Source organism: Klebsiella sp. 10-1 (genome assembly GCF_009758445.1).
Lineage (GTDB): Bacteria > Pseudomonadota > Gammaproteobacteria > Enterobacterales > Enterobacteriaceae > Klebsiella > Klebsiella scottii.
Genome location: NZ_WQRE01000009.1, coordinates 57,672 through 115,342 on the forward strand (window position 1 = coordinate 57,672; position 57,671 = coordinate 115,342).

The following is a 57,671-nucleotide window of genomic DNA, read 5'->3' on the forward strand; positions in this document are numbered from 1 at the left end:
AACGTCGTAAGGAGGAGAACAAGGGGCGGAGACAAAAAGTTTTTGCGGTCCCTGGCAAAAAGTTTTTGGCGGAGTTTATTTACCCCTTGGATGACGACACGGCGGTGCTACGACCAGCCCTTCGCCGGGGAACGGACGAGAGATGACTCACCAGGGGAAGGGATGAGAATGAACACACCCGACACGACGGAACGGCGTGGCGCCATCAGAGTGCCGGCAGCTTTATCGCCGGCACGGTGAAAGCGGCGCGACCGGAACGGACGCAGCAAGCGCGCCGTTGACGTTAGCCATCAGACCCTAGCGTTAGCCCGAAACCGCCCCGCGGATTCGGCGGAGCCTGGCGGGTGCGTAGCAGCTGCCCTGGCGGAGTGGGGCTCGACGACTGAGCAGCGCAGCTGATCGGGAGCCGAAGGTGGCCATTGCCCTGCCTTTAGTTATGGTTCAGACCCTCTTTGCTAAGCCTTTGAGAAGCAAAGCGGAGATGAGAAACGAGTCCGTTATCTGTCGCAAAACACAATGACTAATGCTAACGTACGCATACATTAGCATTAATTAACGAGGTGTCCTGTGGAAAATGAGTCATCAACAGAGCTGGCACGCGCTCATTTTTTCAGCCATTTTTCTTACACACGTAACGACCTGGCCGGAGATTATGAAACCGAGTTGCTCCGCTATCGTGACGATACCTGGGACTACCCGAAACGTGCCGCCCGCCTGAGTGCAGCAGTGAAGCGATACAAAACTTACCGGATGCAGTGCTTCATTTTTGAGATTGCGGAGAGTGTCGAACTGGACTTCACGCCCCTTGTGGTAAAACGCCTTTGCACCGCCCTTTTTGGTCGTTCAGGGAGTCAGAATATTATTGTGGCGACCTTTGGCCAGAAAGGACGTGTTCATCGCAGCCGTGACAGTTCGCCCTCTGTCATAAGTGAAGTGGCAGAGCGCTACCGACTGGCAGCACACTCCTGCTGGGCCTCTACCCTCAGCGATATTGAAAGCGTCAGGAAGCACTACCAGGCAGGTATTCGCACGGCCAGAAAGCAGGAGGAATAAGTCCTCGAGATTAACGCTAATGGACGCGTACATTAGCATTAGCATGTATCACATTTGTCGCACGGGCAGGGAAGAGAGCGGCCGCGCCGGAGGCACTGCCGCCCTGCCCCGTTCCCCGGAGGGGAACTGCCCTTCAGCTGTACATGCGTGCGGTTGCTCTGAAGGGGAAAAAGGGGCTACCGGCGAACCGGTAACCCCTTCATAAAGGCGCTTCAGGCCTGTCCAGACAGTCTCAGCCCCTGAATGGCGGGGGTTTCCCCCCGCCGGGGTTAGCTACTTAGCGGATTCGTAAGCCATAAAAGCTGCCACCTCCCTGTTCGTGTCCCTGTACCGGATTTCACAGAGTGATTTCCGGGTCAGGTAAGTGAATATTAGCAATGTGAGACACACTATTAATACGCACCCGAGCAGAGTGTTTCGCGGCAGTTTCATGGCCTTCTTCTCCTTGCCTTGCGGCATCTAAGAGGCTATCCTGATGTTGTCTAGGCATACAGGTGGCCTCGTGGGTTAATGAAAATTAACTACGGGGCTTTCTGCTTTTTGCCGCACAACACGGTAACAAACCACCTGCACGTCATGAGGCAAAAAGCCTCAAGCGCCGTCGCCATTATACCTTGTAGTCCATTATCCACCCAGGACTAACCATCTGAAAAAAGGCTATATCCTCATACTTTTTTCTGTTCGTTCTCCGCCGGATACCCCAGAGCTTCCCGTATTTCTGCCGCCCGCTGTTCACTGCCGGTACTGATGCCTGCGTGGTACACCAGACTGAGCAAACCGTGTAACAGCATCCAGTCATCCCGCGTCAGCCTTGCATCAAGCCGACATAACCGTTTTCCTGATACCGCATGGCGAAACACGGTACCTGCTTCCTTTTTATCGAATTGCCGGCTGACAATACTCATTCAACCTCCCTGTCACTGCGCCCGTTGGCCCAATCCCGGATTTGCTCATCCAGCGCCTGAATATGCTGGTTGATACTCTCAACCAGTCGCTCGCTTTCGGTCTCCAGCCAGCCACTGAGTCCGTCCCACTCGCAGGTCATCTCTGTAAGGCGGGCAGACATTGTTAGCAGCTTGTTGCGTTGACTGCGGGCCACTTTCAACTCTGTTTTCCAGGGATTGTTTCTCATACCGATCGCCTCTGCAGCGCCAGTTTGTTGGGTACCTGCCAGCGCTCCGCCTGACGGACAGCCTCCGGGGAGTCACTCACGATGAAGCCGATTTCATGAATGACCCCGTACAGTGGCTCCTTCGCGTCACGCAGCCAGTCCAGGGAGGCCAGCGAGGCAAACCGCGACCGCCAGTGCCAGAAAGCAGGCTCCAGCTCCCGCGCGTCAAACTCGTCGGCCCACCGGCGATACCAGCTGCTGACCGTCTCCGGCGACTGAAAATTCAGCTCCGTGACTGCCTGTCCCAGCAGGTTCTGCCGTAACCGCCAGTGATGCGCCAGCACCCGTTCTTCCCGGCGCATCTTACGGGTAAACGCGATGTTTCTGCGTTGCAACCGGCGCTCTGTCCGTGTGTGCTGCACCTCCGGAAACAATTCGGCCTGAACATCCACCGGCAGCGGCAGCGGGCAGCATTCCCCGTGGCTGGCAATCAGTTCATCGAGCGCCTCCTCCACCTGTTTGAGGCTACTCAGGCGATGCTTCGGGTCCCAGTTCAGGCCGGGAATGCGCTGCGCCACTGCCGTGTTCATGCGGCTGTTCCTGGTCAGAATTCGCAGAAATGTCCGGACATGGGGCATTGAGGGCAAACGCGCACCCCGTAACTGAGCGTCTTCCACGAACATGATGGCCTGCAAAGCAGCCTGCCGTGCAGGTTTCAGGGTCACAATGGCATGGGATGAGGGGATCATAGTGCGCCCTCCTGTGCCAGGGTACTGATGATGCTGGCAAAGGAATAACCGTCAGTATCGAGACACGCTATCAATGCCAGCGTGTGGGAGATCAACTCCGGGTTAAATGCTTCCATGCTACGAACAACAGAGAACGGCTGGCCGCCACGGGTCACAAAGACGACCATCCAGCGCGTACTCAGCTCTCCCGGACTGCAGACCGCCACATCAAAATGACCGTGGGAGGGGGAAAAACGGATCTGTACCGGAAAGAATCCGCCGAACTCGCTTTTATATTCTCCGTTGACGTCCCAGCTCGCCGGACAGGACAGGTCCCGCATCACGGCATGGGTGAGTTCACGGCGAAAATCTTCACCGGCGGCGCGGTAGTCTTCCAGCTCTCCGGCGAACATGGTTTTCAGGACATCGGTAGTAATGATCGTGTTCATATTCTTCTCCTTATGGCCGCCCCGCAGGGCGGCGTCTCCGTTATCAGGCTGCGTGAGCCGTATGATCATCAGCGTCTGCTGCATCATCAGTGATGACGGGTTTCGCTGTGGCCGGTGGCTGCATCCATTCAGGAACCCATCGGGTCTCCGCGAGGGCATGCTCTGCATGCTCTGCAGCGTCTTTTTTCTTCATTTTCCCGGCATCAGCTGCTGCACCCGTTCTTCCTGCCTCGTTAAGCGCATTAACAATCTGCTGTTTGCTGAGCATACTGAGGAAATTGTCTGCGGTCGGTGTCCACCAGTCCCTCATATCGAAGCCGATCGCTGTTTCCATGCCATCAAGGGGACTTCGGGTGGTATGCCCCATTGTTCGGGTCTGCACGCCATACACTGAACTGGCGGTACAGAACGCCATCAGGGACATCAGGATTTCCCCGTCGAGGGTGAAAAACGTGGTGAAATCCTTCGACCAGCCCTCCGGTAACAGTGCCTGCAGGCGTGCTTTTTCCTGCATCAGCGTCTGCCAGGCTTTTCCGGTTTTTCCGGCCGGGGAGTCGCTGACGAGGGATGTATGATGCTCAGTGACTTTCATTTCGAAGGGATGACTGGCTGACATACCACCGTAATCAAACACACAGGCGCACAGCCGCCAGACCATCAGCGCCACGGCTTTCTGTGGTTGCTGCATCAACGCAGCCTGAACGGCAAGGGTGCGCTCAGAAGACATTTTTTTCAGCAGCGGTTCGCTGATGCTGTCCACGGGGTTTTCAATTTTTTTAGTGATGACGGTATTTTTTTTCTGGTCAGCCTGATCATCCACCTCCCGCTCCGGGGCAATCTGGCGGACGCCTCGCTGAATGTTCACTTCCGCGCCCCAGAAGCTGACCACCACACCACATTCCGCTTTCTGATCTGGGGTCCATTCACGGTTGACGGCCGCGCTCTCCATTTCGTCAATCAGTGCCTGAATGGCATATTCATCATCGTGTGTTTCGGTCGCCTCCTGTGTGGCATAGAGCTCATCGAGACGCTGCTGCTCATCAGCGGTGAAATTTGCCTCGGGTTCAGGCGTCAGCTGAAAAATTCGGGAGTCATCCCCCCAATGACGAACGGGATCGCTGCGAACCTGTGCCCATGCCCACCCCTCATTTTGTTGGATCTCGTCAGCCAGCGCAGAGAGTTTCTGGTGGATAAGGCTCTCCGTCAGCTCCTTGTCTGCTGTGCCTTCTCCATCATCCGCGCTGAACAGGTCTTCGCGCACGACACCGCCAGCGGCCTCATAACATTCACGCCCGATATACTCAAAGGCCGGGCTTTTTAACGAGATTTCCCGGTCTGTCACTGCACTTTTCAGCAGATGTGGAGCGGTATGGCCATAGGCGGATTTGACGTTTTCATAGACCTGCAGCTGACGGGTCGGATCATTTTCGAGCGCCAGCGCCTGACACTGCTCAATCGTGACTTCATCCTTTGCCAGTTGAGCCAGAAGCTCCGGTGCCAGCCCGGCGAGTTTGAGCATGCGCTTAACGTGGCGACCACCGTACCCCATCTGGGCGCCGATCTGCTCAGGTGTCATCCCCTGCGCTGAAAGGTCGCGAAAGGCGTAGATTTGCTCAGCCGGATGCATCGAGAGGTGTTCATCGTTCTCGATGAAAGAAACAAGCCGCGCCACGTCGTCGCTGACACGCTTAACAGGCACCAGATACTCGCTGTCAATTTCCTTTTCACTGGTGAGCAGATTGAGCCCCTCGCGCCGGCGACCTCCCGCCGCAACGCCAGATTTTCCTTCCGGCAACGTGTGGACAACCAGATTTTGCAACAGCCCCACGGCTTTGATGGATGTGGCCATGCTGCGTACGCTGGCCTCCGGGTAAGGAATCACACGGACATTTAGCGGCGATCTGACTAAGCAGGACAGGGGGACATATTCAATCTGAGCGGCTTCCAGTGCGGCTTTAAGGGTTTCTGCAGCTGCAGCCTGAGCCGCTTTTTTGCTGGTTTTTGCCGGTGCTTTTGCTTTAGACTCGGTGGCGGACATAATTGATACCTCTCTGATATTGATGATTGTCTGCCGGACAGCCCACCTGTCCGGCACCTCTTACTGCTTATTGCGTTTTACGTACTCCGTAGTCACGGATATAACGATTCATCCAGTACTCACCGCCGGGTTCAAAATTTCAGACGCGCCAGATCATCTCGCCGTCCCGACGAACAACCAGGCGAAAGCGGGTACCCTGATCGTCTTCAATCGCCACATTCTGATACTGCGCTGCCACCTCTGACGCCTGATCACGGGTGAACGTGCCGTCCGGCAGAGATTTCAGAGGGGGCATAACGTTGTGGTTCATGTACATCTCCTTTTTCTGCCCCGCCGTTAACGGGGCGTATTCATCATGATTCAGAAGGGGGCATCGTCATCCATCGGTGGGTAATCATCCGGTGACGGCTGCGGGGGTTGCTGCGACGGCGCTGCACTCTGACGGGCTTTTTTACCGCCCTTCGCTTTCGGGGAGTTAACCGGCGCCTCAGCGGGTTGTGCCGGGATCTGCGGCTTCGCGGGCTGCTGAGGTGTGGCGCTCTCAGACGAACTCCCCTCACGACGGCCGCCCAGCATCTGCATCGTGCCGTTTTGCCCGACCAGCACCTCGGTGACATAGCGTGTGGTTCCGGCCTCGTCCTGCCAGTTACGGGTGCGCAGCTGGCCCTCGATATAGACCTGCGCGCCTTTACGCAGATATTCGCCCGCCACCTCTGCAAGCTTGCCGAACATGACAACACGGTGCCATTCGGTGTTTTCGCGCAGTTCCCCGCTCTGTTTGTCACGCCATGTTTCAGATGTGGCCAGCGTCAGGTTTGCCACTGCGCCGCCGTTGGGCATGTAACGCACTTCCGGGTCCTGCCCCAGATGACCAACCAGAATGACTTTATTGATGCCTCGTGCTGCCATGATGAATCTCCTTAATCCGTTGTATTGCTTTTAAAAACCATCACCCGTTGAGTTTCGGGAGCCGCGGTTTTGACGTTTGCGGGAACCTGCTGTTTTGTTCCCGATGGTATGACCTTCACCCGTTTGAGAACCTTCGCCGCAAGGGCGTCAACGAGCACGGCCCGGTGCAGATGTCCGGGGTGAGCGGGAAATTTTTTTCGGTCTAATGGCGCGAAGCGGAATGGCCGGAAAAAATTTATTGCGAAAGGCCACGCCGTCCCTGGACAGCCAGGCGGGTTGTGCTTGTCTCAGCCCCGGCGAAAGGGACTTAAACGGTGAAAAGGCACAGGAGAGGAAATGAGCAGGGACCCGCCGCAACGTCGGAGCGCGGCACGCGAAACGGCGTTGCGCCTTACAGCCCGGCGGCCGTTGTTTTTCGACGGGGTGCAGGGAGCGCAGGACACGGCGCGACAGGGCGGCGCCTCCGGAACGGAGGCTGCAAGCCTGCTGTTGACGTTGCGTCATGGGATGGAAACCCGCTGCCCCGGAGGGGCCGGGCAGAGACGGCGCAGCTGGCTCTGTGCGAAGCATGACAGCCCGCCCGGACGCCCACTGCAGGACCTGAACTAAACGAAGAGCAAAATGGAAAGGCGGCAGAAACAGGTGAATTATCACGCTTCATCAGCTGCTCAACCGGAACAGGAGAAAAGAAACAACAGTAAACCTGAATACCAGAAGGAAGAGAGGGACAGGATGAACGCGGAGAGGGAGAGCCAGCGGCGCGTCAGCGCGGCCCGTTCTTCCTGCGCCGCAGGCGCGCAGCCTTTTCCGGCGCGGCCAGACGGGGGCTCACTCCCCCGCCGGGCTAACCGTGCTTTCAGACTGCGATCCTGAGCAGAACAGTAGAAACGTCGGTATACGCGAATGTCCCTCTCGGCAATGGCTCCCAGGCATCAGAAAGCGGCTTCAGTATGGATTGTTGCCGCGGCCCGTTCAGACAGACTGCGGCCACAACGCCGCCGGGCGCCAGAAGCGTCACTGCTCGCTGTATATGCCTGATATCCTGCGCATGATGAAAAGGCGGATTCATGATAATTTTGCTGTAGTGGTTTTCCGGCCGGTACTCCAGAAAATCACCCTGCCAGACGCTGACGCCCGGGAAATTTTCCCGAAGATGGCGGACTAAATCCGCGTTCAGCTCCACGGCGTCACACTGTGCCCGTGGCGCGGCTTCCCTGACCGCCCGCAGAATGGCGCCGGTTCCCGCTTCCGGCTCGAGAATATGATCAGAATCCACCACCTCCGCCAGACTGACCAGGCGACGGCAGACCGGATCGGGCGAGACAAACAGCTGAGAGCTTGCCCGGATTTCTGTAACAGGTGTTCGGCCATCCAGCCTAGCCCGCATCGTCCGGATGCGATCCCTGAGTTCGCTGCGCATAAGTCAACCTCCCTGAGCTCCCCGGCACCCTGCCGGGGAGTCTGCCTGTTATTTTTGCGGAATTTGTACCGTTTTCATGTCGGTGATATAGACATTCACCAGCGTACAACCGTGAGTCATGCAGCGGCGGAAGCGGTACGCGCCGTGCGTCTCATTTTCGGCCACGCTCCGGACAGCCTTATAATCCCCCGGCATTTTGGCCCATTCGGCTTTTGTCATCTCCTGGAATCCCTCCCCCGGATAGTTGACGATCGGTGGACGTTTTGCAGCCTGTTTCGCGGTGCTGACCTCTTCGGCTGACGGGGCTTTATAGTCGGTGATGCGATCCGGGGTCAGTTTCATGGTTCCCCCATACCCGAGAAAGCGATAACACGGTGTTTCCACTGAGCTGACCTGACCATTGCTTTTGTTGATGCGGATAATGGTTAACCACTCGCCCCGGCTTTTCACCTGACCGCCTGGCTCAAATTCCTGTATCCGGGTGACGACGCCACCGCTTTCATTGAGCATCGCACGTTCGTAGGCCAGGCGATTCCGGTAATGATTAACCCAGCGTTGTTGATGTCGGATCGTGCGTTCATGACAACGGATCGCAATATCCCGCGCCTGTTCAAAAGTAATGATTTCCTCAGACAGCGCCGAATAAAGGGACCTTGAGCCTTCATACTGGCTTTTCTCTGCCAGGCGGGGGTATTTATCGAGCATGAAACAGGCTGAAATATGGTCGTAATTACTGACCAGCAACGCCATGTTCAGATCCAGCGTTTGCGCGCGCCACATCGTGAGATACTTTTCAGACCGGGCAATGTGCTTTTCAGCCTTGCGTAATTCCGCCTCGAGATTTTTGATACGGCGGTAACGCACATCCGGACGCTCTTTGTACTTCGCGTGACGTAGTGAGGCCTGCGCGCGTTCTTCCCAGTATTCCGCGCGCCCGAACAGCATCACCGCGCGTTTCATGCCGTTTTCAATTTTCTGTGCATCACGGCGCGCGCGGCGTTCGCTGTGATGGCCAACAAGGATCGGCTGACCGAAGGGGATCGACGATGCCAGCGCATCGACATGCGCAAGCTCCCGCTCAGATTCACCGGCGCGTTTGTCGCTGTAGTCGTTAAAGCGTTCCGCGCGTTGCTCCTGACGGTCAAAAAGCGTGCTGTCTTCGTCCCCGATATCGCCGGCGAGGGACACTAACACATCCTCCCGGCCCGGCGTCCAGGCTGGCGCAACAAACAACCCCTGTTTCGGCGCCCACCGGAACCCCGCATCATGCACCCTCTTATACGTTTCCTCATCGAGGCGCTGCGAGGCATAAAGCCGCAGCTTGTTATCATCCGGGGAATAGGTCCCCCGGTACACCTGGTCGATACCTTCTTCAGCATCGGTCTGCGGGATGGTTTCGGCACTAAGTGCCTGTGCTAAAGCCTGAGTCATGATTTTTCTCCTTCCTGCGGTTGCCGCCCCTCGCGGGGCGGCTCACCTCATCAGTTAAATGCGCGTTTCAGTTCAAGCGTGCGGAGCACCTGCCCGAAAGCGGCGTTTTTCATCGCGGGGATATGAACGCCGCGCCCCTTGCGGTGACTTCTGGCGATATGGCGGCCAAAAGCTTTTAACGCGGGGTCAATCTCCGGCGCGGGGATCCCAGCACGGGAAATGCGCGGATGGCGACGGGGCTTTACAGCCTCTGCGGAAGGTGAAAGAATGGTCATGTTCATTACGTTAACTCCTTCAGGTAGTTAATGAAGCCGTAGAACCGTTCGAGCGATTTTTACGGCGTGGATCAAGCAGGGGCTACCCTGCTTTTTTCATTTCTGCGGTTCGTTGTCTGCTTCTTCTGCCTCCTTTAATCAGCATCGTTTTTTTCCTGATTTTTAAAGAACATCACCCGTTGAGTTTCGGGAGCCGCGGTTTTGACGTTTGCGGGAACCTGCTGCGATATTCCCGATGGTATAAACTTCACCCGTTTGAGAACCTTCGCCGCAAGGGCGTCAACGAGCACGGCCCGGTGCAGATGTCCGGGGTGAGCGGGAAATTTTTTTCGGTCTAATGGCGCGAAGCGGAATGGCCGGGAAAAATTTATTGCGAAAGGCCACGCCGTCCCTGGACAGCCAGGCGGGTTGTGCTTGTCTCAGCCCCGGCGAAAGGGACTTAAACGGTGAAAAGGCACAGGAGAGGAAATGAGCAGGGACCCGCCGCAACGTCGGAGCGCGGCACGCGAAACGGCGTTGCGCCTTACAGCCCGGCGGCCGTTGGTTTTCGACGGGGTGCAGGGAGCGCAGGCCACGGCGCGACAGGGCGGCGCCTCCGGAACGGAGGCTGTAAGCCTGCCGTTGACGTTGCGTCATGGGATGGAAGCCCGGCAGGGCGGAGACAGCCTGGCTGGCTCCGTTCACGACAGCCCGCCCGGACGCCCGTAGTGAAAAAGGGAACGGCTGAAAACAGAAAATGAAAGAATCAGGAGGATTTACAGGCAGCTCAGGAGATGGCTGGCGATTATCCGGCGTCATGCCAGCCCGGAAAAACGATTTTCTTTTCTGTACTTCGCAATGCTTTACCAGACAGAAGCCAGGCAAGCAAATACGGTGATCAATACGCTTAATTCGTCATCCGGAGCTCCTCCCCTTCGGTATCATCGTCATGATGATGCCGGAAACGATAATCCATGCAACGCCACTCCAGAGACGCAGTTTATCCCCCACGACGTTCATCAGGACAAAAGTAACGGACAGGATTTTGTCGCTCCTGTCGGTCAGAAACGGAGAAGGCGTGAGTGGCGCCGCAGGCGCGGCGAAACGCCTCTCCGGCAGGCGCAGCCTGCCCGGGTTTTCACGCGGGCTGACAGGAGCCCTCTCCTCCTGCACCTGCCATCGTGCTTACTGCCCTTTTCCACCCTGTAAGATGAAATGACCGGCGAGATACACGGCACACTGACAGGTCATGTACTCGCAGATTTCATCCATGACCTGTGCGGTTGTCAGTTCCCGCTGACCGGCATCACGGCGGCGGGCATTTATCAGGGCTTTGTACTGTCGCAGTATTTCGCGGGTTTCTGGCGCAATATTCAACGGTATTCTCCTTAACCGGCGGGATTTCCCCGCCGTGTATTATTCCGTTACTGAAAACATGCCGTCCGGGCCGTTAATCAGTCCAGCGCGGCGTAAATGGCGTTGCATTCCGGGTGAAAGGTAATGTGATCCCAGAGCTGGGCATCACGCAGCATGTAAAGGTGAGTCAGGGCCGGGTTGCCGCAGTCATGCCAGGCCGCCAGACGACGGTTAACTGCCAGACTGGTCAGAATAATGCCCGCCGCGTCGGCACTGACGGTACGATCAAACCAGTTTTCCGTGTTAACCAGATGTACGCGCCCACAATCCGGCATCATGTAGCCGCCACCCTCCGGCAGCCGTATGAAGTACCAGAAACAGCCTTCATACTCCGGCATCAGTTTTTTCGCCAGGGCGTACACCTGTAATTCCGCGATCATAAAATCAGTGCCGAACATGTACGGCAGGAAGGAAAGCCGATCGGACTCTTCAACATTCAGGACCGCACGCGTTTTCACATACTGCATGGTAAAACCTCCGTAATCACATGGACTGCGACACCGGGCGGTGCCGTGCCTCCATAACAGACGGGCGATCAGTCGGGAATGCAGGGGCGCAAGGGAAGCCGCAGCCTGACGCACACGGCAGCCGGGAGTTGCAGGGTGAGTCCGTGAATCCTGAGCGGGCGAACGACCGGAAAATCCCGGCAGACGGGAAGGAAGGACCGGGTGACCGCAGCGGCGAAGCGAACCCTTGCATTCCCGGCAGCCCGGCTACGATGGAGGCACGGCACAGCCCGCATACGCACAGCACTGACAGAGTGGAAAGCTCTCAGGCAACGTCACGCAGGGACGGGGCCGCCATAAAAGCGGAGCCGGCGACAGCCTTATCCTTCCGGGATGATCCCGGGGGCCGCAACCCCCGGCGGTTCACGACACTGACCGGATTGTTGAAAGGGCATTGCAGACAAGGGTGATTTCTGCGCGCGCTTCTGCCATGACCTCATGTAACAAGGTTAAATCCATCCACCGGCGCGGAGGCTCTCCCGGCATCCGTAACACATCGCACATCTGCCCACATGCCAGGATCTGATCCACTTTGTCGCTGATAACAAAGAACGCAACGGCACTGTAGCGCGCGCCTTTGTTCAGGATGGCATCCAGCACCACCGGTACATTGTCGTCCTCTTCGTCCAGCCAGCAGGGCATATCATTTTCTTTCACAACCAGACGGAAATTGCGTGTCTGCCGGTAAAACAGCGTTTCCCCGCGTGTGGTCAGCGCGGCCTCTATCCGGCGAGTATCCTCCCGAACCTGCCGGGAGATAGTCCGGACGGCACGAAACAGACAATCCGTTACCGCCTCAATTTCCGGCTCCGTCAGCCATTCCCCGGCCCAGGGAAAGGTTATCTGTGTCCCGTCCTCCGGCAGCTGTGGCGCGTCTGCATAGCGGCTGCCGGATAAAATAATCTGCGCAGCCGTTCCGGTCATTTTCGTCACCGCACTTTGCAGCGCTGCGGCACCTTCGCCGGCGCTGAGTAAAGGAAGCAGGTGAACAATATCAGCCGCATCCAGACGGACATAAATGCTTATCCATCCTGGTTTGTTTACCGGATCTCGCTGATCAACATCGGTATGGTCAGGCCATCCATAATCAGCTATCAGATCACGCGCGCGGCGCATCACAAGGGCGTTTAGTGTGGTGGTTTCCTGCATAGTATCGTCCTCGAAACAGGTTAATGACACGCCGCCCGGGCGGCGTGCAGGTTTCAGTTTTTCAGTAATGCGCGCACTTTCGCCGTATCAGAAAGGCGACGGGTCACGCTTTCCGGCACCGGATGGTTATCATCCCGGGCGGCCCATTCCCTGTGCCATAACGCCTGTTCGGCGGTCGTCAGCAGGGTTTCGAGCAGGTCAGCCGGCACCAGGACTCCCGGAGCGGCCTCTTTCACCTCATCGATCAGGTCCATCACCGCACCGGCAGACACACCCGACTCAAGCCGCTGGTCTTCCGATATGGCGTCCATGCGCTCCAGCACCGCCTTTATGTCCTGTTCAGAAACGACACATTCCATCCCGTCGGCCAGCGCTTCGATATCCTCCGGGGACCAGACAATCAGGTTCAGCGGGGTTTCTGCGGGATATTGCTCATTCAGCAACCGGCAGAGGGTTTCACAGGTTCCGTACATCTTTTTTCTCCGTTGATTCTGTGGGGCGGCACCGCCGCCCGCGGTCAGTCCTGAAAACTTTCATCCAGCATCAGGGCGATGTCGAATGCCTTGTCCAGCAGTACGCTGATACGGCGCAGACTCATGCCAGCCAGTCGTTCAGGCAGCCCGTCATGCCGGTAGTGATACTTTTCTTCCAGCACATTGCGGGTGGTTTTCAGGTCGCACAGGTTGTTCGCCAGCCCGGCCATATCGCGGCGCAGGGCTTCGTGTCCGCCGTAGTTCATTACGCGGCCTCCGGATAAAAGACGTCGTTGGCGGCCGGTCGCTGCATGGCGAGCTGTACCGCTGACAGGCGGGCAATCCCGGCTTTGTGGTACTGCTCCATCAGTTCAATACCGATGTAACGGCGCCCTGACCGGAGGGCTGCCACGCAGGTGGAGCCTGAACCGGCAAACGGATCGAGAACAATGGCGTTCGGGTGTGTGAAGCTCTCGATCAGAGGTTGCAGGCTGGTCACGGGTTTTTCGGTCGGGTGGTGGCGGTTGCCGCTGTATTTCCAGCCCAGCACGTCCGGCAGCGGGTCCTGCGGTAGCGGCGGACGACCTTTCGCCAGGATATAGGCGCATTCATGGCGGTAGCCGACATAGGCGGATTTGGACGAGTAAGTTTTGGTGAACACCAGATGCCCGACCACGCTGAATCCGGCGCTTTTCCACGCGGCCATAAAACGATCGACGCGGTTCCAGCCGTAAAAACTGACCATCAGCGCGTCTTTTTTGAGTACGCGGTACATCTGATTGCAGGCAGGCTGGAGCCACTCGTCGGTTTTGTCACCGGCAAGGGTGCGGCCGGAGCGGTCACGGAAGCCGACCAGGTACGGGGGATCGGTCAGAATGAAATCGACGGCGCGATCGGGAAAGCCGCCCATAATATCGATACAGTTACCCAGGATAAAACGGGACATAGGGATACCTCGTGGTGACAGGGGGCACCCAGGAGGACGTCGGTACGACGTCCGTTCCCTGCTGCCCGGAGCCTGTACGCCGCGACCGGTAACGGGTCAAGCTGACCGTGGAATACCGCAGCCGTCAGGCCTTCCGACGGCAAGGCTATGCCGCGAAAGCGGCTTGAAGGGCGCTCCTCAAAAGGCGAGTGGATGGCGTAAAATCACAACGACGCCGGACAGGAGCGGAAAAGCCGCCCGTCCCGTGTCCGCCCGGGCGCGGCACACTGGCTCCGGGCAGTGACTATCCCCGCGCCAGGCGCGGCATCGATGCGGAGCAGCGCGACATCATTATTTTCTGAAGTACCGGGCTTGCGTCCCGTTCCGTGGTACACCGGACGCGGCACACTGGCACCGTGCGGCAGCGGACGCACAGGCTAACGGGTGAACGGCAGAAGAAACTGTCGGGAACCAGCTATCCACAAAGCGTCTGTTTAACTCTGTGGATAATCTGGAGACAGGTGGCGGAGAAGAGCCGTCAGGCAGGCGTCGCGTCACCTGTTCTTTTTTTGACCAGAGTGAAAAGAATATCAGCGTGGCCGGGGCTTGTCTCCGACCAGGGAAAGGCCGATATAAACGCCCGCCCCCCAGATAACCTGCGACAACACGAAGATCCACAGCGGTACGTCGAACACCAGAAGCGGAAGCAGGCACACGGTGACAATGCCAATCAGCCGACTGCCGTATTTTCTGCGTACAGGTTCACTGCTGTCGACCGGGACGCCGGCAAACCGGAGAACATTTCTGAAACCTGGTGACATAAAGACCTCTTCGGGAATGAAATTCATTTGATATTAGTATATTACAGGATAAGGGGGGTCAGTGCCGTCCTGGCATGCGTTTTTGTTACATGACACTTTTTTCGCCATCACAGCAGGGGGTTAGCGTGGGACGGCATAAAGAGGCTTGCAAAAACAAGCAGCCGGCAAAATAATTACTGTATGGATGCACAGTAAAAAAGGAACAAAACAGTGAAATTCACACCTGTAGCACTCAACCCCGGAATACTCACTCTTCCGCTTTTCACTGAACGATGCGCGGCAGGTTTCCCCTCCCCTGCAGCCGATTACACCGAATCAGAACTGGACCTCAACGAGTACTGCATTCGCCGGCGCCACTCGACCTATTTCGTCAGGGCCATCGGAAACTCGATGACGGACATTGGTCTTTACTCCGGTGATCTGATGGTCGTTGATAAAGCGGAAAAACCCCGGCATGGCGATATCGTTATTGCCGAGATTGAGGGCGAGTTTACCGTCAAACGACTTCTGCTGACCCCCCGCCCTGCCCTGCCCAGCAGGCGATGAACCCGGCTTATCCTGACCTGCACCCGGACCCGGAGACACTGCAGATATTCGGCGTGGTGACCGCGTTTGTTCATAAAACACGGGATACGGATTAATGTTCGCCCTGGCCGACGTGAATTCGTTCTATGCCAGCTGCGAGAAGGTGTTTCGCCCTGATTTGCGAGGAAAACCAGTGGTTTGCCTTAGTAATAATGATGGCTGTGTAATCGCCCGAAGCGTGGAAGCCAAACGCCGGCTGGGCATCAAGATGGGTACCCCGTGGTTCCAGCTGAAGGACACACAGTTCCCTGAGAAGCTGCACGTGTTCTCCAGTAATTATGAGCTCTAGTAAGTTAAGTGGAATGCAATATCCTGAACTAAGCTGATCCGGTTTCCCCTGTAACAGGAGAACAACATGATGTCAGGCAGTTCACTGTTCACCGCCAGTATGACTCTGGTTGAGCAATGGCTCGGACTTCTGATGGATCTGGGCCGGGCGGATGCCACAATTAAAGCGTATCGCGGTGCGCTTGTGCACTATTTACGCTATTGCGAGGCGAAATCTCTTTCCCCTCCGGATGCCCGTTTTGACGATTTCTCGGGTTATATCCGTCCGCAGTTGCCGGGCATGGCATGTCCGGTCGCCAGCGCCACGCTACAGTTGCGCATCTCTGCCGTCCGCCTCTGGTATGAGTTTCTTTCTTACCGGGGACACTGTGAAACGAGCCCCGTCCCCCGGGCCATGCTGCCGGGGCCGGCGTTCAGCAGACGGGGGCTGGTTCCGAGAATGACAAAACTGCCCCGCATACCTGATGATCAGGCCTGGTTTGCCCTGTTAAAGCAGGCCGCTGCCGGTTCATTACGCGATCGCCTGATGCTGGCGCTGGCTTATTATGGCGCACTGCGGCGGGCGGAAGTGACGGCGCTCCGCATTGACGATATTGATCCCGGTCACCGGCTGATCCGTATCCGCGCTGAGACGGCCAAAAATCACCGTGAACGGGTGGTCTGTTACAGCCCGGCAGTGACGCCGGTCCTTGCGGCACACCTGCAGCAGTTACGGCAACAGGGATTTTTCTGGTGGCCCTTTATTTCGGTCAGTATCAGACCGGAATCACGGTATGCCGCTGAGTATCTGGAGCTGGAGTAAAATCGTCCGCAATTGGGGGCTAAAATCCGGGCTTCCTGATTTATCCACCCATACCTTTCGTCATCTGCGCCTGACCCATCTGGCTCGGGCAGGCTGGAAACTTCACGAACTCGCCGCTTATGCCGGGCACCGGGATCCACGGACGACCCAGATTTACCTGCACCTGTCCGGTACCGATCTTGCTGCTAGCATGGCCGGGGCCGTTGCTGAGCTTGACAAAAAAGTTGCCGGACTGGTTTTTTCTGACCGGGGACTTCTCTTATGAAAGCAGAAAACACCACCGGCGTTGTCTGGCAGCCTTTTGCGCTGGAGTCATATCAGCTTAGTGCCGAGTTCTCCGCACAAGAACGTCTTGCCCTGAGTACCCCACAACGACGGGGTAAGTATCTGCGGCAGAAACTTGTACCGGCATTCCTGCGTCCTCTTTATGACATTGCCGCCCGGAGCGGTATAAAGCCCGAGGTCGCGAGGATCACTATTCTGGCGGTACTCGCCGAAGCGTCCCGTCAGGATCTGCCCTGTCATCTTTGGACAGAAGCTATATGGCAGAAGTTGTATCAGCGACGACACCTCAGTGGTCCACTGCTGGCGGCTTTTGCCTTTCACCTGTCACAGGTTCCTCTCCCTTTGTACAGCAACCGTTGCCGCCAGCCTGCGTATTATGCCTGTGCGGTTTTTGGCCGGGATATTTTTCAGCAGGAGCTCAGCCGTCTCATGGACGTTCTGGTGGCACAAGGGTATTCCCTTCGTCATCAGGAAATGTTTCTCTCAGCGGTTCTGGGAATGCTGATGCTGGAAAATGGCGATCCGCGACTGGAAAGCTTTACCGAAGAGCTCCTCCAGCGGGGCCAACAGTACCGCACTAACGGGATCGCCAGAGCGGTAGGTAAGGTCTCCCATGGGCTGGCAGCCATGGGAATTTTGTCACGCCCATTGCGCATGCGGGGTTATACCGGCTGGAAAGAGAAACGAACTGATGGGATTGCCCCTGAATGGGTCGGATGGTGTCAGCGCTGGCGGGAAACGTCCGTACTGCGGCCGCGGACCCGTGAATCGAACTACAGCTTTATTTTGCGTATCGGTTTGTGGCTTGCCAGAGATTGTCCTGATATCCGAGAGCCTGCTGACTGGAGCATCAGTACCTGTGCCAGTTTCATCGCAGCGCTGGGAAGAATGAATGTGGATGAGCTTTCTCTGGAGCCTGAAAAAACAAGACGTATATCCGCCCGATCTGGACAGCCAATGATGAGTAACTCCCGGGCATCTTTTTTGTATGCCCTGCGGCGTTTTTTTGTTGATTATGAACTCTGGGGATGGGGAAGACTGAAGCTGAGCCCCTACCGCCATCTGGCCACGCCGGACACGCCAGCTTTCAGCCGGGGAGTGAATCCTAGGGTGATTGACGATCCTGTGTGGCTGAAGCTGATCTGGGCCAGCCTGAATTTACGACCTGATGATATGCTGACCGGGATCCATTATCCGTTTACCATGCACCAGGCGATGGCGGTTATCTGGACTCATGCAGGCTTACGCCAGAACGAAATATTTCGATTGAGCATAGGCTGTGTCCACGAACAGACAGATGATATTGTGCATGATGACGGCAGTATTATCCCAGCAGGAACGCTCTGTTATCTGGATGTTCCTGCTGGAAAAACATCAAGGGCATTTGTCAAACCAGTCGCCAGTGTCGTGAAAAAGTATGTAGATTTGTGGTTACAGGAACGCCCTACAGAACAGGCTCCTTTGACGGATGAGCGAACTGCTGAAAGGGTCAATTATTTATTTCAGTACAGAGGAAAACTGATAGGAAGCTCAATCCTGAATAACACGATCATCCCGGTACTCTGCGCCCGGTCTGGGGTCCCTCTTAATGACAGCCGGGGGCGGATTACCAGTCACAGGGGAAGAGCATCAGCCGTCACCGCGCTGGCCAGTGTGCCACAGGGGATGACTCTGCATGAGTTGATGGAATGGTCCGGACATAGCTGCCCACGCTCAACCCTGCACTACATCCGCATTCGCCCAACACGGCTGGCGGCTTCTTTTGTGAAAGCGGACAAAATTTCTCATATGATCAGCGTATTGATCGATCATGACAGTCAGGCACTAACGTCTTCAGGGCCCGCCCTATACTATGATTTAGGCGATTTGTATTGCACCAATCCATTTTGGAGCAGTTGCCCGCACAGAATGGCCTGTATTGGTTGTGATTTCAGCTTGCCAAAAAGCAGCTCTCGGGCTCAGGCTCTTGAAAGTAAGGCATCCATACATCGGTATCTTGAGGAAGTTCCGCTCACGCCAGATGAGAAAGCCATTGCTGAAGGTGATATTGATAAACTGACAGCATTCATAAAAAAAATGGCTAGTCAGCCAGCACCTCAAAAAGACTAAACCTTACGGGCTCTCTATGTTAACAAAGTTAATTTTTATTGATGTAAATCAGAATTAGATTAAATTCTCATTCGGTCACTTGAAATCAAGCGAAGCGGCTCCATTTGTTGTTTAATTCACAACAAATATGGGGTCAAGATGAGTCTTCAAAACAAATTTAAGAAATTTCACGATGCTATCAAGTTAGGAAGGAAGGACTTGGAGTACACGACGGCCCGCCTCAAGGACGATAGCATTACTGCCGATATCGTTGAACGATTCAAAGAAGATGGATATCCGGTTATTGAGGATTTCATTCAAGGGTCTTTGGCGACCTTCACGGGTATCCGGGAAAAAGGTCAAGATTTCGATATTGACCGTGCAATAGTAATCGAAGCGGAGCTGGCCCCAGAAAACCCAATAACACCTAAGCTCGCTGTACTTGAAGTACTGGAAGGCCGGGGTTTTAAAAATGCTAAGATCAAAAAACCTTGTGTGACTGCTGACTACAAGGCTGATGACCTTCATATCGATATCCCAATTTACCGCAAGTACGATAACGGCCAATACGAACTGGCCGTTGGCAAGAAACATTCAGCTGAGGATAACCGCGAGTGGGCCAGATCTGCGCCACGTGAACTTATCGACTGGGTGAATAATTACGACGCTAATGAAGCTTATGGCTCGAATAAGCATGACCAGTTTCGACGTATTGTCAGATACCTCAAGCGTTGGCGAAATTTTACATTTGGCGATGATGTACGTCGTAAAATCTACTCAATTGGTATAGCTGTCATGGTCAAGGAATCCTTCGTCTCCTCCATCAACGATGAAGGCTTCCCTGATGACCTCACTGCACTGAGAAAGACAATCAACCACATGCTTAACTATCGTAGCTATTTCACTCAGGTTGACGTGGATAAATACAGTGTCAATGTTACGCTTCCAGTGAGTCCTTACAGAGATATTTTTCATAGTAGCAGTATCGTCACAGGAACACAGTTTCGCAATAAGCTGAGCGCACTGTTGAAAACCCTGGATAAGGTTGCTGATGAAGAGCAAGAGTCAAAACAGTGCGAGTTGCTACGAAATGCCTTTGGTGAAGATTTTCCTGAGTGCGCTGAAACATCATCTGCATCGTCAAATGCTGTTAAAACTGTTTTCGCATCTGCCGGAGTAGTGGGGACATCGCAAGGCGCATGAATTATTCAGTCATCATGGCTCACTTGAATGAATGCGGATACAAGGTATCCGCAATTCCATCAAAGACGGCAGAGATTGGGTTCTTAACTGTCGAACTGGAGATAAATGGTATGCCAGTTACTCTTTGGCATATCGCTGTTACTGAACTCTCGAAAATGCCCAGCTTTCTCTTGGCCGAGCCATCAACATTGCCCAGGCTTGCGCACACTGCGTTCTATCCCGGAAGCAAATTTGCAAGCATTTGTGTGAATGTACCTGACGCGGTATCCGTGAATTTTGAATGTCCTGAGCTAGCTTTCGAAGAATCGCTAAAACGCCATGTTTCTTTGTTAAGTCAAGCTTTAACCGATAGTGAATGGAATACAAAGGAATTACTTCGGGAATTTGAAGCTGGCTGGTTGAATATCGTTGAGCCGGACATTACCCCCTTTCTCTGTTTAACTGAAAGCGAAACACCAGAAGAGTTGTGCGTACTGAAGCCGAGTAAAGGCAGCATAGGTCTGGGAAAATATCATTTAGGTTATGCTGAAGAGGCAGTCCCAGATAATATTTTTTCACCTATCAATCAGCTCCTCAAAAATCGCCAAGCCGCAAAAGGTAACGGATTCGTCATACCGTTGAGCGTGATAAAACCTGCTCCATGGAAAAAGGATGAACTTACTGACTGGTATCTAGACCTACTGTCAGAACTACCGACGAATGTTCAAGCAAAATTAACTCAGAAATTTGCTCAAAAGCGTTCACATGAGTTTTGGCTAATCTTCAATGCCCAAACCCCTTCTGGAATCACATGGTTTGGAATCCACTTTTCCCAAAAGAACGCTGGCAAAGGTCGGAAAACATTGCCTTTAAAGCATTCACATTTGACCGAATGGGTGCTTGAACCCTTCATCGTGTTAACTTTTAATAAAGAAAGGATTATGCCCCGGAGTGGAGCGGAACAATCCCTTACTAGCAAAAAAGTTATGCTTGTTGGATGTGGTTCCGTAGGAGGCGATGTTGCAGATAAACTCGCAGCCTCTGGCGTTGGCCATATAGATTTATATGATCCAGAGACACTTTCACTGAATAACCTTTATCGCCACATTCTGCCACCTCAGTATGTCTCATTCCATAAACCGAGTGCATTATGGCACAGTCTCACCAGCAAGTACCCATGGCTCGAGATTGGAAGCTACACTGGTAAGCTACTTGATTTGAGGCGTCGTGACTTACTAATGAAGTATGATCTAATCATCATAGCGATAGGAGCACCGACCCAGGAACGATTGTTTCATGATTATTTAATTAAAGAAAAAATTAATGTCCCAGTTATTAACACATGGGTTGAAGGGTATGGCATAGGGGGGCATGCCGTTCTGGCGATCCCTGGAACAAAAGGATGTTTACGTTGTTCATATGTTGACCCGGCTGATTTTTCAAGAGGACTAGCCTCTAACTTGAATTTTTTGGCTCCGAATCAAGATTTGACTAAAAACCATGCTGGGTGTGGCGATGCGTTCCTACCTTACTCATACATAGCCTCGACTCAAACTGCTCTTATTACCGCTAATCTCGGGGTCCAATATCTTCTTAATAAAATTAGAGAATCATCCAGAGTGAGCTGGAAGGGGAGCTCTGAGGATGCGATAGCAAATGGATTCAAATTAAGTGGAAGGTATTACGCATTCACCCGTATATTAGAAATACTGCCCTTGTTCAATGATGAGTGTGATATTTGCAATGGATAACTTTGATATGCTAATTATCGATACCGAACATTTTAATCTCACTATATCAAAGAAAGTGAGTAATATCTGGCAAGAATATCGACAGCTCAAACCAATGGATCCTGAAGCGTTTGGAGTACTCATTGGCGATAAAGATTTTGAGATTGAGCGTTATGGTTTAGTTGAAATTACAGTACCGCAGAAAGAGGACAGATGCTCAAGAATGAGTTTTACCCTGAGAGATCCGGAACATCAACGTACCGTCGATCAACTGTATGAGAACTCCGAAGGTCAACTGATCTACTTTGGCACATGGCATACACATCCTGAAAAAAATCCTCACGCTTCATACACCGATATTAGGGACTGGAATAATTGTAAACTACGGAACCCAGGACAGAGGCTTTTTTTCATAATAATTGGTACGGAAACAAATGCCCTCTATTATTTTAATAATGAAAAAATTATCCGGCAGGAATTCTGAGGTTCATCATGGATAAAACAACTTTAATATATCTTATCAAGTTTCTTTTTAGACCAAAAGATCAACTTTCTAAACTTTCACTTGGTTTGTTGAGTTTAGGAATGACAGGATTAGTTGGCGGTTGGGGGCTTAACCTTGTTTTCTCAAAAGCTTTTGTTAAAAGATATATTGATGTTATCGATGGAGTAAGTTTAACCTATCAAAAATACTCGGAGATTGCCCAATTAATAAGCTTGACCTTTATTGTTGCGGGTTTTATTTTATGGTGTATTTGCGTATATCTCGCTCTTCGGGACTTGAATAAGCGAGATATTGCTCTTATTCGAGCATATGGGTTTGAAAATACTGATCCCCACGCGGCAGAGAAAATGCTCTCTACCAGAGAGAAAGCAAAAATTTTACATGTGGATTTTAAAGCCTTTGACTCAAGAATAAAAAATAACAATTTGTCCAACGCAAGTTATATCCGGCAAACTATTCAAGATAGGATACATCACACTGGTGCAACAACTGCTTATGTTGCTGCACTCGGCAGCGTACCGTATCTTTATATGGTTGGTAGCTTCATGACAGATGGGCATTTGGCATTAAAGTTGTTTGATTTTGATCGGGATAAAAAAGTGTTTCATCCTCTTGATGCTCCTCCGACTAATGCAAAGATAGTTAAATTTTATAATGGTCAGATAATTCATGATAGTAAATGTGTGCCATCAAATAATGGAAATGTTATAGGCCTTGCAATTTCATTTACAATGGAAGTTTTAGAAAAAGATCTTCCTGCCGAGTTTATTGGGCATACTTTACATACTCAACTGAATACAGGGTTCCGATTTGATAATCTTCCTGAAGAAGATGAGCAAGAAAAAATAGTCAGAGATCTTAGCTATATTATCTCTGAATTAAAAAAACAGGCTAATGAGGTGCATCTTTTTGTTTCCGCACAAGCATCAGTCGTCCTTCGACTTGGTACCCTTTACCAAGAAGGTTTGCATGGTGTTATAAACATTTGGCACTGGAACTCGATTGCGAACAAATATGAATGGTGTATAAAAGTGACTAGCAAGAATGTAAGTTAACGATTTATTCAATATTTATAGTTTTTTCAAATTGATAGTTTTCTTATAATGCCCTGATGTATGGAAAATAATAACTCAGGGCTGTGTAAATATATAACGCACATGTTAAATGAATCCAGCTTCTACTTATAACTTTTAGTTACTACCCTTCCTTCTATCGTATCTGAAAGATTTGCGTATATCCATTCCGAATACTGCCGAGCAAAACCTATCACAACCTTTATGTTGTCTGGAAAAAGCATTAAACATCATAATTTTATAGTTATTTAATCCAGAGCTATTCGAAGTGACTGCTGCGAAGAGCGAGAGGGGCGTTATTTTTACGCGATGAATCAATCAATATATCACAAACTCACCGATAATAAAGAATTTGATTTTTCTGGATTATTACATTTTTTTGATGTAAGTCTCATTACTGCTCTATTTTTAAAATTAAAATGACTAACTGTATGAATAATACAAAGTCATCTCTAAATATTTTATTTTTATATAGCATATGGAAAATACTAATGCGATTACACACCCTTAAAATAAATGGTTTTAAAAGAATTCACAATGCTCAGGTCAAATTTGGTGACGCCACATTTTTAATTGGTTCTAACAATGCAGGAAAAAGTTCAGTTTTAAAAGCCATTGAGTGGTTATTGTCTGATAAAAAAAGAATGGCCTCAGACTGTTTCTGTTCTGAAGTTGATGCCGAAACTGGTGAAAACAAAATATCCTGTAAAGAAATAATACTTGAAGCTGAGTTTAGAAATGTTCCAGATGACGCTAAAACGTGGAGAGGATTCAAAGGGAGAGTGTTTTCTTATGATCCAACCGATAGTGGAGAAACTGGCAATAGCATTTTTTACAGAAAGAGCTATACATTGGGTGAAGATGTTTTAATTGAATTAAAATCACTCAAGAGAGAACTGAAAAAAGAGTTTGAGAATCTAAAGAAGCCTCTGGATTTTATTGAATCCGGAGTCGACGCTGCAATCATCACCGAACTATTCTCTTCTTTAGAAAAAAACATAAGTGGTAGCGAAAAGTCAAAACTTGAGCTCATAGATGATATTTGGGACGTAACAGAAGAAGAGATCTGGGACAAAAACCCAGGCGGTATAGGTGGAGTGGTACTTTCAAGACTACCAAGCTTTTTACTTATTCCTGCAGAATCAGGAGCTAATGAAATTGAAGATAAGACGGGAGTGCTTCAAAAAACACTAAACGAACTATTTAAAGATGTTCGAGGAGGATCAGACAATTACAAACGTGCCCAAGAATGTCTAAATGAACTTGCTAAAGAATTAAACCCTTCCGATGAAAAATCAGAATTTGGGATAATGATGGGTGAGCTAAACAAAGTTCTTTGCGGTGTATTCCCTGAGTCAAAAATCTATGCATTCGCCGATCTTTCCAATCCTGACACTGCATTGTCACCCACTTTCTCCATTGAAATGTCAAGCAATATACGAACTACAGTATCTAATCAAGGAACCGGTATGGTAAGGGCCGCCGTTTTTGGCCTGCTAAGATTCAGGCAGGAGTGGTTGAGAAAAAGAGGTGAAGATGCAAGGAGTCTTATCATTGGCTTTGAGGAACCTGAAATATATCTTCACCCAAGTGCAGCCAATCAAATGAGAGATATTATCTATGACTTATCAGGCCTATCATCTCAAATCATTGCCACAACTCACTCCCCTTACCTCATTGATCTTTCCAGAAAACCAAGACAAGTATTGAATAGGTTCCATTATGAATCCTCTCATACCTCAATTAACCCATTCTCTGTGACCGAAAAATACAAACAGCTATCAGAAGATGACAAGAATTATGTGAAAATGATAATGAAGTTGGATGATCATATGTCGCGCATATTTTTTACTAAAAAGGTTATAGTCGTAGAGGGTGATACAGAGGAAATTGTTTTCAAGGAAGCGCTTCGGAGGGTGCCTGCACTCTCTAGAAATAAGATACTAACCAACACCGAATTAGTTAAGGCACGAGGAAAGGCAGCCATAATAGGATTAATAAAATATCTTTCTGCATTAGATGTTGATTTTATCGTTATTCACGATAGGGATCAGGGAGTTAAGGGGGCGGAAGTATTTAACCCACATATACTAGAAGCAGCTGGTGACCATGAAAAAGTAATTGTTGTTGAGGAGTGTATTGAAGATCTTCTTGGCTATCCAGCCCCAAAATCTGAAAAACCATTTAATGCCTATCAGCAAACATTAGGATGGGGAGATGATTTTGATGGAATCCCTGATAAATTAAAAGAAGTTATGCAAAGAATCTATAATACGTGGCTATAAAATAATTAAAACATACAGCTTAAAGGTTCTAATGATGGGCCTGATAGTCAGATCCATCATTTTTATAGAACTGTCCTCTAATTGTTAGCATATTGATACACTAACAAAGTTGTTTGGTCTCCCCCCAATATCGGTGCCGGGATAAATCAGAGCTCCATTGGTTATAGATAGCTATTGCACGAGCAACACTCCCGGCCTCTGAAGCAGGGAGCACATTGGCATCAAGTTGAGGACGAGAGAGGTAGTGACAATCATTGAACGGTTCCGTTGATTCCTGAACCACCTGTCTATACCTCTTACTTGCATAACTAAATTTGCCCTTACTTCAACAAGATCACAATACACACTTATGAATCACTTGCTTTACTCTGTTATTGTACAATACTGTATATACAAACAGTATCAGTTGCGAGTAAATCAACATGTCGCCTTGGAATGTAATTTTTATAATTAACAATATAATCATATTGTTAATTAATTTTTTAGCTTATGAAAGCAATAAAGTACGACGTCCTGTATTTTATTCTTTTTCTGCCCATGAAAACCTGTGACTATGGGAGCATTTCCATCCCCAGCTCAGGATTACGTCGAAAAGGAACTGGATTTAAATGAGCTCTGTATACGCAGACGGGCCTCTACTTTTTTTGTACGCGCCAGTGGCTGCAGTATGCAGGAGTTTGGTCTTTGTGATGGCGATATTATGGTGGTTGATCGCGCTGAAGAAGCTACTCATGGTGATATTGTTGTCGTGGAGGTCGATGGCGAGTTTATCGTTAAGCGTCTTCAACTGAAGCCCCGGCTTGCGCTTTTACCTATGAGTCCAGCATTTCCAATTATTTATCCCGATGAATTACAACTATTTGGTGTGGTTACGTGGTTTTTCAACTGCACTCGTACTCGACGGAGGTAACGATGCCAATGTTTGGTCTTGCAGATGTAAACTCATTTTATGCCAGTTGTGAGGCGTTGTTTCGTCCAGATTTGCGAGGCAAACCGATTGTTGTTCTTAGTAACAACGACGGATGCGTTATTGCACGTAATGCAGGCGCAAAAGCGTTAGGGATAAAAATGGGGGTACCCTGGTTCCAGATTAAAAATCAGGATTACCGGGAACAGGTACATACTTTTAGCTCAAATTATGCGCTTTATCATAGCCTTAGCCAGAGAGTAATGATCGCCCTAGAGGAAGTTGCACCGCGAGTCGAACAGTACAGCATTGACGAAATGTTTCTGGATTTGACCGGCATTGACAGTTGCGAAGGGTTTGAACATTTTGGTCGCCGTCTCAAAGCGCATGTCCTGAATACCGTTGGGCTGCCTATTGGCGTCGGTATCGGACAGACCAAAACCTTGGCCAAATCAGCTCAATGGGCCAGCAAGGAGTGGAAACAGTTTCGCGGCGTCCTGGCGCTCACACCGGATAATCCGAAACGCACCATGACACTGCTGGAAAATCAGCCCGTAGAAGAGATTTGGGGCGTGGGCAGGAAAATAGGCAAACGCCTTAACCTGATGGGGATTAAAAATGCTTTACAGCTCGCTCAGTCCAACCCGAGGTTTATCAGAAATAATTTCTCGGTCGTTCTGGAGCGCACCGTGCGTGAACTGAATGGAGAGTCCTGCATTCCTCTTGAGGAGCTTCCGTCATCAAAACAGCAAATTATATGCTCACGCTCCTTCGGTAAGCGCATCACGTCAAAAACAGCCATGCAGCAGGCACTCTGCCTCTACGCGACACGTGCAGCCGAAAAGCTGAGAAGCGAACGTCAGTTTTGCCGACATATTGGCATTTTTATAAGAACATCGCCTCATGCTGTTAACGAAGTTTATTACGGTAATAGTGCAGGGGAAAAACTTGCTCTCCCGACCCAGGATACGCGAGACATTATTGAAGTTGCGATGAGTTCGCTCGATCGCATCTGGCTGGATGGTCGGCGCTATATGAAGGCCGGTATCGCGCTTGATGATTTCACGCCGAATGGCGTAGCTCAGTTTAACCTTTTTGACGAGAACAAACCTAGGGAGAAAAGCGCCCAACTGATGAAGGTACTGGATGGCATCAATCAGTCCGGGTTAGGCAATGTGTGGTTTGCGGGGCAAGGTGTCAATACAGCGTGGAAAATGAAGCGGGAAATGCTTAGCCCGGCATGGACGACCTGTTGGGATGATATACCGGTAGCACGTATCCAATAAGAAGCTTTCCATTAGTGAAATCCTGAATCAACGGTTGCTTTTCTATTCCACATAAATGCGAGTCTCAGTAATCGCGTGGTTGCACTGTTGGAAGAGTTATCTCCTCGCGTTGAGCAGTACTCCATTGACGAATGCTTCCTGGACGTCAGCGGTATCAGCCACTGTATGGACCTGGAAGCCTTCGGCACGCAGCTGCGTGAGCACGTTCACAATGGCACTGGCCTGACGATCGGAGTCGGTATCGGCGCCACAAAAACGCTGGCGAAGTCGGCGCAGTGGGCATCAAAAGAGTGGCCGCAATTCCGCGGCGTGCTGGCGCTGACTCCGGCCAATCCGCGGCGAACGGCAAAGCTGCTATCCCTGCAGCCGGTTGAAGAAATATGGGGTGTGGAAAACCGGATAGCAAAGAAACTGAAGGTGATGGGGATCACAACAGCCCTGCAGCTGTCGCTGACTAACCCGACGTTTATCCGGAAGAACTTTAACGTAGTACTCGAGCGAACGGTCCGGGAGCTGAACGGAGAGAGCTGTATTTCGCTGGAGGAAGCTCCGCCGCCCAAACAGCAGATCGTCTGCAGTCGCAGCTTCGGGCAGCGGATCACCGCCTATGATGAGCTCCGTCAGGCCATATGCCAGTATGCTGAGCGGGCAGCTGAAAAACTACGTGGTGAGCGCCAGTACTGCCGGCACATTTCCGCCTTCGTTAAAACCTCGCCGTTCGCCGTCAAAGAGCCGTACTACGGGAATATCTCGACGGAAAAACTGAGTACGCCAACACGAGACACCCGGGACATTATCGCCGCTGCGGTTAACGCGCTGGACAGGATCTGGGTACCAGGCCATCGCTACGCAAAAGCCGGCGTCATGTTGAACGATTTCAGTCCAAACGGAGTCTCTCAGTTGAACCTGTTCGATGAGATACAGCCGCGCCGCACAGTGATGAGCTGATGAAGGTCCTTGACGGCATTAATCACTCAGGGCTTGGTAAGATCTGGTTTGCCGGCAGAGGTATTGCTCCTGAGTGGCAGATGAAGCGGGAGATGTTGTCGCCGGCATATACAACCCGCTGGAAAGAGTTACCGGTCGCCAGGTTTTGACCTGCGGCTCAGCCCGGCCCTGGCTTGCGTGTCCACCATAATGGGTACGATCGCCAGTGCCCTCGCCCTCCGGGTATTTTGCGCCGCCACCGTCTAAAAGACTTGTTAACTGGTCATGTGAGGGCTATATTTGAGACCTGTTAATAAGTCTTAAAGGTGCACTATGCCTAACATTATTCTGAGTGACACAAGCGCGAGCATCAGCGAACTAAAAAAAAATCCGATGGCGACGGTCAGTGCCGGCTACGGCTTCCCGGTCGCTATTCTGAACCGTAACCAGCCCGCTTTTTACTGCATCCCGGCAGAGCTTTACGAGAAGCTGCTCGATGCCCTTGATGATCAGGAACTGGCAAAGCTGGTATCAGAACGCAGTAACCAGCAGCTGCTTGACGTGGACCTGGACACTTATCTATGACTTATACGGTCAAATTCAGGGAAGATGCGCTGAAAGAGTGGCAAAAGCTGGATAAGGCCATTCAGCAGCAGTTTGCGAAGAAACTGAAGAAGTGCTGTGACGAACCACATATCCCCTCTGCAAAGCTGAGAGGAATAAAGGACTGTTATAAAATTAAACTTCGTGCATCAGGTTTTCGCCTGGTGTATCAGGTGATAGATGATCAATTAATTATCGCGGTTGTTGCTGTTGGGAAGCGTGAACGCAGTGACGTGTACAATCTGGCCAGCGAAAGGATGAGATAACGCATGATGAATGACCAAAAAAGCATGAAAAACAGACAGATAAAACAGGTAAAATTATTCACCGATGAGCTATGGATAGCTCATGTTGCTTTCTCTGAAAAGAAAAAGAACCCATCGTTTAAAAAACCGGGGAACACTGCTTTGATAATCAAGTCAGACGAATTCAAGGAATGGGCATGGAAATTCTGATAACCCTGGCCATCCTCTGCGTACCTGTGATCTACATTTTATGGGATAAATATTTTCGAATATACCCACTCTCCTACTTTGGCATCGAAAACGTTCAGCGTGTTGCCAAATGGGAAGGTCCTGAATGGCGCGAGCAGGTTTTCCTCGAGGGCGGTATGACCAACCGCGAGTGGATAAAAATCAACACCCGTCAGTTGGAGACGTTCAAATCCGAGCTGCAACACCGGAAAGTTCAGTTTCCACCATCAGATTGAAAAATATCAGCCTTCTGCTCTGGTTGCCGAGGTTCTACACGGTCAATATTCATTATCTTTGCTCTGACATCTTCCTGATGGGCCTGTTCATCTGCATTGTCGAGTAGATATAGTACTAGCTGAGTTAAGTTACTGGACTAAGGTCATCCGATACACAGTATTGCCCTCTAGTTGATTACCACTGCTGATATTTGGTAGACACCACTTTGTTGAGGACATCAGATAAAGCAGGCCCGCTCTATTCTGCTTTCCAGGGCCAATACAGAAGATAGTCCCATACTCGTATGTGCAAGCACCTCGTACCGAAATGTAAAATGGCTAACGGGTTTTCTGAATGGTTGCCGGTGATTTCAACGCTGACAGGTGGTGCTCTGGCCTTTGGTGCAGCGCTTGTGGTGAATAAAGTTAATCATCGGTATGCGCTAGAACGTGAAGCACTGGCAGCGGAAGAACGGCGACGCCATGAGTTAAAGGTTGCTCAGGATAAACTGGAGAGTGAACGGTTATTCATCGCAACGGAGTTGATTTTCTTACTGGAGCAGTTTGCGGAAGGCTGCGCTTGTCTGGCCACAGACTTCGGCGAACTGGATGATCAGAATGTGTATGCTCACGATGAAAAATTATCTGATCTAAAAATCACGAGTATTTCGGGTAACTGGCGAACGCTTCCTCCCCGGATTATGTACCGGATTCATGAACTCCCTGTACTCCAGAATGAAGTCCGGAGGCATGTTGCGGCTTTCTATGAGCATTACTGGGAACCGCCCAACCACTCCAGATACTTTCGGGAACGTCAGTTTCAGTACGCCAGGCTGGGGTTAAAAGCCGTTATTCTTGCCCGTCGTTTACGTAAACTGGTCAGTCTGCCGGGAACCCGCCTTGAAGCTACGGAATGGTCTGCACAACCCGTCCTCTGGAGGATGTGGAGGAAAAAACGCAAAGAAAGGACCGAAGCGGAAATCCGTCGCCAGCGTAAGAACAAAGGGGATAACTCATGATAGTGCCTACCATTCCCGGCCAGAATGTCGCGAATCCCTCTGTACAACTGCCGGTAGCCATCGACTACCCTTCGGCACTGGCGCTGCGCCAGATGGCTCTGGTACAGGTTGAGTTGCCGAAATATCTGCTGGCGCCGGAAGTGAGCGCCCTGCTCCACTATGTGCCCGATCTTCACCGCAAGATGTTGCTGGCCACCCTGTGGAATACCGGCGCCCGCATTAACGAAGCACTGGCGCTGACACGGGGAGATTTTTCGCTGGCTCCACCGTATCCGTTTGTGCAGCTGGCCACCCTTAAGCAGCGCGCCGAAAAATCCACCCGAACGGCCGGGCGGTTGCCGGCGGGCACGTTGCCTCACCGACTGGTACCGTTATCGGACACACAGTACGTCAGCCAGTTGCAGATGATGGTGGCCACGTTGAAAATTCCGCTCGAGCGGCGTAACAAACGAAGCGGCAGAACCGAAAAAGCGCGTATCTGGGAGATCACCGACCGGACGGTTCGGACTTGGCTGAATGAAGCCGTGGAAACCGCAGCGGCCGCCGGAGTGACGTTTTCTGTACCGGTAACACCGCACACGTTACGCCACTCCTACGCTATGCACATGCTGTATGCCGGCATTCCACTGAAGGTACTGCAGAGCCTGATGGGTCACAAGTCAGTGAGCTCGACGGAGGTCTACACGAAAGTGTTTGCACTCGATGTTGCGGCACCGCACCGCGTGCAGTTTGCGATGCCGGAAACTGAAGCGGTGGCATTGATGAAACAGCTCCCCCAACGATAAGGTGAGCGACCTGTTATGGGAAATAAATACCCCAGGTTTAGCTTTTCGCGTCAACGATAGTAAAGACCAGTCGGCTGTCGTCGTTCTGTGTCATGGCCGCTTTAAGTGAGGTATTCGCATTAATTTTCTTGAGTGCAGGATTGATGAAGGTGCGTTTCATCTCTGCGAAGTTGCTACGTTGTGATTCAGAGTAAATGTTATGCTCACAAAGCCAGCCCGTGCTAGTGAGAATAGTTCGCTTGAGCGTTTACAGATGTGCAGATACGGACCGACGGCTAGCACCAGGTATTTAACAGATAGACTGAACTGGACATACATAGATAAGTAATACTATCCCAGACTTTGTTGCAGATAATTGAGACTTTGTACCTATAACTTCCCTCATGGTTCTTTGCAGTTACGCACCATCATTAAGCATTCTGACATATATCTAAGTAACTACCGACTTTGATTGAGGTAATAGTCAAACTAGTTAAAAAAATGTATATGAAAAAGATTCCCACTCAGTGTACCGTCTCAAGTCATCGCATTCAGTTTGCTACGCCTAAGTTTGATAGCGTGTCATTTACGAAACAGTTACTGAGCATAATAATCTTATCAAGCTGACCACCATTCCTACTTTTCCCTACCCCAACAACACCGCATTTCCGATATGATTAATAATCTTTTGAACCGAGTGTCTTCCGATGAGGTGTTTACCTTTTCCATGTATATAGCTGAACTGTATCCATCTACGAAGTGACTCGGCTACAAATACTCTGTATATGAATGCATTTATGTAATGCTGGGTTAGAATAAATATCTCCACGATGGAAGATGGAACAAAGTCAGATAACCGCCCAGCGGTAACAATATTGATGAGCTGGGACCGCGGTCCCAGCTGGCTCACGCCGCTGCTTACATGGCTCAAGTGGGACCACGGTCCCAGCTGGCTGACGCCACTGCTTGCATGGTTCAAGTGGGACCCCGGTTCCAGCTGGCTGACGCCGCGGCTTGCATGGCTCAAGTGGGACCACGGTCCCAGCTGGCTGACGCCGCGGCTTGCATGGCTCAAGTGGGACCGCGGTCCCAGCTGGCTGACGCCGCTGCTTACATGCCTCAATTGGGACCACGGTCCCAGATAGCTAATGGTTGATGATTGGGGACAATACAGAAAAGTGAATAAGGGTCGTTATGGTGAAGAACTTCTGAAATAAAAATTCTCCACCGTTCGGTATGTTATGGGGCTGTAGATCCCAGTTCTTTCAAAATGGCTTCAATTCTTTCAATACATTCTGCAGGCAAGCGCGTTCTGTCGAGGTTCAATATGACTTTATCACCCTTGTAGAGCGCAGATGCACCTGGTGCGTATTGATGCCGCGAGCTCAGATTAGATCTGACCGCAGGTTGAATTTTCAGAACAGCGGTCAGCAGAGAAATAACCTCATCAGCTTCAAAAATCACCCCCGCTTTCTTTTGCTCATGCAGGTCAGCAGCCTGTTTTATCAGTAATTCCTCTTTATCGGCAAAAGCTTTAAAGAGGGCCTCACCAGCCCGGGCTGAAAGTTCGCCAGGATGAGAGAAGAGGGCGGCAACCGATTTTGGCAGTCGGGATGTATTGATACAGCGACTGATAATCTTGCGCGAGATGTTTTCTGCATCGGCAAGTGCAGAAATATTGCCGGCAAATTCATTCTGCAGGCGGTTTGCATAGCGATGGCCACGTTCATAGGCACTGGTTGGACGATAGTCATTACCTAGCCGTGACAGCGCCGCCATTTGCTCATCATCAAGGTCACCTACCAGGATCCGATAGTCACTGGATGTAAGGATGGCAGCTTTGCGGCGACGGCTGCCATCCGCAATCTCAATAACACCTGAAACCCGGCGCCCGAAAGCAGGTGTTTGCTGGCCTGCCAGTAAGAAAGAAGGGATCAGGTCGTCCAGAGCGTCTTCTGTCAGAAGCTCCTGATCACGTTCATTACCTGACCAGACCCTGGAGTTACCTTCAACAGAGCTACCTGGGATGACTTCCAGTGTAAATTTGACTTCTCGTCCACATACAGGCAGAGCGATTGCATTTCCACGGGCCATTGCCCCAACACGTGCAATCAACGAATCAACCATTGGCGCGGCCGGGGCGGGGGACGTTGCCACTTCTGCAGGTGCGGTACTCGCAGTATGTTTTGGAATGACGGGTGCGCGTTTCATTATCTAATCTCCCAACGTGGTTTAATCAGGCGATCAAAAATTTCATTGCAAACAGGCTCCCAGATAGACAGTGCATTACGCCAGGCACCGGTGGAAGAACGCTGATCGATAGCCTGTTCAAAAACCGTTCTCATACGGATCTGACCTTTACCGACTTCATCCGTTTCGCGGACAACATTTTTCAAAACCATGCTCCCCCAGGCATCTCGGATCTGTTCTTCCATCCAGGGAGACTGCGAACCATTGTTGTTAGAGTACTTGGTTAACAGGATGCGGACATCCGGCTCAAATCCCTTCAAATCAACGTTCTTCAATAAGTCACGCAGCATGTCAAAAAACTGCAGGGCGGAGGTGTAATCGAATAATTCAGCAGGCGTCGGAACTATCAGTACATCGGCGGCACAAACAACATTTATAGTACCTATACCCAGGTTGGGTGCGCTGTCGATCACGATGACGTCATAGTCGTGAGCCACCGTTTCAATAGCCAAACGCAGCATCAAATGCGGATCGGTTGGCAGTTTTCCTTCATCAAACTTTCCAATCAATTCGGTTTCAATCCGATGTAATGCAAGGCAGGATGGAATGATATCGAGGCCTGGCCAGCAGGTGGGTTTTACCGCATAGCTGGCATCATCTTTTTCGCCAAGATAGAAGGGGAGTAATGTGTCTTTAGCATGAATATGGAGATCGGGTACCCATCCGTGATACATCGATGCTGTTCCTTGTGGGTCGTTGCCTTCAACAAGCAAAACACGTAACCCTTTCAGAGCAAGATCCTGAGCAAGATGAACAGAAACTGACGTTTTATAAACACCACCTTTATGAGCGGCTACGCCGATAACCGGTGGGAAGGCATCTCCTGAACGACGCAGACGGGTACCAAAAACATCTCGCATGTGATTGATTTGTTCGATTGTATAACCGACACGTTGTTCAACTCTGCCGCGGGTTTCAAGATCGGGGTGTGGCAGACGGCCAGCTTTCTCTGCATCCCTGATAGCCTGAGACGATACCCCAACTAAATCAGCGGCTTCACCTATCCTCCAGCGGCGAGTAATTCTGCGTGCCTCAGGGCTGTCGTCATTGAACTGGGCAATTGCAATTGCTTTTGTCATTTCATGGCCAGCGGTTATGCACTGGTTAAGCGTATCCATTAGTCCCATATTGAGCATCCTTCAATCATCACTTTGCATCATTTTATTAAATCTTGGAATTTAATGCAAAGCAACAATAAAAACGCAAAGAGAACTAAAACATGCAAAGTTGCTCACAAAACAGTCAATTATCAATCCAGTTTAGATGAGATTTAACGGATACTGCATACTGCAGTCAATAATAGATACTACCGCTCGCCGCAGAACGCTTTCTCGCCCCGTGAGAAAGCTTTGAGGAAGCGGAAAAGAGCTGATCTTACTGAAAGCACTGACGCGCTGATGCCAATTACGCACACCAAATCTTTCCTGTTGTGAATATTCACTGTGATATGCAATATATTGACTGGGGTACGGCACTCCATTATTCAGAGTGAGCAGAGTTTGCCGATGCATTTCACATACTACAGTCAAGATTTGATCTGTTCGGAGAATAGTGCGAGATCAAGACGATGCACTTACCACTAGGTGTATTTAAAATATCACGCTAGGTGGTGGACTTACGTCAATTTTGATGTGGGCTAGTCTGGTAGGGTTATTCATAGTGTCGATCCAATAAATGATCCTATAGAGATCATAGTGAGATCATAAAGAGATCCCCGGATCGCCTGAGCCCCCGTGCTGACTGGTCTTAAGGGGGCTCAGCATTGACTATAGCATGTTAAATGTTGACTGACGTATGCATTATCTAATACTGTGATATGCAACGGTATTTACTGAGGTATGTATTTCCGTTGACTGAGATATGCATTTATACTTGCCTTTGTGGATAACTGTTGGGATCAAAGATGACGAGCGAAAATAATAGCTTACCTCTGAATCTGCAGGAGGTTGATAAGAAAACCGGTGAAGTTGTTAAGCTGGATGTCAACAGCATCAGTACCGTTCAACCAGTTGCGCTCATGAGGCTTGGTCTCTTCGTTCCTACGCTGAAATCGACAGGAAAGAGTAAGGCTAACCGTAAAAACGTCACAGATGCGACTGAGGAGCTTGTACAGCTGTCTATCGCGAAGAGCGAAGGGTACACCGACGTCAGGATCACAGGATCGCGTCTGGACATGGATACGGACTTTAAAGTCTGGCTTGGGATCATTCGCTCCATGTCAGAGTATGGTGTAAAAAAAGACACACTGGAATTGTCTTTTGTGGAGTTCGTTAAGATGTGTGGTTTTGATTCGCGGCGTTCAAACAAGAAAATGCGCGACCGTATCAGCAACTCCCTGTTCAAACTGGCGACCGTCACGCTGCAGTTCCAGAGTGACACCAAGGGCTGGACCACACACCTGGTGCAGTCGGCTTACTATGATATCAACGAAGATATCGTGGAGATCAAGGCCGAACCCAAACTCTTTGAGCTCTACCACATGGACCGGCGGGTACTGCTGCGGTTGAAGGCAATCGACGCCCTGCAACGTAAAGAGTCTGCTCAAGCTTTGTATACTTACATCGAAAGCCTGCCTCAGAACCCGGCGCCAATCTCCATGAAACGTATGCGGGACCGGCTGAATCTCACCTCAAACGTGTACACGCAGAACCATACCGTTCGCAAAGCGATGGAGCAACTACGGGATATCGGGTATCTGGATTACACCGAATTCAAACGCGGACGGGCAGCCTATTTCAGCGTGCACTATCGCAACCCGAAACTGATCTGCAGTACTGTGAAGTCGCCTCGCAAAGAGGAAGAGGAGCAGTCTCCTGAGCAAAACTATGATGAGGTCATTAAGGCTTTGAAAGCCGCGGGTATCGATCCTCAGAAGCTGGCCGAAGCGCTCACCAGTATGAAGCCAGAAAAATGACTGTAGTACGCAAAAATTCACTGCGGTATGCACTTATTCTTTGTTATTGACTGTGATACGCATCACGCATAGCGCAGTCAATATACCTCTCTTTATCCTTCATGCTTCCACGCATTAAATTGACTGTAGTATGCAATGTAATACGAAATAAACACTGATATTGACTGCGGAATGCGCTTTGGGCGGGTAATACGTTCCATGTATTGACTGAGAGATGATGACCTGCACGCCGCAGTCAATTTTCCTGCTGTTAGCTGATATAGAAGTTAAATGAGCATCTGCGTGACGTACTGATCCGCCCCGAGCCGGGAAAGGCTAACTCACAGCCCGGAACCATACCTTCTGAATAAGCTCGTCATGCTGTCTGACCAAGCGAAAATCTTTCTTTCCTTGTTTCACTGGTTTCCGAAGGACCAGGGCCGGTTTCACTCTGAGGATAAGGATCGTAACAGGAGCTGCATGTCCGGTTCGTCCAATTCGAGCTGCTGTCAGAGAATAGTAAGTCGACGCGTTACCTGTGTTGGTTTTCATCACTGGCAGAAGCCGGACTCTGTGTGATCAAGGAAAGCGGCCCGATGCAATCATGCTCCGTATAGAACATATTGTCTGCGGTATGAGGAAGCGGAAATACATCCGCGGAAGATGGTCTGGCGATACTCTGCAAATACCCGTATGTGCTGCAGTCACACTTCCAGATCGATGCAGTGCGCTGGAAAGAAAGAGTGGGGCGCATCCACGCTGCCCGTGAGTTTTTCAGGGTATCTTCCATCACTGCGGTATGTGCTCATCCGGAATGTGCGTCTGGTAACCCGGGTGGAGAGTTGCCGACGTACAGGATTGGGGCGGACTGCTCAGAGAATTCGGGACCCAGCCATCCAATGAGATCTCATCGGAACATCAATAACGGGTATCCTTTGCTCCGGCAATTTTCGGGTTTCCGTCTCTGACTTATATAAATGTCTGTTATGGCTGGCCGCCGGCAGCGCAAACCTGAAATCAGGTCGCCGGGGGCAGGGCGCGCAGAATATCAGCCGCATCACGACCATCGCCGGTAAACGGGACGGCAAGGGTTGCCGCCAGCTCCAGCGCGAACACTCGGGTGTAGACTTCCATCGAGCGCGGATCCTTATGGCCAACCAGTGCCTGAATGACTTTCTTAGGTTGCCGGTGATAGAGCATGTGCATGATATAACTGTGCCGGAACGTGTGCGGTGTCACCGGGATCGAAAAGTGAACCCCGTCGGTGCCGGCCCGGCTCACTGCCTGCTTCAGCCAGTTACGCATGGTTTCATCGCTCACGCCCCATAATGGCTCCCGCCGGCGGGGGCGGGTGGTGACCATCCAGCTTTCCATCTGTCGTACGTAACTTCCGTCGGTCAGCGGAACCAGACGCACTTCATCCTTTGGCGGGCGACCGCGGCGCGCACGCACTTTTTCTGACAACACCCGCACAAAAGGGCGAAGCCCGTCCATATCAAAAGACTCCGGTGTCAGGGTCTTCGCCTCGCCGATGCGCATGCCGGTGTTCCACATCGTGGCGAACAACATATGGTGGCGTTGATCTGGCATATAAAAGAGCAGGGCGCTTACTTCCGGCGCCAGCAGATAAGCCGGCGTGACGCCGGTAGAGGTAGCCATCCGCCGGAGTGCGATCGCGGTCGCAAAATCGACGCCCGGCGCAATGGGCAACAGGGAGACGCGTTCTGGTGAATTCTGCAGGGGAATGACGTTGTTCATCAGTTATTTTTCACGTAGCGCACGTACTGGTTATGGATACAGGTATTCTGGACTGAAACGCCGGATCCTGCCATGACAATAAATCGCAGCGCGTGGATCCTTTCATTGGACTAACACACAGTATTGCGGGTAAAACCAAATACGTAAAGGATCCTTTTTTGGATGTAATGACAGGCAAAGTCAGGTACCGCACGGCCTGCAGGCGATTTTGTGTGTTTTGGGAGAATTGGTGTAATACCAGGATAAACAAAAAGACTAAAGAAAGGACAGGAAGGTCGTTACGCGAAATCTGACCTGGTACAACCCAGTAACCCTGTCTGATTTCACGTAGCGCAATCAACCGCCAGTTAAGATGGTAACCGGCATCCAGAGTCTTGTTCTGGATTATAATAATGACGATTTCAATATCAGTCTGCAAAAAAAATCATGTCATGTTCAAAAGAAATGATATTATATGCTCACCAAGTTTCATCCGGACCGTCCTTATTTTAATATTGAAATAGTTTGCATGCTAACTCACTTTATTCAGAATAAACCATTATGGAAGGGCTATATTAAAGTCATTAAAAATAGGGTCAATTGCAGCTAGCCAGTTCTCTACCACAGCGTTATCTCCCTTAATTTTTAACCCCTGAGATTTCAGTTCATTTAAAGGTTTCATTGGATAAAGAAGATCCAGGATCTGAGTACGTGATGCTGTAATCGTGGCATCGGGAGAAGCCACAATACCGTTGCGGGGCAGCATAACAACCCCCGTAATTTCCAGCGAAATGGTCTCCATTCTTTCTGGCATAACAATATTTATAAAATATTTTTTATCACCGTTTCGTTCCGGTGAAAATCGGGTAGCAACGGAATCCATTAATAATTTTGTAGGCACGGCAGCTAGCATATCGTTGTTTTGTTTAAGAATTGGTTTTATACGTCCGTTCCGTAGTTCATTGGCAGCAGAAAGAAATTGATTACGCCATAATCCGCTTTCAGACTGGTACCCCTGTTGTTCGTAACTGTCTGCAAGCATCGCCTTTGCCTCAACATTATTAGGTTCAGCAAAAACAAGTTGATTAAGCAAGTCAGATGACCATCGATAATCTCCGGTGTTCATCGCTTTAGTTGCGATATCAAGGATTTTCTTAGACCCGCCGATAGCTTGAACCATCCTTTTGGCTCTATCTACCGGAGGATGTGGGTTCAGATTAGCCGGAACTGCATCGTACCAACCCAGATAGTACTGATATACCGCTTTACTATTATGGCTATAAGTTCCGTAATAACCATGATTGAACCAGTTATCAGCTAGTTGTTTTGGCTGGGTTAACTCTTCAGCAATTTCAGTTGGCGTTTCTCCTCTGTTCATTAATCTTACTGTCTGATCATGAAGATAAGTATAATTATCCCTTTGCGCTGAGAGTAGTTTTGTTACTTCCTGTGAACCGTAGCGAGGCCAGCAATGGCTAGAAATCAAAGTGTCCGTTCTGCCGCCGTATAATTTTAGCGCTTCATCTAAATAGCTCGCCCATAGTTTCGCATCACGAACTTTTGCGCCACGTGGTGTAAGAAGGTTATGTAATGCGCATGTCGACATTTCTGCAGAAAGAAAAAGTCGAGAGTCCGGGATATAAACGTTAAATTCAGTAGGGGCTTCGCTACCGGACACCATCTGAAATTCAAAAGGAACACCATCGACAGTTATTTTTTCACCCGTTTTACTGACAAATTTTGTCGGGGCGATCAAGGTTATCTCTCCTGCGGCAATACTTCCACTTAGACCTGTCCCCATATTTCCGCTTACACCGGGTTTTATACCCACTCCAAATTGAAATATTCCCCTTCGGACTGTTGCAGGTGCGGCCATTATATTTTCACTGGCACTCTCTTCATTAAAACCAAATGGAGCATAGACAACAACCTTTCCCTTCCGGACATCACGCTCGTCCACTACTGAACGAACGCCACCAAAATGATCTGCATGGGTATGGGTATACATCACAGCTGACACTGGTCTTGAACCAAGAGTTTGGTTGACCAACTCCAGTGCAGCTGCAGCTGTTTCTCTAGTATTTAAAGGATCAATAATTATCCAACCGGTTTTACCCCGAATAATGGTCATATTTGATACATCAAACCCACGAATTTGCCAAACGTCTTTTCCTACCTCATACAAACCATGATGACGAAGAAGGCTAATTTGTCGCCATAATGAAGGGTTTACAGTTGCTGGGGCGGGTCCTTTTACAAAATCAAATCTGGTTAAATCCCATGCGATCCCTCCATTACCTGAAGGAATAATAGGCTCCTTCCGGGTTGTAATGAACCCCCGATTAACGGAGTCGATGTCGGAATCGTTGTCTGTTGGAAGTGTTGCCAAAAACTGTTTTTGAAAAGCGATTGTTGCTTCTGATGCTGGTTTGACTGACAAGTTACTATGTGCGCCTGTACTTGTAGCGTAAAAAATCATCGCAGGAATTAGGTAAGCGAGGTGAGTTAATTTAAATTGCATAATGCCTCCAAAAATTTATGTTTAATCATTTGGTTATGATTCTATGAAATTTAGTTTTAGCCTCCGCGAGGCTGTTAACCTACACATCAGGTTCTACTAGATAAAACAGGCAAAAAAAAACCTGAACATCAGTATATCCATTTTGAATATATCGAAGTTCAGGTTTTGCCTGCTACGCAGTAACAATCCTGTCAATAGAGCTAGGATTAAAATATCAACGTCTTTATTCATTTTCCAGTAGCATCACCTGATTCTCTTATGTAAGTGTGATATGGCTCACTTACATCTCTGAATCACATCCTCACCGTTCATCTGATCTGAACGTTCCGACTAGTTTACCGCCTTGTCTAATTTGTAGGGGTATGGGGCATGAATACAGTAAATCTCTCGTCTTATGTAGAACAATTTACATCTACATATTAGCATTTCCACAATGGTACATTAATGTGACTATCATCACGCTCCTTGCATTGGCTGAATAAATAAGTTGAAAAATGATAAAGAATAGTTATATATGTACATATCAGGATTGTTACTGCGTAGCAGGCAAAACCTAAATCGCCATTTTTACTAGAAACTGGCGATTTAGGTTTTTTTTTGCATTAAACCTAATGGATTATTGATAAATTACATGATAGAAGAAGTATGTAATAGTGTAACAACGCTAACTCTATGATACAGGTAGAAAATGATTAAATATCTGAGGTTTGCTTCTATATTATTCTCCGGAATTAGTTTTGCCGGTAATATTGCTCATGCAACATCTTCGCAATGGAATGGAACAGTATTAGGTTTTGAAAAACAGCGCGAAGGATTACTGGGCGATATGATGGGAATTAGACCTATCCTTAAAAATAATGGATTTAACTATAATTTAGTATATTTGAATCAAATGGCCTATAACGTCGATGGTGGGTATAATAATGACAAGCATCTCGCTTATATTGACCAGTTTTCGTTAACATTTACTCAGGACTTGGAAGTTCTAACGGGCATCCCTGCGGCGAGAATTGAAGGTAACATTGTTAATCGAAATCATGATGATAATCTCACGATTAAAAGAATTCGAGATCCACGAGTAAAAAGTAATGACTCCACCCAGGAAAGTTATGGAAGAGGTTCAATTACCCGTTTAGGCTGGCTTACATTCAGCAGAGATTTTGATGAAAATCGTCTAAAATGGCGCATTGGTATGATGAGCAAGATGCAAACATTTGATCAAGCGACACCCTGCGATTTTCAGACGCTGATGTTGTGTGGTGGTAAATCAGCAAATGCGTTTTTATGGAGCAACTGGAACATTCATACGTGGGGCTCGACTTTTGCTTATAAACTTACTCCTGAGTTGACACTGAAAACTGGCATAATGGAGCAAAACTCGAAAGCAACAGATCGAAGTCACGCATGGAGTTGGTCCACAAAAGGTAGTAAGGGGGTTATACTTCCTTTTGAAGTTGAAATGAGAACGCATATAAATAACTTACCAGGAGTGTACAACATAGGAGGTTTTGTTTCTAACGCTACACAACCAGATTTATACAGTGGAAAATCTCAACCTAATGGCCTAACCGACCTTGAGGGTTATAAAGAGTATAAAAGGACATTGTTTTTTTGGTCAGCCGCTAACCAACAAATCACTCAACATTCTGATGACCCTAACCGAGGTATGAGTATTGGATGGAATATTGGTCTGGGAGACCAGCGTAGTAATTATATTCATTTCGCTACTGCCGCTTCACTACGTTACCGTGGTCTGTTTGATGCACGCCCCAGTGATTGGATTGGTATTGGTGTGAGTTATATGGATATGAGTAATCATTATCGCCAAAGTCAGTATCAACAAAATGTCATATCGGGTATAAATGATTATCATAACTCAAGATATAAACCTGTTCCGGATCACTCAATTGATGTGGAAATGTATTATCGATATCTTCCCGTAAGTTGGCTTGAATTACAACCGGGAATTCAATTCTGGCATCGCCCTGGAGGACTAAACAAAACTGATGATGCATGGATCTCCAGTTTTAAAACTATGGTTTATTTTTAGAGTTAAGTTTATAACGAAAGACCGTTTCTTTTAAATAAATACGATCATTCCTTAGTTCATCTAGATAAAAGAGTATTTCATCCATATGATATAACTAAATCAATCTTGAGTTAGGTATTTATTCCATTGGATTCGTAATTTTTCTCAAATCCAGAACCTATGAGTGTTCGATCCAACGAACACTCAGGATAGTAAATATAGATATAAACAGAGGTGTGGTGGTGAAATTACGTATCTGAAAGTCGTTAGTCTAATTTTTTCTAAGTAAACTCTTAGCAGTGATGACGTAGGCTGATTTAATCACCGGCTTATTTATATAAATAACCCAAGGGTTGTCTCTAACATTCATTTGAATTGCCAAGGATAATCTAGACTGGACTGACTCCACAACCGTAGACATATCCAGTCCTCACGACGAGGCCTGCTCGAATTCCTCCGGGCTGACGCCGCCGAGATGACTGTGCCGCCGGGTCCGGTTGTAGAAGGCTTCAATGTTACCTCTGATATCACAGGCCGCGAGCGTGTTAAGTATTAATTATTATCCCGGCCTGAGCATCATTTGCATCCAGCAATAGCCATAATGGATTCGGGCTACATAGATATACAGAATGTGCAGGTGCAGTACGCTGACATCGGTGACAAAAGATCGGTAATGGAATGGTACTGCTACTGTCCGCATAGCAAAGCAACCCCGTCGTTTGCTGTTGCCTTAGTGGAGTAGTAAATTATTAACCATTCCCTTCCAGTACGTCCTGCAACATGGTCTTCTTGAGTTTCACTTCGACAAAGCAGAGTCTACAGCCCCAGATTTTCCTCTTCACATCTGCCGGATGTGTTTCATATCCGAAGGCGAATTCCGGCATATTTCTTACACTAGGTAATGGGATGGAATACCTCCACCTCCTTCTGCGTTTAACTGAATCAGGCTAATAAGTCACATTATAGTTAGCGTATTGAGCGAAAGATAATACTTCAGACACTATTAAGTATTCTGTCTCCTGGTTGGTATTAATGCATGTACGGGAGAGTTTTACTGGCAGCGGAATTTGAAACCTGGGTATAAGTTGAAAATCATCAGCCCCAGTATGTAAAACCCTTTGTTCGCTGGTAGAAAAATGATGGCAATGATGCACCCACCATAGCAGTGGCACTAATGCAACCAACGATGCGGTTTGTTCCACTCGGTGAATGGTGACTTTCTCATCGGCACTACCTCCGTTCGGAGGCGTGTTCACCATGTAGCAATTTTGTTTCTGAATGGATAGAGGATTTCTGGTCGGGGTCAATACCCAATATACAGTAGAAATAGTTTCTATAGATTGACAATAACGAAACGAAACAGTATCGTTTCGTTACTGTCAATAATCCTGATGGTGGTGCGAAAGTGACAACATGATGAATAGTCCAAAGGTGGCATCGCAGGGAGATTCAATCTTGTTTGTATTGCTTCTATGAGATGGCCATTGCTTTCCTGTGATGTAGTAATTGACGTTACCATCAAATTAAATGTCTTATAATTCAGTTGGTTATGAGATAGGTAACTCTCAGCCATCTGACTGGCCATTTAAACTGGTTCGCAAAGATGGTTGGGGGAATTATGTCACGAATTATGGATGTGTTTTCCCTGCTTATAGGGGGACACCAGGATTAACACCCTTTGAATGAGCCTTCCCACTCACGTAAAAAAGGATTATGTAATGAGACATCCCACCAATTCTTTTAAATTGATCAACTGTTCAGGATCAGCGGTATTGGCAATATTTACAGTTTCGCTTTGTTGGGTATCGATTGCTACGGCACAAACTACCCGTTCCGATGAGGAGGGATCTTCAAAATGGTCATTAGGCGCGGGAGTCGCTGTTGTACAAAAACCTTATCGTGATGTTGATGCCGATGTTTTACCTTTGCCTCTGTTTTCGTACGAAAACAGATGGATTAGTGCCTCTGTTCCAAAGCTGGATTTAAAACTTCTTTCCAGTGAATCCGTTACGCTGAGCCTGAGAGCCAGATACGCTGGGGACGGCTATGATGCAGACGACTCCCCGTTCCTTGCCGGCATGGATGATCGCAAGGGCAGTATATGGGCAGGGGGGGCAATGATGTGGAAGACGGGCATCGTCGATCTTTCGGCGGAAGTTCTTGGCGACGTTTCCGGCAATAGCAAGGGCTCTCGTGCAAAATTGCAGGCGGAGCGGCGTTTTTCCTCCGGAGCTTTTGGCATAACGCCGAGGTTGGCTGTTGCGTGGGTGGACAGCAAATTCGTTGATTACTATTATGGCGTGAAGACATCAGAAGCGCGTCCAAACCGCGGTTTTTATGAGGGGGAGTCCACCACCAATGTTGAGGCGGGGGTGCGCTTGGATTACACCCTGGCACGGCGTCACACCTTGTTTCTTGATGCGAGCGCCACCCGGTTCGGCAGCGCCATCAAAGATAGCCCGTTAGTCGACAGTTCAAGCCAAACGATGGTGAGCGTCGGTTATCTCTATCGTTTTTAATCAAACTTGATTTATCGCTCATGGCGGGCCGTCGCCATGAGTCTCTTCCTGAGATCGGTTGACAAATACGCCCTGTCTATACAGGGCGATCTGCGTGCTTCGGCCGCCGTATCCGGAGGCAATGGATAATCAGCCGTCAATCGCCAAAATCGCCATAAACGCCTCGCGTGGGATTTCCCGTTTTGAAAACCCGATGTTGTGTTTCTTATTTTCGCGTTGCTTACGAATAAGCCGTTTTTTCTGCGATACGCTGCCCTGAAACCCTTGCGCCAGCGCGCTTTTGCGCAACGGCGGGATATCTTCCCGCGCGATGAAGCGGTTTTCCACTTTTGCCTGCACCGGCACCGGATACAGCTTGCGCGGGATGACGTACTTCAGCGTTTTCACGATTTCGGACGCCCGCGCCCAGGCCTTTTGTCGGGCGATGATAAAAGAAAAGGCGTCCACCAGTTGGTTATCAAGATAAATATCGCAACGCACCAGGTCGGCGCGGCGATAGCCTGAGAATTCGTAATCCAGCGTGGCGTAGCCCTGGGTGAGGGATTTCAATGTATCAAAAAAGCCGAAAACCATCTCATTAAGCGGGATCGCCCAGGTCAGACGCACGGCGCCGCCGTCCAGATAGCGCATATCCACAAACTCGCCGCGCCGGGAGGCGCAGAACTCCATCATGGCGCCCACATAGGTATCCGGGGTATGAATGGTGCTGACGACATAAGGCTCTTCGACGTAATTCAGCACGTCTTCGCCCGGGAAATGCGCCGTGTTATCGACGCTCAGGCATTGGCCGTTATGTAACCAGACGCGATATTCAACGTTGGGCGCGGTGGCAATCACCGAGATGCCGTATTCCCGCTTCAGGCGCTCGCGGACGATATCCATGTGCAGCATCCCCAGAAAACCACAGCGGAAGCCCGCACCCAGCGAGGCGGAGACTTCCGGTTCAATGTGCAGCGCCGCATCATTAAGAGACAGTTTATCCATGGCGTGGCGCAATCCTTTCAGAGCGTCATCTGCATCGGGATAAAGCCCGGAAAACACCATCGGTTTCATCTCCTGATAGCGGGAAACCGCCTTGGTTGCGGGATTCGCCGCCAGCGTCAGGGTATCGCCGACCCGGATCGCGCCCGCATCTTTAATCCCGGCGGCGATATAGCCCACTTCTCCGGTATCCAGTTTTTTACACGGCTGACGCTCAGGCAGGAAAGCCCCGGTTTCAGTGACCTCAAAGCGAAAACCGGATGACATGAAACAGAGAGCATCGCCGGTGTTGATGCTGCCGTCCACGATACGCACATGCATGATGGCGCCGTGATAAGGATCATAATGGGAGTCAAACACCAACCCCCGGAGCGGGGCGTGCGATTCGCCGCGCGGGGAGGGTAAATGCCGGGCGACGAACGCAAGCACGGCGGCCACGCCTTCCCCGGTTTTTGCAGATACCGGCAACACCGTGCTGATATCCAGGCCGGGAATGTCGGCCAGTTGTTGCATCACGCTGGCGATATCGGCTTGCGGACTATCAATTTTGTTCAGGACCGGCAGTAGGGTAAGGCCATGTCGTCGCGCCAGATTGAGATTGGCGATGGTCTGAGCCTGAACGCCTTGCGTGGCGTCAATGAGCAGTATCGCGCCTTCGCAGGCGGCCAGGCTGCGCAAAACTTCCGCGGAAAAATCGACGTGTCCCGGCGTATCCACCAGATTGAATTGATACTGGCGGCCCCCATCGCTCTGATAGCGCATACGCACCGTTTGCAGTTTGATGGTGATGCCGCGTTCACGCTCAATATCCATGGAGTCGAGCAGCTGTTCCCGCATATCCCGCCGGACTACGGTTGAGGTGAGTTCAATAAAACGATCGGCCAGCGTGGATTTACCGTGGTCGATATGGGCGATAATGCAAAAATTGCGAATGGAGGAAAATGACATGGGAATGGCCTTTTACATCACTGTTCCGCTTATCAACCAGCGCGCAGCGCGGTTAATCAAACGAACAAGAAAAATCCCACTGAAGATTGATTCAGTGAACGCATAATCAAAACGATGTAAAAGTAGATAGCCGGGGCGGATGATAACGCATTTCACTTTTGCCGTACAAGCTAGCAGCAAAGCAATACGCATGATCATGATCTAATCACCGTTGGCGTCGCCCACTCACGGTTTCCGTCTCAAAAATCAGCAAAACTTAGGGCGACGTCGCAACATTGCGTGACCCTTCCCGCATAGCATAAATGAAGCACGGAAAAGGTGAACTCCAACTCATATCAGTGTCTTGAACAGCATGGGCTCCATGTGCAGTTCCTACACCGCAATCCCCTGATAGCGTATAGCACTGGAAATCGGCCACGACATTTTTGTCATCGAGGTCGGCTAGGGCGACGTCGTCACCAATATCACCAACGCCATCCATCCGCAACCTGTGGCACATCGATTGGGTTGTGAGCAATACTGGCTAGGGGCAGCAAGGCTTGATCGAGGTCCTGACCAATGCCGCGCTGAGCCATGCCTTGCCGCATCGTGGTCTGGGGCTATACCCACAAGGCACTGTCTGAATCCGGCGAATGTGTGCTGGCGGTAACAACGGCGGATCTGACTGGGACTATGGTGAACGTTGGCATTTGCTAGGGTGATGTGTTAGATAAACTCCATCAGCCCGGGCATCGTCTCGAATGTTGGGCCAACCAGGAATGCTACGTTGCCTACTATAGCTGGGAACACTACATGGCAGGAAGCACGTCTGATTCATGACTAGAGCAAGCGGCTGGTTTTTTGATGAATTAAAACGTGTTCCAAACTGCGGCGAAAACTCGATATCTGGAAAGAAGGGATATGATGCTCAAGAGGCCTCGTGTTTCCTAGGCTACGGTACGAAACAGAGCTAACCTATTGCCCACATCTGCTTACAAGACTCGAATGATTGGGCCAGAGGGCTCGAAAACGATTTTTTATTAATAATTGAAAGAGGGAGGGGGCTAGCCTTTTACTCAGGATATTTACGCACATAGGCACGCATGAAAACTTCTACCGCGCGTGAAACTATATTCGATATTTGTCTTTCACTTAGCTGGACAATCACATTATATAAACCTGCTTCATTGATTTCGGACTCCAGTAAGCCAAAATAATGACAGGCGACGACGTGAGGATCTGCGTTGTAAAAATAACCTTTTTCAATAAATGGCTTGAAATATTTTTCAAGATGATAAACCACCCGGGCCGAACCTTGTTGGTAAAATAACCGGCCCAAATCAGGGTTTGTTGAAGCGGCAATCATCATCCGCCGCACAGCAAGTGACTGTGGTGTATGAAAACTGGTAAGGATGTATTGCCCAAATTTAATTAGTGCGTATTGGCAGTCTTCTTCATGATCGGGGAAATTAAGCGAATCTATTGCGTTCCCTGAAAGGGAACTAAACTGCGAGCCATGTCCGCTACGGTACAAAAAATTGATTATTTCGCCATCATGTTCTTGCGATGCGATGGCTATCAAGGAAGAGAATAATGACTCTTTTGAGTCAAAATAGCGGTATAGTGTTGATTTTGCGCTACCTGATCTTGCTGCTATTGCGTCCATTGTTGTGTGCTCAAAACCGACTTCAAGAAAGAGGTCTCTTGCCGCGTTCAAAAAGGCGTTTCGAATATTTTCTGTTTTGCTTCTGGACATTAATACACCGTCTGATTATTTATCTCAGTTTTATAAAAACACAATACCGAAACGATGACGTATCGTTTCGGTATTGTCAAGCTACATTGTTGTAGCAGTGTTATTGATGAGTATAGTTACTGATATTGTTTTATTTATTGATTTTAAATGATATTTTAACAGATTGTCTTTTATCTTTATGATGCTCTTTATCCAAATCAGTTGGCTGTGGTCACTGTTAAATTGCGGAAATAAGCAACTGTGCCTGACTCTAGCCAGACACCAACTCCACCTCGCTGGTTTGCGCCCAGTTTCAAATCGTTGACGATCAATGCCGGCGTTGAATTTTTGTCCAAATAAAGCACTGCCTTCTGTCCGGTAACGATAATTTTCATATGTACCCAGCGTTCCATGTCCAGCCCGGCATAGCTTTCATATTTTTCCGGTGATTCTTGTCTGAGTCTGTCAAATTTGTAATCAGGGTAAGCGACATACTGAACGCTGTGATTACGCCGAACCTGATCCTCCGCAATGCTGTTCGTGGGGCGCAGATAAATACTTTCAAAGTGCCCGTCGTTGTCAATGCGGAAAGTCAGACCGATGAACCCTCTGGCGTAGGCTGGCGCCTTTTCCACGAGTTGGCTGGCTACGTCGACTTCCACCACACCATCGCCAAAATCAAGCGGCAACCATGCCATAAAGTTTCGGTCGGCCAGTTTTTCCGTCTCTGGATCCTGTATTGCCGCAGAAGGCATGGTCATTTTAAACGCCGGCTCGCCTTTGAACGCGCTTTGTTCTAGTGATACGCCGGAAAGCGTGAAGTCACCGACGGCAAAGCTGGCCGCGGCGCCGGCGGAAAAAAAGTCAGCGGCACAGAACAAGCCGAGAGAAAAAGGTAAGGTGCGTATCAGACTCATAAATTCCCCGGTATGCTAATTTAATTGCCTAAACTAATGGTATGAAATCAATTGCTGATCCGATATAAAACAATGGATTCCATGTGATGATAACCAGCAGTGCTCCGGCAGATAAAGCGTCATTTGGATTGGACTCTGCAAACGTTTTGTAGGGGATGAACTAATGAGGTTGAACCGGGGCTCCCTGTCTCTTCGTTCTTTTCGCCGGACAACGGGTCGCTATTCGATCGCCATTTCGGTCAGGATCCACTGGATAACGGAGTTATGTCGCGGTTTCCAGCCTAGTTCCTGGCGGGCGCGCACCGATCTGACCCTGCTGTTGGAACCTAATGAGTAGCGGGCCCGGGTTTGACCCCATACCTGTGCAGCCTGTTCAATCGACCAGCTTTCCGGCCCTTGGACGCCGAGACGTTTCGCCAGCGCAGTCCCTAATTCAGCAAAGGATGATTCTCCATTTTCGACAAAATAGAATGCGCCTGATGACGCATTTTTCAGCGCCAGTCGGTAAAGTTCGCAAAGATCATCTATATGGACGTTCGACCAGATATTCACGCCTTTTCCAACGATGCGCATTACGCCGCTCTCCCTGGCCTGATTAATGAGCAGCGGGATCTGTACGCTGCGGGTGCCAGGGAGCTTCCCCTCTCCATAGATGAGGCTATTGCACAGAACTATGCCGCGTATTCCCTGTGCTGCCAGTATTTTTTCATCAATCGCCCTTCGAGCCTGTTTTTCCGGCGTTATCAGCAGCGCGCTGTTCTCATCAAAGCTGGTGTCGTTGACTTTATTGCCATCGCTCATATCGGCGATAACACTGGTTCCGCTGGTATGGATGAGCGGCTTGCCGCTGCTGCGAAGCGCCGTCAATAAGGTTTCCACGGTATTCAGGTCGTCGCTGTTGGCGGCATTGATTACGGCATCGGCCTGCTGTGCCTCGCGGGTGAGCAACTCCCGGTCACTCAGGTCGCCGAGAACGGGTTCGATCCCTCTGGCCGTCAGCAGTCCGGCCTTATCTGGATTACGGACCAGCCCTCGAATGCGGTGTCCGGCGCCGCGTAAATATACTGACAGCGAGCCACCAATGTATCCTGTTGAACCTGTGATGAAAATCTTCATTTCGGGCCTCCTTTTCATCGGTAGTTATATAGCGCCGCACGGGTCAGAACCGTTGTTCACGGTTGAACAACGGCCTGATATAGACACAAGAAGGGATAGGATATAAACAATCCTCAGCCTGATTTTTTCAGCGTCTCGGAAAACAATTCACCGGAAATGGCCCAGTTCTCGGTCTTCACGTCGTTAAAAATAACGTATACATACTGCGGATCGACATTGGTATGTTCGGCAATGGCGTCGGTGACGGCTTTGGCTATCGCAGGTTTGGCTTCATCGCGGCCTTCGAACATCTGGATGTTAACTACGGGCATGATTCGATCCTCTTTTAGCGTTGGAACGATTCTGGTTTGTCAGTTCATCCTGATGGCTGTTTTATCCTAGTGCTAACTTTCAGGTTGATAAAGGTGCAAAAAGAACACGCTGAGTAGATATAAATTCTACAATCAGCCAAAAGCATTCGCTGCGGAAAGGCTGACCAACTCATCAATGATAAATCTTACGCCAGGTAAAAGGTGGCGCGAACGGGGCCAGATGACGTTCAGTTCCGTGGCCGAAGGCGTCAGCTCCGGCAGCAGCGTAACCAGCTTGCCTGCTTCAATAACAGGCCGTAGCAAGGATTCCGGGAATTGCACGATACCTGCCCCCGCCACGCAGGCTTCAATCATGGCGTCGCCATCGCTGATCTGGTGAAAAGGCGATGGATTGAACTTTACATCCTGCCCGTCGGCGCCTTTAATCAGCCAGCTCAGTGGCTTACCGCCGCGCCAGGCCATAATGCAGCGCTGTTGTTTCAACTCGTCAAGGGTACGCGGTATGCCGTACTGCGCCAGATACGCGGGAGAGGCGCACAGAATCAGGCGTTGCTCATTCAGTCGTCGCGCGATCAGGTCCGTACTGTTTTTCAAAGGGCCGAAGCGGATCGCCAGATCGAAACCCATATCCAACGGATCGATAACCCTGTCATTAAAGGTAAGTGTGAGTTTCAGATGAGGATAACGCCGGCACATATCCAACAGGACAGGCAGCATGACGGAACGGCCAAATGCGGCGGGCATATCAATTCGCACCAGACCCGACGGTTCCGTGAGCTTTGAACGCAAGGCTATTTCCGCCGACTGAAGTATATCAAGCGCGCTCTGGCAACTGGCCAGATAGGCCTCTCCTTCCGTGGTCAGGCTGATTTTACGCGTGGTGCGGTGAAAGAGCAGCGTTCCCAGACTGTGCTCAAGGCGGCTGATGCTTTTACCCATAGCTGATTTTGTAATGCCAAGCTGTTCCGCAGCTTCAGTGAAGCTTTGTGCATTGGCGGCGGCGACGAAATAGACGATGCCACGGAAAGATTCGGTCGAGATAGGGATAGACATTTTACCTATACGCCTTTTTATTTGCAGTTCAACGGATGTATCATTCTAGCGAAAACGGCATACCGCGGGCAGTGGCAAATGAAGTCGTCACCCTCGCCGACACGGGGCTGCATTGGGATGTCTCGCTGGCGTAAATCCCTAATCAGCTCATGAGTCCACCGTATCTTGCCCGAAATTTTCTGTTGCGAAGGCCAGAAAACAACGCAGTTTGGGGGTTAGTCTTCTATCCGGCGCATACATCAAATGAAACGGGCGGGGGGGGATTGTATAATTGGGCAATACGGCATTGAGCCTGCCTGCCTCAATATGCGGAATAACCAGTTCGGAAGGCTGCATAACCACGCCAAAGCCGGCCAGCGCCGCGCTGATTAAGGCTTCGCCGCTGTCCAGCAGCAGGCGGCCGCTCACGGGAATAGATATGCTTCCCTCGCGGCCTTCAAAAGTCCATGTCGTTCGCAATGACGTATGCGTGAAAATCAGACATTCATGGTGCAGCAAATCTTCCGGAACATGCAAGGGGGAGGCCGAAGCAAGATAGGAAGGGGATGCGCAGATAATAAGGTTATAGGGCGCCAGCTTTCTCGCCATTAATCCACTGTCCGCCAGTTCACCTACGCGAAAAACGGCATCATATCCTTCATCAATCAGATCGACATATCGGTTAGTCAGCGTCAGTTCGATGCTGATTTCAGGGAACTGATTGAGAAAAAGTGGCAGTTTTTGTGTCAGCGCATTGATGCCGAACGTCACCGGCGCATTAATTTTAAGACGACCTCGGGGGATTATTCGGGCTTCTTCCGCGAAGGATTCGGCGGCTTCGACTTCAGCAAGAATGATTTTTGCCCGCTCGTAAAAGTGGTGACCTGCTTCTGTCAGGCTGTGCTGACGAGTGGTTCTGTTCAGTAGACGAACACCTAAATGCTGTTCAAGTACTGAAACATGCTTTCCTACAAGCTGTGGCGACATTGTCAGTGCATTGGCCGCTGCCGTAAAAGAGCCGAGTTCTACGGCCTTAACATAAACAGCCATACTGGTAAGACGGTCCATTGGAAACAACCTGTTTTTATTTGTGAAGAATAACACTACTTTATATTGATAATGAGAGTCGACCCTAAAGAGGCATTTGCAATGCTTTACACGCAAACTGTTTTAATCAGGTTCATGGCGCCCTTGTGCTGGTAGCTAATGAGGCAAATGTAATTGTATACCATCCGGTGGAATGGGCATCAGGGTGTAGCAGCGACATAGCCGATGCCACGCATCGGGTTCAAATATGACTGGGGGGATCTTGAAAACGAGATTATGTCTGCGTGGTTGACCTGCCGGATGTTGTCTCAGTTTCGGAAACTCTGGGGGGATCGGACACAAGACGATAACAACGAATATTTGTGTAATGTGCGTTGACGGATCTCTTATTCACTGCTCGATGATCTTGAAGCTGTGTGAATGGTTAACTAACTATGTCCGTTTCGTCCAAGCCACTGCCACACCGATTTATCCTTCCTATGCTTCCTGTCGTCATCGTTGACTTTGTCGCACACTCTGTGCACAGCTGGCGTAGTTCGCTATGGTAGAGTGACTCTCTGGTATGAAGTTATACAGACATGATGATTTCTGCGGGGCAAAATGATGGAAATGAAGTGGTCAACTAAAACTGGACCGTTGTGCGGATTCAGAAACTCCTGGATAGAAATTGCTTCCCCCATCCGCTGGGTGCAGAGTTCTGAGGGCCTGATTTGGTTGTGGAATAATCCTAGATCAGTGGTGGTGTCGAGCAAATGAACAGTGAACGGAATATTCTGACACCGCGCGCCTTGGCTGAAGCGGGTAGTACTTCCGGTGATCGTCTCGCACCCGGTACGAAACTTGTTCTGGGGATCTTGGTGGTCTCGACGTTCGTGGTCGTGCTTAACGAGACTATCATGAATGTGGCTTTGGCAACCCTCATTGTCGACCTCGGTATATCTGCAGCGACAGCACAGTGGCTTACGACTGCATACCTGCTCACTATGGCGATAGTGATCCCGGTCTCAGGCTTCCTTCTTCAGCGTTTCACCGTTCGCCAATTGTTCATCACGGCCATGTCGCTATTTACAATCGGCACCTTAGTTGCGGCCTTGTCCTCAGGTTTCGCCATGCTCCTGACCGGTCGTATAGTGCAGGCGGCGGGCGCTGCCGTCATGATGCCCTTGCTCATGACAGCAGTAATGCACTCCGTGCCAGCACGACGACGGGGTTCTATCATGGGCACTATATCGATCGTAACCGCAGCAGCGCCCGCGCTCGGACCTGCAGTGTCTGGCGCGGTGCTAAGCGTGTTGGACTGGCCATTCCTGTTCTGGACAGTGTTGCCGATTGCTATGACGACGCTCCTTATTGGCATCTTCCGCTTGCGCAATGTAACCCAGACGCGCCGCGTTCGTATCGATGTGCTCTCGGTTATTCTTTCCGTTTTTGCGTTTGGCGGCATCCTGTTCGGGCTCGTTAGCATCGGAGAGTCCGCGAACGACGTGGCGCACATTAATCCGTTGATCCCCCTTACCGTTGGCGCTGCCTTCCTGCTTGTATTCATCATTCGGCAACGATATCTCGCTCATCATGACCTTGCTCTGTTGGATTTGCGCACGTTCCGGACGGCTCAGTTCTCGTGGGCGATCATTGTCACCGGACTGGTGGCGATGACTTTGTTCGGCACGCTCACTGTTCTCCCTCTCTACCTGCAGAACGTGCTGGGGATCGGCCCATTTGCCACCGGCCTGCTGCTGCTGCCTGGTGGCGTGCTTCTCGCGGTACTCTCACCGGTAGTCGGGAGTCTGTACGATCGGGGCGGTATTGGCCCTCTTATCATGTCCGGGGCGGTTCTACTGGCGTTATCACAGTTCGCTTTCGTGCTGGCGCTTGCTCAGTACGATTCCTCACTTTCGGCGATGATTATGTTCACTGTGATGCACATCGCTTTGGCCTTTCTCTTTACTCCTCTGATGACTGTGGCCCTCAGTTCGCTCCCCGCCGCGCTTTACTCGCATGGCAGCGCGACCTTTTCAACCGTGCAACAACTGGCTGGCGCAGCTGGAACGGCGACGCTCGTCACGCTCATGACCGTCGGTTCCACCCGCACTGGTGGGGAAAGCAACATTGCCGCCGGCGTGCGCGACGCCTATATTGGGGCATCCGTCATCGCTGTCATTGCTGTCATCTCTGCGGGGGTTCTTGTATTGATCGTCCGGCGACTCCGTTCTCTCAACTAGCATGGGACGAAATGCCATCCTCGCAGAGGACTTCACACTCTCCAACCATGTCGCCAGCCTTGAACGGGTACTCGTTACTTAGTTAATATGTGATGTCACCTCGAGTTATTTTGCAACCTCGAGTTTTTTCATCGGCACCACCTCAGTTCAGGGAGGGGACATCATGCCGGAATTCTGTGTCTGAATGGCGCCGGATTTTGGGTCAGGGTCACCTCAGGTGGGGGTTGGGTTAAAGAGTTGTTGGATGCGGTGAAAATGGACAGATTTTTCTACATAATACCTCCACAATGTGTATTTACAATAATGCTGCATCTCTATTTGAAACGTCAGGGAATAGCAGACATGCCAGAACGTTTAAAACAGACTGAGGAAGAACCGATCACCAGCTTTCTCTGGTGTGGTGCAATGGTAATTGTCTATGCACAGACGGTAAAGTTTGCCGGAACGACGCTACAGCGCCACCTACTGCCAACCAATCTAAGGTTGAGGGTAAATCAAGAGGTGAGAAAATCTGGTATCACCGCTACGGCTAAACAGGGCGGGGGAGGTTAGAGGGCAGCATTTGAGAGAGTTATTGAACTGGCTGGAGGCCTTGAGGTAAGACAAAGAGCCACGAATGGCCTTTTTTTCCCATGGGGATAAAACAATCCAAATCCCATAATCACCCTACAATATGGGCAATCAGTGTAGATGTTGAACGATGCGGGGAACAGTACTCTACGGGACATTAACCGCAGATATATCCCATTGAGTTTTAATTCTTTTTCGTACATCAAGATAACTCTATCCAACATTTTATAATCGTACAATGTCGGCCTGCCTTACCGCCAGTTGCCACGACCTTTAGCGGTAATAGCGTGTCGGCACAGTTCACGGTTATTCTCAGACCGTGTTTGTGTGGTGTATTACTATAAACCAAGATTGGACTGACCCCACAAATGAGTGGATAGCTGAGTATTGTCTCGGTTCAATAATTACCGACTTTGGCTTTTTTCGGATCTTCGGTGAAAAAGAGAGAAGAAAGGATATGTCAAGCATATCCATATGCTAAGCATCTGCATATGCATCACCTATACAAACCCATTCTAAAGGCATATACTTCACCTATGCGGGAATACTCCCTGGCATACCCGGCATATGAGGAAAACCCATGCGCACAGTTTCTATTTTTAAAAACGGCAATAACCGCGCCATCCGTCTGCCCCGCGACCTGGATTTTGAGGGGGTCAGTGAGCTGGAGATCGTCCGGGAAGGGGACAGCATCATCCTGCGTCCTGTCCGGCCGACCTGGGGCTCGTTCGCGCAGCTGGAAAAGGCCGATCCGGACTTTATGGCGGAGCGTGAGGACGTTGTCAGCGACGAAGGACGATTTAACCTGTGAACAAAACCTACATGCTCGACACCAACATATGCTCGTTCATCATGCGCGAGCAGCCGGAAGCCATCATTAAGCGTCTGGAGCAGGCCGTCCTGCGAAATCACCGCATCGTGGTCTCGGCTATCACCTACGCCGAGATGCGCTTCAGGGCGAGCGGCAAGAAAGCGTCACCCCGTCACGGGCAACTGGTCGATGCATTCTGCGCCCGCCTCGATGCCGTGCTGCCCTGGGAGCGGGCCGCGGTGGATGCCACCACGGAGATAAAGGCTGCACTGGCCGCGACCGGGACACCGATCGGCCTTAACGACACCGCGATTGCCGGGCACGCTATCGCGACCGGCGCCATCCTGGTGACG

Annotated in this window: 54 protein-coding genes and 8 pseudogenes (1 of these 62 only partly in view); 28 read left to right on the forward strand and 34 right to left on the reverse strand. The window is 50.0% G+C overall.

Features of this window, described 5'->3' with window-relative positions:
* The first annotated feature begins 567 nt into the window (after positions 1-567).
* Complete coding sequence (locus GO007_RS24990) at positions 568-1,053, forward strand: cytoplasmic protein (RefSeq protein WP_095104669.1); 486 nt, start codon at positions 568-570, stop codon at positions 1,051-1,053.
* 273 nt (positions 1,054-1,326) lie between these two features.
* On the opposite strand, the gene GO007_RS24995 is transcribed toward GO007_RS24990, so the two are convergent.
* The 13 genes and pseudogenes from GO007_RS24995 to GO007_RS25045 form a co-directional block, all read right to left on the reverse strand.
* Complete coding sequence (locus GO007_RS24995) at positions 1,327-1,446, reverse strand: type I toxin-antitoxin system Hok family toxin (RefSeq protein WP_223156217.1); 120 nt, start codon at positions 1,444-1,446, stop codon at positions 1,327-1,329.
* A complete protein-coding gene (locus GO007_RS29435; RefSeq protein WP_223261827.1) occupies positions 1,391-1,543 on the reverse strand; it encodes a DUF5431 family protein in 153 nt (50 codons plus the stop codon). The genes GO007_RS24995 and GO007_RS29435 overlap by 56 nt, the downstream gene beginning before the upstream one ends.
* Before the next feature lie 175 nt (positions 1,544-1,718).
* The gene (locus GO007_RS25000) at positions 1,719-1,958 is read right to left on the reverse strand and encodes a hypothetical protein (RefSeq protein WP_157349372.1); all 240 of its coding nucleotides are present in this window, start codon (positions 1,956-1,958) and stop codon (positions 1,719-1,721) included.
* Complete coding sequence (locus tag GO007_RS25005; protein ID WP_095104671.1) at positions 1,955-2,185, reverse strand: hypothetical protein; 231 nt, start codon at positions 2,183-2,185, stop codon at positions 1,955-1,957. The genes GO007_RS25000 and GO007_RS25005 overlap by 4 nt, the downstream gene beginning before the upstream one ends.
* Positions 2,182-2,913 (reverse strand): plasmid SOS inhibition protein A, encoded by a 732-nt coding sequence (locus tag GO007_RS25010; protein WP_095104672.1) that lies wholly within the window; start codon positions 2,911-2,913, stop codon positions 2,182-2,184. Before GO007_RS25010 ends, GO007_RS25005 begins: the two co-directional genes overlap by 4 nt.
* Positions 2,910-3,341 carry a conjugation system SOS inhibitor PsiB gene (psiB, locus tag GO007_RS25015; RefSeq protein ID WP_095104790.1) on the reverse strand — a complete coding sequence of 144 codons (432 nt, stop codon included), beginning with the start codon at positions 3,339-3,341 and terminating at the stop codon, positions 2,910-2,912. The genes GO007_RS25010 and psiB overlap by 4 nt, the downstream gene beginning before the upstream one ends.
* A 43-nt stretch (positions 3,342-3,384) precedes the next feature.
* A complete protein-coding gene (locus tag GO007_RS25020) occupies positions 3,385-5,379 on the reverse strand; it encodes a ParB/RepB/Spo0J family partition protein (RefSeq protein WP_095104674.1) in 1,995 nt (664 codons plus the stop codon).
* Between the two features lie 67 nt (positions 5,380-5,446).
* Positions 5,447-5,689: pseudogene (locus tag GO007_RS25025) on the reverse strand (DUF905 domain-containing protein).
* Between the two features lie 50 nt (positions 5,690-5,739).
* Positions 5,740-6,288, reverse strand: a complete 549-nt coding sequence (ssb, locus tag GO007_RS25030; protein ID WP_095104676.1) for a single-stranded DNA-binding protein — start codon at positions 6,286-6,288, stop codon at positions 5,740-5,742.
* Between the two features lie 30 nt (positions 6,289-6,318).
* A pseudogene (locus GO007_RS29290) lies at positions 6,319-6,458 on the reverse strand (single-stranded DNA-binding protein).
* Positions 6,459-7,144: 686 nt separating this feature from the next.
* A complete protein-coding gene (locus GO007_RS25035) occupies positions 7,145-7,708 on the reverse strand; it encodes a class I SAM-dependent methyltransferase (protein ID WP_095104678.1) in 564 nt (187 codons plus the stop codon).
* Between the two features lie 48 nt (positions 7,709-7,756).
* Entirely contained in the window at positions 7,757-9,139 is a 1,383-nt protein-coding gene (locus tag GO007_RS25040; protein ID WP_157349373.1) for a DUF3560 domain-containing protein, read from the reverse strand.
* Positions 9,140-9,189: 50 nt separating this feature from the next.
* Positions 9,190-9,420, reverse strand: a complete 231-nt coding sequence (locus GO007_RS25045) for a CCDC81 family HU domain 1-containing protein (protein ID WP_095104680.1) — start codon at positions 9,418-9,420, stop codon at positions 9,190-9,192.
* Between the two features lie 462 nt (positions 9,421-9,882).
* Here GO007_RS25045 and GO007_RS29295 point away from each other — a divergent pair.
* A pseudogene (locus GO007_RS29295) lies at positions 9,883-10,110 on the forward strand (hypothetical protein); the annotation flags it as partial.
* Between the two features lie 146 nt (positions 10,111-10,256).
* Here the strand turns inward: GO007_RS29295 and GO007_RS29300 are convergent.
* The 8 genes and pseudogenes from GO007_RS29300 to GO007_RS25085 all read right to left on the reverse strand — a co-directional run bounded on the left by GO007_RS29300 (position 10,257) and on the right by GO007_RS25085 (position 14,683).
* Positions 10,257-10,518: pseudogene (locus GO007_RS29300) on the reverse strand (hypothetical protein).
* A 60-nt stretch (positions 10,519-10,578) separates the two neighbouring features.
* Positions 10,579-10,770 (reverse strand): hypothetical protein, encoded by a 192-nt coding sequence (locus GO007_RS25050; RefSeq protein ID WP_095104682.1) that lies wholly within the window; start codon positions 10,768-10,770, stop codon positions 10,579-10,581.
* Positions 10,771-10,847: 77 nt separating this feature from the next.
* Entirely contained in the window at positions 10,848-11,276 is a 429-nt protein-coding gene (locus tag GO007_RS25055) for an antirestriction protein (protein WP_095104796.1), read from the reverse strand.
* A 402-nt stretch (positions 11,277-11,678) separates the two neighbouring features.
* Positions 11,679-12,464, reverse strand: coding sequence for a hypothetical protein (locus GO007_RS25065; RefSeq protein ID WP_095104684.1), 786 nt, complete (start codon positions 12,462-12,464; stop codon positions 11,679-11,681).
* A gap of 53 nt (positions 12,465-12,517) precedes the next feature.
* Positions 12,518-12,937: a DUF1380 family protein gene (locus tag GO007_RS25070; RefSeq protein WP_095104686.1), complete on the reverse strand. Its 420-nt coding sequence runs from the start codon at positions 12,935-12,937 to the stop codon at positions 12,518-12,520.
* 44 nt (positions 12,938-12,981) lie between these two features.
* The gene (locus GO007_RS25075) at positions 12,982-13,203 is read right to left on the reverse strand and encodes a hypothetical protein (RefSeq protein WP_095104688.1); all 222 of its coding nucleotides are present in this window, start codon (positions 13,201-13,203) and stop codon (positions 12,982-12,984) included.
* On the reverse strand, positions 13,203-13,883 hold the full coding sequence (locus tag GO007_RS25080) for a DNA methylase (protein ID WP_095104690.1): 681 nt from the start codon (positions 13,881-13,883) through the stop codon (positions 13,203-13,205). Before GO007_RS25080 ends, GO007_RS25075 begins: the two co-directional genes overlap by 1 nt.
* 569 nt (positions 13,884-14,452) lie before the next feature.
* A complete protein-coding gene (locus GO007_RS25085; protein WP_009654052.1) occupies positions 14,453-14,683 on the reverse strand; it encodes a hypothetical protein in 231 nt (76 codons plus the stop codon).
* 210 nt (positions 14,684-14,893) lie between these two features.
* Here GO007_RS25085 and umuD (GO007_RS25090) point away from each other — a divergent pair.
* The 19 genes and pseudogenes from umuD (GO007_RS25090) to GO007_RS25175 all read left to right on the forward strand — a co-directional run bounded on the left by umuD (GO007_RS25090) (position 14,894) and on the right by GO007_RS25175 (position 31,721).
* Positions 14,894-15,324: pseudogene (gene umuD, locus GO007_RS25090) on the forward strand (translesion error-prone DNA polymerase V autoproteolytic subunit).
* Positions 15,324-15,554 (forward strand): annotated as a pseudogene (locus GO007_RS25095) (Y-family DNA polymerase); the annotation flags it as partial. The pseudogenes umuD (GO007_RS25090) and GO007_RS25095, both read left to right, overlap by 1 nt.
* Before the next feature lie 102 nt (positions 15,555-15,656).
* Entirely contained in the window at positions 15,657-16,358 is a 702-nt protein-coding gene (locus tag GO007_RS29440; RefSeq protein WP_255430954.1) for a tyrosine-type recombinase/integrase, read from the forward strand.
* The gene (locus GO007_RS29445) at positions 16,330-16,623 is read left to right on the forward strand and encodes a site-specific integrase (RefSeq protein WP_255430955.1); all 294 of its coding nucleotides are present in this window, start codon (positions 16,330-16,332) and stop codon (positions 16,621-16,623) included. Before GO007_RS29440 ends, GO007_RS29445 begins: the two co-directional genes overlap by 29 nt.
* Positions 16,620-18,752 carry a tyrosine-type recombinase/integrase gene (locus GO007_RS25105; protein WP_087549186.1) on the forward strand — a complete coding sequence of 711 codons (2,133 nt, stop codon included), beginning with the start codon at positions 16,620-16,622 and terminating at the stop codon, positions 18,750-18,752. Before GO007_RS29445 ends, GO007_RS25105 begins: the two co-directional genes overlap by 4 nt.
* A 138-nt stretch (positions 18,753-18,890) precedes the next feature.
* Positions 18,891-19,934 (forward strand): nucleotidyltransferase domain-containing protein, encoded by a 1,044-nt coding sequence (locus tag GO007_RS25110; RefSeq protein WP_014839923.1) that lies wholly within the window; start codon positions 18,891-18,893, stop codon positions 19,932-19,934.
* Entirely contained in the window at positions 19,931-21,664 is a 1,734-nt protein-coding gene (locus GO007_RS25115) for a ThiF family adenylyltransferase (protein WP_042934515.1), read from the forward strand. The genes GO007_RS25110 and GO007_RS25115 overlap by 4 nt, the downstream gene beginning before the upstream one ends.
* Positions 21,657-22,127 (forward strand): Mov34/MPN/PAD-1 family protein, encoded by a 471-nt coding sequence (locus GO007_RS25120; protein ID WP_042934513.1) that lies wholly within the window; start codon positions 21,657-21,659, stop codon positions 22,125-22,127. The genes GO007_RS25115 and GO007_RS25120 overlap by 8 nt, the downstream gene beginning before the upstream one ends.
* A gap of 8 nt (positions 22,128-22,135) precedes the next feature.
* Positions 22,136-23,203 carry an SAVED domain-containing protein gene (locus GO007_RS25125; RefSeq protein ID WP_014839922.1) on the forward strand — a complete coding sequence of 356 codons (1,068 nt, stop codon included), beginning with the start codon at positions 22,136-22,138 and terminating at the stop codon, positions 23,201-23,203.
* Between the two features lie 509 nt (positions 23,204-23,712).
* A complete protein-coding gene (locus tag GO007_RS25130; RefSeq protein WP_014839921.1) occupies positions 23,713-25,506 on the forward strand; it encodes an ATP-dependent nuclease in 1,794 nt (597 codons plus the stop codon).
* A 553-nt stretch (positions 25,507-26,059) separates the two neighbouring features.
* A complete protein-coding gene (gene umuD, locus GO007_RS25135; RefSeq protein WP_052626781.1) occupies positions 26,060-26,416 on the forward strand; it encodes a translesion error-prone DNA polymerase V autoproteolytic subunit in 357 nt (118 codons plus the stop codon).
* Between the two features lie 8 nt (positions 26,417-26,424).
* On the forward strand, positions 26,425-27,699 hold the full coding sequence (gene umuC, locus GO007_RS25140) for a translesion error-prone DNA polymerase V subunit UmuC (RefSeq protein ID WP_014839920.1): 1,275 nt from the start codon (positions 26,425-26,427) through the stop codon (positions 27,697-27,699).
* Positions 27,700-27,720: 21 nt separating this feature from the next.
* A pseudogene (gene umuC, locus GO007_RS25145) lies at positions 27,721-28,796 on the forward strand (translesion error-prone DNA polymerase V subunit UmuC); the annotation flags it as partial.
* A 163-nt stretch (positions 28,797-28,959) separates the two neighbouring features.
* Positions 28,960-29,211: a type II toxin-antitoxin system Phd/YefM family antitoxin gene (locus tag GO007_RS25150; RefSeq protein ID WP_095104692.1), complete on the forward strand. Its 252-nt coding sequence runs from the start codon at positions 28,960-28,962 to the stop codon at positions 29,209-29,211.
* On the forward strand, positions 29,208-29,495 hold the full coding sequence (locus tag GO007_RS25155) for a type II toxin-antitoxin system RelE family toxin (RefSeq protein ID WP_032693963.1): 288 nt from the start codon (positions 29,208-29,210) through the stop codon (positions 29,493-29,495). The genes GO007_RS25150 and GO007_RS25155 overlap by 4 nt, the downstream gene beginning before the upstream one ends.
* 3 nt (positions 29,496-29,498) lie before the next feature.
* Positions 29,499-29,684, forward strand: coding sequence for a hypothetical protein (locus GO007_RS25160; protein WP_095104694.1), 186 nt, complete (start codon positions 29,499-29,501; stop codon positions 29,682-29,684).
* Positions 29,672-29,938, forward strand: a complete 267-nt coding sequence (locus GO007_RS25165) for a hypothetical protein (RefSeq protein ID WP_095104696.1) — start codon at positions 29,672-29,674, stop codon at positions 29,936-29,938. Before GO007_RS25160 ends, GO007_RS25165 begins: the two co-directional genes overlap by 13 nt.
* Before the next feature lie 314 nt (positions 29,939-30,252).
* Positions 30,253-30,936 carry a hypothetical protein gene (locus GO007_RS25170; RefSeq protein ID WP_095104698.1) on the forward strand — a complete coding sequence of 228 codons (684 nt, stop codon included), beginning with the start codon at positions 30,253-30,255 and terminating at the stop codon, positions 30,934-30,936.
* On the forward strand, positions 30,936-31,721 hold the full coding sequence (locus GO007_RS25175; protein WP_095104799.1) for a site-specific integrase: 786 nt from the start codon (positions 30,936-30,938) through the stop codon (positions 31,719-31,721). The genes GO007_RS25170 and GO007_RS25175 overlap by 1 nt, the downstream gene beginning before the upstream one ends.
* 37 nt (positions 31,722-31,758) lie before the next feature.
* On the opposite strand, the gene GO007_RS29640 is transcribed toward GO007_RS25175, so the two are convergent.
* The 3 genes from GO007_RS29640 to sopA all read right to left on the reverse strand — a co-directional run bounded on the left by GO007_RS29640 (position 31,759) and on the right by sopA (position 35,077).
* A complete protein-coding gene (locus GO007_RS29640) occupies positions 31,759-31,953 on the reverse strand; it encodes a replication initiation protein (RefSeq protein ID WP_370525603.1) in 195 nt (64 codons plus the stop codon).
* Between the two features lie 986 nt (positions 31,954-32,939).
* On the reverse strand, positions 32,940-33,911 hold the full coding sequence (locus GO007_RS25180) for a ParB/RepB/Spo0J family plasmid partition protein (RefSeq protein ID WP_095104704.1): 972 nt from the start codon (positions 33,909-33,911) through the stop codon (positions 32,940-32,942).
* Positions 33,911-35,077, reverse strand: coding sequence for a plasmid-partitioning protein SopA (gene sopA / locus GO007_RS25185; RefSeq protein ID WP_095104706.1), 1,167 nt, complete (start codon positions 35,075-35,077; stop codon positions 33,911-33,913). Before sopA ends, GO007_RS25180 begins: the two co-directional genes overlap by 1 nt.
* Before the next feature lie 776 nt (positions 35,078-35,853).
* On the opposite strand from sopA, the gene GO007_RS25190 reads away from it, so the two are divergent.
* The gene (locus GO007_RS25190) at positions 35,854-36,864 is read left to right on the forward strand and encodes a RepB family plasmid replication initiator protein (RefSeq protein WP_095104708.1); all 1,011 of its coding nucleotides are present in this window, start codon (positions 35,854-35,856) and stop codon (positions 36,862-36,864) included.
* Between the two features lie 996 nt (positions 36,865-37,860).
* Here GO007_RS25190 and GO007_RS25195 read toward each other — a convergent pair.
* Complete coding sequence (locus GO007_RS25195) at positions 37,861-38,601, reverse strand: tyrosine-type recombinase/integrase (protein ID WP_095104710.1); 741 nt, start codon at positions 38,599-38,601, stop codon at positions 37,861-37,863.
* A gap of 538 nt (positions 38,602-39,139) precedes the next feature.
* Complete coding sequence (locus tag GO007_RS25200; RefSeq protein ID WP_095104712.1) at positions 39,140-41,101, reverse strand: alkyl/aryl-sulfatase; 1,962 nt, start codon at positions 41,099-41,101, stop codon at positions 39,140-39,142.
* Between the two features lie 688 nt (positions 41,102-41,789).
* On the opposite strand from GO007_RS25200, the gene GO007_RS25205 reads away from it, so the two are divergent.
* From GO007_RS25205 to GO007_RS25210, 3 genes and pseudogenes are all read left to right on the forward strand, one after another.
* Positions 41,790-43,151: a carbohydrate porin gene (locus GO007_RS25205; protein ID WP_095104714.1), complete on the forward strand. Its 1,362-nt coding sequence runs from the start codon at positions 41,790-41,792 to the stop codon at positions 43,149-43,151.
* Between the two features lie 916 nt (positions 43,152-44,067).
* Positions 44,068-44,331 (forward strand): annotated as a pseudogene (locus tag GO007_RS29310) (IS110 family transposase); the annotation flags it as partial.
* A gap of 517 nt (positions 44,332-44,848) precedes the next feature.
* Positions 44,849-45,649 (forward strand): MipA/OmpV family protein, encoded by an 801-nt coding sequence (locus GO007_RS25210; RefSeq protein WP_095104716.1) that lies wholly within the window; start codon positions 44,849-44,851, stop codon positions 45,647-45,649.
* Between the two features lie 129 nt (positions 45,650-45,778).
* Here GO007_RS25210 and lepA read toward each other — a convergent pair whose 3' ends face one another.
* The 8 genes from lepA to GO007_RS25250 all read right to left on the reverse strand — a co-directional run bounded on the left by lepA (position 45,779) and on the right by GO007_RS25250 (position 53,736).
* Positions 45,779-47,578, reverse strand: coding sequence for a translation elongation factor 4 (gene lepA / locus GO007_RS25215; RefSeq protein WP_095104718.1), 1,800 nt, complete (start codon positions 47,576-47,578; stop codon positions 45,779-45,781).
* A gap of 12 nt (positions 47,579-47,590) precedes the next feature.
* Positions 47,591-47,776: a hypothetical protein gene (locus GO007_RS25220; protein WP_143350201.1), complete on the reverse strand. Its 186-nt coding sequence runs from the start codon at positions 47,774-47,776 to the stop codon at positions 47,591-47,593.
* 853 nt (positions 47,777-48,629) lie between these two features.
* Positions 48,630-49,313 (reverse strand): TetR/AcrR family transcriptional regulator, encoded by a 684-nt coding sequence (locus GO007_RS25225; protein ID WP_095104720.1) that lies wholly within the window; start codon positions 49,311-49,313, stop codon positions 48,630-48,632.
* Positions 49,314-49,510: 197 nt separating this feature from the next.
* On the reverse strand, positions 49,511-50,209 hold the full coding sequence (locus tag GO007_RS25230; RefSeq protein ID WP_198389066.1) for a hypothetical protein: 699 nt from the start codon (positions 50,207-50,209) through the stop codon (positions 49,511-49,513).
* Between the two features lie 219 nt (positions 50,210-50,428).
* Entirely contained in the window at positions 50,429-51,325 is an 897-nt protein-coding gene (locus GO007_RS25235; RefSeq protein ID WP_095104722.1) for an NAD-dependent epimerase/dehydratase family protein, read from the reverse strand.
* Between the two features lie 113 nt (positions 51,326-51,438).
* Entirely contained in the window at positions 51,439-51,636 is a 198-nt protein-coding gene (locus tag GO007_RS25240; RefSeq protein ID WP_095104724.1) for a tautomerase family protein, read from the reverse strand.
* 132 nt (positions 51,637-51,768) lie between these two features.
* Positions 51,769-52,689, reverse strand: coding sequence for a LysR family transcriptional regulator (locus GO007_RS25245; protein ID WP_095104726.1), 921 nt, complete (start codon positions 52,687-52,689; stop codon positions 51,769-51,771).
* A gap of 147 nt (positions 52,690-52,836) precedes the next feature.
* Positions 52,837-53,736, reverse strand: coding sequence for a LysR family transcriptional regulator (locus GO007_RS25250; RefSeq protein WP_095104728.1), 900 nt, complete (start codon positions 53,734-53,736; stop codon positions 52,837-52,839).
* Positions 53,737-54,467: 731 nt separating this feature from the next.
* On the opposite strand from GO007_RS25250, the gene GO007_RS25255 reads away from it, so the two are divergent.
* The 3 genes from GO007_RS25255 to GO007_RS25265 form a co-directional block, all read left to right on the forward strand.
* Positions 54,468-55,937, forward strand: a complete 1,470-nt coding sequence (locus GO007_RS25255; protein ID WP_095104730.1) for a DHA2 family efflux MFS transporter permease subunit — start codon at positions 54,468-54,470, stop codon at positions 55,935-55,937.
* 1,150 nt (positions 55,938-57,087) lie between these two features.
* Positions 57,088-57,318 carry a type II toxin-antitoxin system VapB family antitoxin gene (gene vapB, locus GO007_RS25260; RefSeq protein ID WP_021312767.1) on the forward strand — a complete coding sequence of 77 codons (231 nt, stop codon included), beginning with the start codon at positions 57,088-57,090 and terminating at the stop codon, positions 57,316-57,318.
* A protein-coding gene (locus tag GO007_RS25265) for a type II toxin-antitoxin system VapC family toxin (protein ID WP_095104734.1) crosses the window boundary here: on the forward strand, positions 57,315-57,671 show its 5' portion. The gene runs 60 nt beyond the window's last position; only the first 357 of its 417 coding nucleotides appear in the window; the start codon lies at positions 57,315-57,317; the stop codon falls past the right edge of the window. Before vapB ends, GO007_RS25265 begins: the two co-directional genes overlap by 4 nt.

What these genes read in the sequence shown, in the direction of transcription:
- GO007_RS25200 (WP_095104712.1), bottom strand. Translation starts at nt 41,101, where the DNA reads ATGCAATTTAAATTAACTCACCTCGCTTACCTAATTCCTGCGATGATT.
- GO007_RS25120 (WP_042934513.1), top strand. Translation starts at nt 21,657, where the DNA reads ATGGATAACTTTGATATGCTAATTATCGATACCGAACATTTTAATCTC.
- GO007_RS25055 (WP_095104796.1), bottom strand. Translation starts at nt 11,276, where the DNA reads ATGCAGTATGTGAAAACGCGTGCGGTCCTGAATGTTGAAGAGTCCGAT.
- GO007_RS25235 (WP_095104722.1), bottom strand. Translation starts at nt 51,325, where the DNA reads ATGAAGATTTTCATCACAGGTTCAACAGGATACATTGGTGGCTCGCTG.
- GO007_RS25195 (WP_095104710.1), bottom strand. Translation starts at nt 38,601, where the DNA reads ATGAACAACGTCATTCCCCTGCAGAATTCACCAGAACGCGTCTCCCTG.
- GO007_RS25105 (WP_087549186.1), top strand. Translation starts at nt 16,620, where the DNA reads ATGAAAGCAGAAAACACCACCGGCGTTGTCTGGCAGCCTTTTGCGCTG.
- GO007_RS25125 (WP_014839922.1), top strand. Translation starts at nt 22,136, where the DNA reads ATGGATAAAACAACTTTAATATATCTTATCAAGTTTCTTTTTAGACCA.
- GO007_RS25130 (WP_014839921.1), top strand. Translation starts at nt 23,713, where the DNA reads ATGCGATTACACACCCTTAAAATAAATGGTTTTAAAAGAATTCACAAT.
- GO007_RS25230 (WP_198389066.1), bottom strand. Translation starts at nt 50,209, where the DNA reads ATGAGTCTGATACGCACCTTACCTTTTTCTCTCGGCTTGTTCTGTGCC.
- GO007_RS25180 (WP_095104704.1), bottom strand. Translation starts at nt 33,911, where the DNA reads ATGAAACGCGCACCCGTCATTCCAAAACATACTGCGAGTACCGCACCT.
- GO007_RS25010 (WP_095104672.1), bottom strand. Translation starts at nt 2,913, where the DNA reads ATGATCCCCTCATCCCATGCCATTGTGACCCTGAAACCTGCACGGCAG.
- GO007_RS25220 (WP_143350201.1), bottom strand. Translation starts at nt 47,776, where the DNA reads ATGATCATGCGTATTGCTTTGCTGCTAGCTTGTACGGCAAAAGTGAAA.
- GO007_RS25190 (WP_095104708.1), top strand. Translation starts at nt 35,854, where the DNA reads ATGACGAGCGAAAATAATAGCTTACCTCTGAATCTGCAGGAGGTTGAT.
- GO007_RS25000 (WP_157349372.1), bottom strand. Translation starts at nt 1,958, where the DNA reads ATGAGTATTGTCAGCCGGCAATTCGATAAAAAGGAAGCAGGTACCGTG.
- GO007_RS29435 (WP_223261827.1), bottom strand. Translation starts at nt 1,543, where the DNA reads ATGCCTAGACAACATCAGGATAGCCTCTTAGATGCCGCAAGGCAAGGA.
- GO007_RS29440 (WP_255430954.1), top strand. Translation starts at nt 15,657, where the DNA reads ATGACTCTGGTTGAGCAATGGCTCGGACTTCTGATGGATCTGGGCCGG.
- GO007_RS25065 (WP_095104684.1), bottom strand. Translation starts at nt 12,464, where the DNA reads ATGCAGGAAACCACCACACTAAACGCCCTTGTGATGCGCCGCGCGCGT.
- GO007_RS25005 (WP_095104671.1), bottom strand. Translation starts at nt 2,185, where the DNA reads ATGAGAAACAATCCCTGGAAAACAGAGTTGAAAGTGGCCCGCAGTCAA.
- GO007_RS25160 (WP_095104694.1), top strand. Translation starts at nt 29,499, where the DNA reads ATGATGAATGACCAAAAAAGCATGAAAAACAGACAGATAAAACAGGTA.
- GO007_RS29445 (WP_255430955.1), top strand. Translation starts at nt 16,330, where the DNA reads ATGCCGCTGAGTATCTGGAGCTGGAGTAAAATCGTCCGCAATTGGGGG.
- GO007_RS25115 (WP_042934515.1), top strand. Translation starts at nt 19,931, where the DNA reads ATGAATTATTCAGTCATCATGGCTCACTTGAATGAATGCGGATACAAG.
- GO007_RS25070 (WP_095104686.1), bottom strand. Translation starts at nt 12,937, where the DNA reads ATGTACGGAACCTGTGAAACCCTCTGCCGGTTGCTGAATGAGCAATAT.
- GO007_RS25085 (WP_009654052.1), bottom strand. Translation starts at nt 14,683, where the DNA reads ATGTCACCAGGTTTCAGAAATGTTCTCCGGTTTGCCGGCGTCCCGGTC.
- GO007_RS25250 (WP_095104728.1), bottom strand. Translation starts at nt 53,736, where the DNA reads ATGGACCGTCTTACCAGTATGGCTGTTTATGTTAAGGCCGTAGAACTC.
- GO007_RS25210 (WP_095104716.1), top strand. Translation starts at nt 44,849, where the DNA reads ATGAGACATCCCACCAATTCTTTTAAATTGATCAACTGTTCAGGATCA.
- umuD (WP_052626781.1), top strand. Translation starts at nt 26,060, where the DNA reads ATGGGAGCATTTCCATCCCCAGCTCAGGATTACGTCGAAAAGGAACTG.
- GO007_RS25255 (WP_095104730.1), top strand. Translation starts at nt 54,468, where the DNA reads ATGAACAGTGAACGGAATATTCTGACACCGCGCGCCTTGGCTGAAGCG.
- GO007_RS25075 (WP_095104688.1), bottom strand. Translation starts at nt 13,203, where the DNA reads ATGAACTACGGCGGACACGAAGCCCTGCGCCGCGATATGGCCGGGCTG.
- psiB (WP_095104790.1), bottom strand. Translation starts at nt 3,341, where the DNA reads ATGAACACGATCATTACTACCGATGTCCTGAAAACCATGTTCGCCGGA.
- GO007_RS25170 (WP_095104698.1), top strand. Translation starts at nt 30,253, where the DNA reads ATGGCTAACGGGTTTTCTGAATGGTTGCCGGTGATTTCAACGCTGACA.
- GO007_RS25080 (WP_095104690.1), bottom strand. Translation starts at nt 13,883, where the DNA reads ATGTCCCGTTTTATCCTGGGTAACTGTATCGATATTATGGGCGGCTTT.
- ssb (WP_095104676.1), bottom strand. Translation starts at nt 6,288, where the DNA reads ATGGCAGCACGAGGCATCAATAAAGTCATTCTGGTTGGTCATCTGGGG.
- GO007_RS25150 (WP_095104692.1), top strand. Translation starts at nt 28,960, where the DNA reads ATGCCTAACATTATTCTGAGTGACACAAGCGCGAGCATCAGCGAACTA.
- GO007_RS25205 (WP_095104714.1), top strand. Translation starts at nt 41,790, where the DNA reads ATGATTAAATATCTGAGGTTTGCTTCTATATTATTCTCCGGAATTAGT.
- lepA (WP_095104718.1), bottom strand. Translation starts at nt 47,578, where the DNA reads ATGTCATTTTCCTCCATTCGCAATTTTTGCATTATCGCCCATATCGAC.
- GO007_RS25045 (WP_095104680.1), bottom strand. Translation starts at nt 9,420, where the DNA reads ATGAACATGACCATTCTTTCACCTTCCGCAGAGGCTGTAAAGCCCCGT.
- GO007_RS25245 (WP_095104726.1), bottom strand. Translation starts at nt 52,689, where the DNA reads ATGTCTATCCCTATCTCGACCGAATCTTTCCGTGGCATCGTCTATTTC.
- GO007_RS25040 (WP_157349373.1), bottom strand. Translation starts at nt 9,139, where the DNA reads ATGACTCAGGCTTTAGCACAGGCACTTAGTGCCGAAACCATCCCGCAG.
- GO007_RS25240 (WP_095104724.1), bottom strand. Translation starts at nt 51,636, where the DNA reads ATGCCCGTAGTTAACATCCAGATGTTCGAAGGCCGCGATGAAGCCAAA.
- vapB (WP_021312767.1), top strand. Translation starts at nt 57,088, where the DNA reads ATGCGCACAGTTTCTATTTTTAAAAACGGCAATAACCGCGCCATCCGT.
- GO007_RS25035 (WP_095104678.1), bottom strand. Translation starts at nt 7,708, where the DNA reads ATGCGCAGCGAACTCAGGGATCGCATCCGGACGATGCGGGCTAGGCTG.
- GO007_RS25225 (WP_095104720.1), bottom strand. Translation starts at nt 49,313, where the DNA reads ATGTCCAGAAGCAAAACAGAAAATATTCGAAACGCCTTTTTGAACGCG.
- umuC (WP_014839920.1), top strand. Translation starts at nt 26,425, where the DNA reads ATGTTTGGTCTTGCAGATGTAAACTCATTTTATGCCAGTTGTGAGGCG.
- GO007_RS25155 (WP_032693963.1), top strand. Translation starts at nt 29,208, where the DNA reads ATGACTTATACGGTCAAATTCAGGGAAGATGCGCTGAAAGAGTGGCAA.
- GO007_RS25165 (WP_095104696.1), top strand. Translation starts at nt 29,672, where the DNA reads ATGGAAATTCTGATAACCCTGGCCATCCTCTGCGTACCTGTGATCTAC.
- GO007_RS25020 (WP_095104674.1), bottom strand. Translation starts at nt 5,379, where the DNA reads ATGTCCGCCACCGAGTCTAAAGCAAAAGCACCGGCAAAAACCAGCAAA.
- GO007_RS25110 (WP_014839923.1), top strand. Translation starts at nt 18,891, where the DNA reads ATGAGTCTTCAAAACAAATTTAAGAAATTTCACGATGCTATCAAGTTA.
- sopA (WP_095104706.1), bottom strand. Translation starts at nt 35,077, where the DNA reads ATGGGACTAATGGATACGCTTAACCAGTGCATAACCGCTGGCCATGAA.